We start from the raw sequence: 57,671 nt of genomic DNA on the forward strand, positions 1-57,671 counted from the left end.
TTTCTAGAATCTAAAAACCTCAGTGCTATAAAAGCCGGCTTGGGATGCCTTAACGCCTTCTTCTTTTGAGTTTTTACCTTGTTTTCGATAGCTGATACTAGGTTGGGCATCTAAACCAAGGACTACAACTGTATGCTTACTCACACTTCTAATTTTGGCTCTTTAGATTGAACCATTAGTTGCATATCTGTATGCCCAATATTCAGATTTATTCCATATACTCTATGGACGGATGTGAGGAGGTTGTCATGAGAAATATTCTGATAGCATTGTTTATGATCATTGGTCTCGCAGGGTGCGCGAATCCTTATGTGGCTAAGTATTCTGAATCCAATAATTGGACCGGGCTTGCTTATTACGATGTAGAGCATGGGCACAAGGCTCGCTCTGCAGAAGAACTCGATAAACTGGGAGCGACCAGTGAGCAGGCTCAAAAAACTTATCAAGACGCATTTGAAGATCATGTAAAAGTCTATTGCGATCCTAAAAATGCGTATCGTGCGGGGATCTTAGAGAAGCCGCGTAACTCAGTGTGTATTGACGACACACCAACAGGATGGATATACAAAGAAAACTGGCTGCAAGGGCTGGAGGCCGGAAGGCTCTGAGTTCACCAAGTTGGGACTATAAAAAAGACCAGCACTAGGCTGGTCTTTCTGCATCAAAAGCGTGTTTGATTAGTTGTTTGCGTGAAGCTCTGCGTTCAGTTCAACCGCTGATTTGTTGGTCAGACATTCGATCTTACCGGTCACAGAGTTGCGGCGGAACAGCAGGTCTGCTTTGCTAGCTAGATCGCGTGCTTTCACGGTTTCTACTTCTTTGCCTGATGAATCCAGCATGGTCACTTTGGTGCCCGCGGTAACATACAGACCTGATTCGATAGTACAGCGGTCGCCCAGTGGGAAGCCCAGACCCGCGTTTGCACCCAACAGGCTGTTTTCGCCAATTGAGATAACAAGCTGACCACCGCCACTCAGTGTACCCATGATAGATGCGCCACCGCCGATATCGCTGCCGTTACCCACAACAACACCTGCGGAAATACGGCCTTCAACCATGCTCACGCCTTCAGTACCTGCGTTGAAGTTGATGAAGCCTTCGTGCATTACTGTGGTGCCTTCACCTACGTGTGCGCCCAGACGCACGCGTGAGGTATCCGCAATGCGAACACCCGCTGGTACCACGTAATCCACCATCTTAGGAAACTTGTCGACACAGTCTACGGTGATGGTTTCACCATTCAGACGTGCTTCCATTTGGCGGTCGGCCAATTCTGGCAGGTCGATTGGACCTTTGTTTGTCCACGCGATGTTGTGCAGCAGACCAAAGATGCCATCAAGCACTGTGCCGTGAGGTTTCACGAGGCGGTGAGAGATCAGTTGTAGCTTCAGGAAGCCTTCAGCAACGCTTGCTGGCTTCTCGTCGGTTGCTAAGATAACCAGTACCAATGGTTGAGCGGATGCTGCTGCTTTTGCTGCAAACGTCGCTGCTGCTTCCAAATCTGCTTGAGCGAATGCTGCAGAGATGGCTTCGCATTGCGCCGCTTCAATTTCAAAGACGTCGTTGCCTTCTTTGTAAGAGACGATGTCAGCAAGTGCTGCGACCAGAGAGTCTGTTGGATTCAGTACAGGGGTTGGGAAAAATGCTTCGATGATTTTTCCGTCTTTGTTTTTGGTCGCGGTGCCAAATGCTAGAGCAAAACTTGCCATGATGAGATTATCTCCTTGTCTCTATTCCAGAAAACTGCAGAGGCAGAGGCTGGTCAATACGAGTAAATGTTGAGGTTATCTTAAAGTGAAGGCGGGAAAGATTGAAGGGTGGAAAAAGAGATTCCCACAGATTAACGCGTCTTTAGGTAAATACTCGACAATTAGACCGAGCATTCAAACAAATTCGATATAAAAAACGCCCTTCGAAAAGGGCGTCTTCTAAAATTATGCAGCTTCTGCGTCGTCTTCTTTCGGTGCTTCAGCTTTTTTCTTTGTCGCTTTAGGCGTTGGTTTGCGTTTTGCACCCAGCGCATAAAGCACTTCTTCGCGGTTTTGTGCGAGGAAAAGAGACAACTCTTCACGTTGCGCTTCGTCGCCAACAACCTCACTCTTACTCAGCAGTTCGAACATTTCGTCTGCCATATCAAGCATTTTGTCGTAAGCATCTGCGTCCGCTTTAGAGGTAAAAGTCATCTTCTCTTCTCCGTTGCGCTCAACCACATATTTGACGATAACGGCCATGGTTAACCTCTCTCTATTTGTTTACTGTCTGTTTATACAGTAGAGTAATTATACGTGTCTAGTTTAACCGTGATTAGTGTGATGGCATTGGAAAAATTCTCAGAAATTTATCTTAGGGCAGCAACAAGGAAGGGAAGCAACAGTGCGCTGGAGCAAAGACTCACGCACCCTAAGTCGGCCGACGAGCTGAAAAGTATTACGGACGATCGCTGGCTGGCGGTAATGAGCCAGAAGATTTTCCAGTCGGGCATGAACTGGCAAGTCGTGAGGAACAAGTGGCCTGGCTTTGAAGAAGTGTTCTGGGGCTTCGATATCGAGAAGATGTGTTTGACGCCGCCAGAAATGTGGGAGCAGAAAGCCACGAACCCAGCCATTATTCGCCACCTCGGCAAAGTCATGACGATTCCGCACAATGCACAGATGATTCAACGGGCAGCCCGTGAGCACGGTAGCTTTGCCGCTTTCATTGCTGATTGGCCGGAATCAGACATTGTCGGTCTGTGGGCTTACCTCAAAAAGCACGGCAGTCGACTGGGTGGGAATACTGGACCTTACTCACTGAGGCTGATGGGCAAGGACACATTTATTTTGTCAGGTGATGTGGAAAGCTATCTGCGCGCCTACAAGATCATTGATGGTGGCAGAGATACCAGAAAATCGCTGCAGGCGGCACAAGAGGCCTTCAATCATTGGCAAGAAGAAAGTGGCCGCCCATTGTGTCAAATTAGCCAAATTATCGCGTACAGCGTTGGTGACAACAGTTACTGAGTTAGTCTTCGAGCTGCCATGCGGTGCTGAACTGAATAAAGCTCTCAAGCAAAGGCGACAAATGTTTGTCTTTATGATGAACCAGCCAATATTGTCGCCTTAAATCCAAAGGCAGCTCTATCAAATGCAGTCGGTTGTTGGCGACGACATGGCGGGCGGTGAGAGTGATAGATAGGCAAGCCCCAGCCCTGCTGCTGCGCAGTTAATGATTGCTTCCGTGTTTCTCAGTTCAAAGGCGATATCCCATTGCTCCAAACGCGGCGCGATGCGCGACAAAAAGTGCTCACGCGTGCCCGAGCCAGATTCGCGAACAATCCATGACTGATTCTCCAAATCAAACAAGGTGAGCTTTTTCTTCTTCCTAAGGGGATGGTCGATGGCGCAGGCTATGCACATCTCGTCAGAAAGCCACGGTGTCATCAGAAGTTCAGAATTACCTTGGTGATGTTTGCTTTCACCTTGCCCTTCGATAAACCCGATGTCTAACTCAAAGGCCACAAGCTGATCAATGATGGATTGGCTGTTCGAGATATTCAGAGACTGCTCATTGTGCTGGAACGTCGCCCTAAAATCGCGAAGCAGGAAAGGGATCAACTGATTGCCAATGGTGTCACTGGCCCCAATGCGCAAAGATCCTGTTAACGCGCCTGTGTTATCGAGGACTTTTGCTATCTCATCGCTCCGAGTCAGAAGTTCATCGGCAAGCGGCAGAAGACGCTTTCCGTGTTCATTGATGATGAGTCGGTTGTTGGCGCGCTCAAAAAGCTTATGACCTATCTGACTTTCCAATTCACTCAACGCCATGCTGACGGCTGGCTTAGAAAGAAACAGCAATGACGACGCCGCAGTAATGGTCTTTTCCTGCGCGACGGTGACGAAGACTTGTAGCTGGCGAAGTGAAATCGACATAGGTTAAGTAAAACTTAAAGGTGGTTTAAATATATTCAGATATATTAAAACAAAATCACGTTCTAAAATATTACCTGTGTTCCTTTTCTTATGACGTGATGGTGCAATGCGTAGACGTCTCAATCTTCTTCCAACGCCAATGGCGGGTCTGGCTCTGGCAATTGCCAGCTTAGGTTGGTGCTGGGAAAACGCGGGATCTTTTCATGGTTCGGCGCAAATCGTAGGTGCAGTGATTGGTGGTGTGATGCTGCTGATGATCGCCCTGAAATTTATGATCAGCCAAAAGGCCTGTGGTCTGATTTACAACACCCGGTGGTGGGTAGCGTTGTTCCAACGTTCGCCATGGGCGTAATGATTGTTTCAAACGCGATCGGCAAGGTGCTGCCTTGGACAGGTGACGCACTTTGGTTAGCAGCAGTAGCCGCACATGTCGCGTTCCTGGGCTCGTTTGTGTATCACCGCGCGAAAGATTTCTCACTGAGTCACATGGTGCCGAGCTGGTTCGTACCACCCGTCGGTTTGATTGTGGCGGACGTGGCATTCTCGGGTAACCCAATGCTTCGCCCAGTCGCTGATGCCGTGTTGTTGTTCGGTCTGCTGGCTTATGCTGTGCTGTTGCCTTTGATGCTTTATCGTCTGATTTTCTGTGGCGAAGTGCCAGATGCAGCGAAACCAACCATTGCTATCATGGCGGCACCTGCAAGCCTGTCACTGGCGGGGTATCTGACAGTGAGCCAAAACCCATCGCCTCTGATTGTGGCGGTATTGCTGGGTATCGCGCTGCTGATGACTTTGGTTATCTATGTGTCGTTTGCTTACTTGATGCGCTTGCCGTTTTCACCAGGTTACGCAGCGTTCACCTTCCCAATGGTGATTGGTTCAACAGCACTTTATAAAACCGCGGCGTGGATGCAGTCAGTCGGCATTGCACCAGAATACGTGCATCAAGTGTCTGTGATTGCCTTGATTGAGCTTGTTGTCGCAACCGTTGTGGTTGGCTATGTGGCGATGCATTATCGTCGCTTTATCTCGCTACAGTGGAAACAGCCTGTATCGAACGCATAATCGAAAGCCCGCTTCTTGCGGGCTTTTTCATTTCTAATGCATTGAAATTGCACTCTCGAAGCCATTCCGCCACAATCTCTCCAATGTCCGTTTCATGAGTCTCATCTGTGTTTACTGTCTATCACTCCAACCAATTGGATCTGCTCAAAAGTCTGCTCGTCGCGATCGTCGAGCAAAAGCCATTAAGTAACCCGTTCCAGAAAGAACTGATTTTGGTTCAGAGTCCGGGGATGGCGCAGTGGTTAAAGCTGGAGATGGCTAAAGAGCAAGGCATTGTGGCGAACGTTGAGTTTCCGCTGCCTGCTACTTTCATTTGGCAGATGTTTACCCAAATTCTTGATGATGTACCGCAGCGAAGCTTTTTCAACAAAGAAGCCATGACGTGGAAGCTGATGACAGTGCTTCCAGACATGTTGGACGATGCGGATTTTGACGAGCTAAAACACTACCTCAGCGATGATACGGACCAACAGAGGCTTTACCAATTGGCAGGCAAAGTGGCGGATATCTTTGACCAATACTTGGTGTACCGCCCTGAATGGATCAAAGCGTGGGAAAACGAGCAAAGCGTACTTGAGCTAGAAGGTGAGAAATCGTGGCAGCCAAAACTGTGGCAAGCACTATACGATTACACGCTTCAGCAAGGCCAGTCGCCCTTCCACCGTGCCAACCTGTATGAAGAATTCATTGATGCCTTGATGTCTCAATCCACCAAGCCGGAAGGACTCAAAGGCATTGAGCGTGTCTTTGTGTTCGGTATCTCGGCACTACCACCGCGTTATCTCGATGCATTGAAAGCACTTGGCGAACACATCGATGTGCATTACATGTTTACCAACCCTGTCGTTTTTACTGGGGAGACATTCGCGATAAGCGTTACCTAGCAAGACGTGCGGCAGCGATGGATAGTCGCATCAGTCGCGCAACAGATAACAACGAGCCACCACAGTTTGCGCTGCCGCTACATGACGATGACAGTGCCGAGATTGGCAACAGCTTGTTGGCATCGATGGGAAAACTGGGTCGAGACAACTTACTCTTGCTTTCTGAGCTCCAGTGCAACGAAGTGGACCAAGGCTTTGTAGACGTTACGCGGAACTCACTGCTTCATCACATTCAGGCCGATATTCTTGATCTTCAAGAGCCAGGTGACATTCAAGAAACGCTTTCCAGTGACAGCAAACGCCCCATCACGGCAGATGACACCTCACTCATGGTCGAAGTATGTCATAGCCCAATGCGTGAAGTGGAAGTGCTGCACGATCGACTGCTTGATATGCTGGCCGCAGATCCGACGCTCACGCCGCGTGATGTGATTGTCATGGTGGCGGATATCAATGCATACAGCCCCGCGATTCAAGCTGTGTTTGGCAATGCACCGGGTGACCGTTTCATTCCTTTCTCCATCTCTGACCGCACCGCCGATCAGGAAAGTCCTATCCTGACGACCTTCTTGAGCCTTTTGAGCCTGCCGGACAGCCGTTGCAGTGCCGCTGAATTGCTGGAAATTCTGGAAGTGCCTGCGGTGCTTCGACAGTTTGGTTTTGATAACAGTCAGTTTGAAAAAGTGAAAGTCTGGGTTGAGGAAGCGGGTATTCGCTGGGGATTGGATGAGAGCACAGCTGAACACTTTTCCTTGCCGGGACAGACGCAAAACACATGGCAGTTTGGTCTTGATCGCATGATGCTTGGCTATGCCATGCCAAGTGACAGCGGGCTGTATAACGGTGTGCTGGCCTATGACGAAGTGCAGGGGCTAGAAGCCGATCTCGCAGGCAAGCTGGGTGAATTCTTCCGCGTGATGAGCCATATTCAGCGCCAGCTTAATCAAACACTGGCGGGTGATGAGTGGGCGAAAGCTCTGACCGCTATGTTTGATGATATTTTCGCGCTTGATACCGACGAGGAGCCCGCGGGGCAAATGCTTCGCACCCAACTCGACAACTGGCTGGTGCAACTCGCGGATGCGGGGTTCTCACAAACGCTGTCATTGTCGATTGTCAGGGATTACCTCAAAGAAAAACTCGGTGGCGAGCGGATCAGCCAGCGCTTCCTTGCTGGGCAAGTGAACTTTTGTACCTTGATGCCAATGCGTTCGATTCCGTTTAAAGTCGTCTGTTTACTTGGCATGAATGACGGTGACTATCCGCGCACGATTGCCCCCGTGGGCTTTGATTTGATGGCTGGTCGAACAAGAGCGGGTGACCGTTCGCGCCGTGATGACGACCGATACCTGTTCCTCGAAGCACTACAATCTGCGCAGGACAAACTTTACATCAGTTATGTAGGGCGGTCTGTGCAGGACAACAGCGTGAAAGTGCCGTCAGTGCTGGTGACCGAGCTTCTCGACTATTGTCGCCAAGGCTATTGTCTGGAAGGGGACAATGTATTGCCTGAGCATGAATCGGGTGAAAACCTTCGCCATCATCTTTGCCATGAAAACCCCTTGGTGCCGTTCAGTCGCGCCGCGTTTTTGGGTGGCCGAGCAAGTTATGCCGCTGAATGGCTGCCTGCTGCAAAAGGAGAAGGTAGTGCATCAGAGGCTTTCCTGGGCGATGCCTTGGCGTTGGATCTGGATGCGGATTCCAATGTGGTTGAATTGGCAGAGCTGCAGCGCTTTTGGCGTTTGCCCGTGCAGTATTTCTTCAACCGCCGCCTTAAGGTGTTTTTTGAAAATGCAGCAGGGGCGATGGAAGACGTTGAGCCATTTGCGCTGGATAATCTGGAAAGCTACCGCCTGCGTGATGATTTGCTGGCACACCTTTTAGCACATGGCAGTGACAGTGCGTCATTGGATAGTTTTTACCAACGGCAGAAAGCGAGCGGCACACTCCCCGTTGATCACTTTGGCGAGTTGGAGCTGGAAAGTGAGTTGGGTGGCATCTTGGCGCAATACGGTACGTTAGAGCCTTTCATTCGAGAAGCAAGACAACCGTTGGAAGTGAATATCACTGTGCCCACCAAACGCGGCCCAATCCAGTTGCAAGGGTGGTTGGATGATCGCTTCCGCGCAGGACGTGTGCTGTATCGCAGCGGCAAGGTGCGAGCGCAAGACCGTCTTTCTGCGTGGATTGACCATTTGTGCCAATGTGCGGCAGGCGATCAACTGGAGACCTATTTCTTTGGTTTGGACGCGCAAGTGGTGTATTCGCCGATATCGCGTGATGAAGCACTGACATGGCTCAGTGTCTATCTCGATCATTATTTCGATGGGTTGTCAGCACCAAGTGCGTATTTGCCGAAAACAGCGTTAGCAGGGCTGGAAGCGTGCTTCGACAGAAAAGGCGAGTGGCACGATGACCAAGACACGTTGGACAAGGCCAAAGGTAAAATGCGTGCGGCGTTTGAAAGCGGATTTATGCCGGGTGAAGGCGACAATGCTTATGTTGCGCGTGTTTGGACATCAGCCAGCGAGGCATTGTTGGACGATGTGTTTGCTTTGGCGCGAGACGTATTACTGCCCGCGTTAAACGGGGAGAAAAAAGAAGACTGACAGTTGTCAGTCTTCTCACAGCGGTCGTTGCTCATCGCGTGTAAAAGCGCGTTATTGGGTGATTTTGAACTGAGATAGCTGGTTTCGGCCTGTGTCGCTCAGTGCTTTAACACGATCGCTCAGTCCCAGTGTTTCTTCGCTCGCATCACGGTTAGTGTGGGAAATGTCACTCACACTGACCACACTTCTTGCCACTTCCTGAGACGCACTGGCTTGTTGCGATGTCGACGTTGCGACTGCCGTGTTCATTTGCTCAAGCTCATTGATCAACTCTGATAAGGCATTCAATTGTGTTTGTGCCTGACGGGCCTGATCTAAGCTCTGCGCAGTCTTGTCTGTGCCACTGCTCATGATTTTTGCGGCAACTTGCGCGCGCTCCTGAAGCTTTTCAATGATGGCATTGATTTGTGTGGTGGAGTCTTTGGTGGAATGCGCCAGCTTTCTGACCTCATCGGCAACCACCGCAAATCCGCGACCTGCACTGCCTGCGCGTGCCGCTTCGATGGCAGCGTTCAATGCCAGCAAGTTGGTCTGCTCTGAAATGTCATTGATGACTGTCACCACATCACTGATCTCATCACTCGAAGCGGCAAGTTCGCGAATGCTACGCTCGGCATCAATCACATCGGTATTCACTTGTTCAAACTTATCCAGTGAAGCGCTTAAGGCGACACCGACATCATCCACCAACTGGCGAGAGTGGCGAGTGCTGTCTTGCGCTGTCAGGGTGCTGGCTTCCACATCTTTGATGGCGGAGGACATTTCTTCCATCGCACTTGCTACTGAGTCCAATTCATGGCTTTGGGTGCGAATGCCGTTAGTCGAGCGTGTGGCAAGATCTGCCATGGTTTTGCTGTCATTGTCGAGTTGGTGGAGCGTTGAATCGACATTGAGCATCAGGGTTTGGATCTGCTCACACGCGTGATTGAGGTTAGTGGCCATTTGTCCGAGTTCGTCTTGGCTTTTCACCGATGCGCGTGCCGTTAAATCACCTTGTGATAGTCGGCTGAGTGCTCGCTGGATGTCTTCAATTGCATTGATCAGCATTTTCGAGAGAACCGTGGCCAGTGCGATAAGCACCAAGGTCACTAAACCTGCGATAAGTGCAACTTTGCTTGCTTCTTTCCATGCTAGAGCTTCGAGATCATCGATGTAAATACCAGTACCTATCAGCAGATCCCAGTTTTGATAGCGCTTAACGGCACTGACTTTTTCCAATGCTTTTGAGCCGCCCGGTTTTGCGAACCAATAACTGCTAAATCCACCGTCATAGGGTTGCGCGGCTTTACGCATCTCACTCAACACGGGTGAGCCGTTGCTGTCTCTAAACACGTTAAAGTCGCGCCCCAGCCAACTGCTTGCGCCAGCGACCATGGTGCCTGAACCATCAATAATGAAGTAGTACCCATCATCACCAAAAAACAAAGGTTGAATGGCTTCCAGTGCACTGTTCAATCCGGCTTCTGAAGGATCTTGCTTGTGTTTTACATCCACGATTTGCCAAGCAATGTCTACTGTTTGCTTCAAATTGCTTTTTCGCTCTTGCAAAAGGTCGCTGTACAAACTTCTTGCTTGGAATGCTGTGAGTAGCGCAATGCTTATCACCGAGATAACGACAATCAATAGCAACTTGTATCGCACAGATAGATTTGAAACAAATTTCATACTTATTATTTCCGGTTTTTCGGGTTGTCCGTAACAAAAGTGAAACGTGAGGTTTACTTAATTTGTCTGCACTATCAATAGAAAGGCGATGATTGAGAGGGTTTGTGCGGTGATCTCGATCTCATAGTTTTGGATTCAGAGATAAATGCCTAAGTTTTCAATCGTTAAGTGTCGAGTTAGCCAGTGCCGATTGAACAATTACAAATGCGCGAACCATTGATAAACTAAGGACTTTCCGACAAGAACGAGCTGAAAAAGCATGCCAACGCAACCTCTTCAACCCATGACGTTTCCGCTTCATGGTCTTCGACTTATCGAAGCCTCGGCGGGTACCGGCAAGACATTTACCATCGCGGGTTTGTATTTACGCCTGTTGCTTGGACATGGCTCTGAAGAAACGGCGCATGCAAGCCCGTTGAGCGTCGAAAAGATTCTGGTGGTGACTTTTACCGAAGCGGCTACACAAGAGCTTCGTGACCGCATTCGCGCACGTATTCATGATGCGCGGCTCGCGTTTAGCCGAGGAGAAAGTAAAGACCCGGTCATCGCGCCTTTGATTGCGGAGTTCAGCGATCACAAACACGCTGAGCAATTGTTGCTTCAAGCGGAAAGGCAAATGGATGAGGCGGCCATCTATACCATTCATGCTTCTGCCAGCGCATGCTGACGCAAAACGCATTTGAATCGGGCAGTCTGTTCACCAATGAATTCATCACCGACGAGTCCTCCCTGCGCGAACGTGCGGTGGCAGACTTTTGGCGTCGTCAGTTTTATCCATTGCCAAAATCACTCGCGGGCGTGGTGAGAAGCTATTGGTCATCTCCGATTGCACTGCTCAAAGACATCGGCGTCTACCTCTCTGGTCCTTTGGTCAACATTAATGCACCTGTGATGCCGGCAGACTTGGTGCAACAGCATCAAGAAAACCTCGATAAGATTGACGATCTGAAGACCGCATGGAAAGCGGCGGCACCTGATTTAGAGGCGATTATTAGCGCATCAGGTGTGGACAAGCGCAGTTACAGCAAGCGGACGTTGCCAAATTGGCTTGCTGAAGTAGGCGAGTGGGCGAGTCGCCCAACCAACAGCTACGATTTACCGACTAACCTCAGCCGATTCTCTGCCAGCGTATTGAGTGAGAAAACCAAAAAAGGCGAGGTGCCGACACACGCGGTATTTGATGAGATAGACAGACTCATCGCCAATCCTCCTGCGATGAAAGAAGCCTTGCTGAGCCATGCCATCAATGAAGTCCGCCAACTGCTGGCGCAAGAGAAAAAGCGATTTGGCTGGTTGTCATTTGACGATTTGCTGTCACAACTGTCCGAAGCATTGAGAAATGACAGCAGCGGCATTTTGGCGGAGCGCATTCGTACCTTGTATCCCATCGCTATGATTGACGAATTTCAGGATACCGACCCGCAGCAGTACCAGATTTTTAGTGATGTTTACGGTGAGTCACCGGAATGTGGTTTGTTTATGATCGGTGACCCGAAGCAGGCGATCTATGCGTTTCGTGGCGCAGACATTTTTACCTATATCCATGCACGCCGACAGGTAGAGGATCACTACAACCTTGGCACGAACTGGCGTTCTACCGCGGAGATGGTATCCGCAGTCAATGGCGTCTTCACGCATGCGAACGCCCCCTTTATCTACGACGATGATATTCCATTCCAGTCTGTAGACTCAGCACCGGGTGCAGACGCACGTAGCTGGGAGGTCAGTGGTCAAAAGCAAGCTGCGATGACCTTCTGGCTTCCTGAAGAGACGGAGCAAAAAAGCAAAGCGGCTTATGAGAACGAGATGGCGGAAGCGACAGCCATCAGTATTCGCGATGTGTTGAATCAATCGGCCAGCGACCAAAGCTTTTTCTGTAAAGGCGAAAACAAGACCGCAATTCGTGCAGGCGACATTGCTGTGCTGGTCAGAACCGGACATGAAGCCGCAAAAGTAAAACGCGCTTTGGTCAGAAAAGGTATTGCTTCTGTGTATCTTTCTAACCGCGACAGCGTGTTCTCAAGTTCGTTAGCTGCCGATGTGCAGCGTCTCTTGTCAGCTGTATTAAACCCAGATAGTGAGCGAACACTTCGCACCGCGTTAGCAAGTGGATTGTTTGCCCTGACCGCGCAGGAAATCGATACCCTCAACCAAGACGAAAAAGAGTGGGAACGCGCCGTTATCGAGTTCACCACGTATCAAAGTGTCTGGTTTTCCCGTGGCGTTTTACCCATGCTGCGTCAGGTTATTCAACGCCGTCAGATAGCAGAAAGACTCTTGTGTGACGAAGAAGGTGAGCGTTCACTTACTGATTTATTGCACCTTGGCGAATTACTGCAGCAAGCCAGTCAAACACTGGAAAGTCACCATGCATTGATCCGTTGGTTAGCTGACCATATCGACAGCCCCAACGGCAGCAGCGAAGAGCAACAGGTACGCTTGGAGTCCGAGCGTGATTTGGTGCAGATAGTCACCATTCACAAATCGAAAGGCTTGGAGTATGACCTTGTGTATCTGCCGTTTGTATGCAGCGTTCGCGAGGCAAATGCACCGTTTTACCATGACGAAAACCATGCCCCAACGTTAGAGCTAAACAACCCAGAAATGGCCATTGAAGCGGCAGACAAAGAGCGTTTGGCTGAAGATCTGCGTTTGATTTACGTTGCACTGACACGCGCAGTGTATGGCTGCTTTATCGGTTTGGCGCCGCTTCAAGACGGTAAAAAAACCAAAGATGGCGTGACAGGCGTGCATAAATCGGCATTGGGTTACCTCATTCAACGAGGTGAGATAAGAGACGGCGAAGGTTTACGTCAGGACGTGGAGACGCTGGTGGGGCAGAATGCGGGCTTTATGGACATTGCCGTGCCGCCTGAAACGTCGGATGAAAAGCTGATCGTTTTGGCGCAATCGTCTGATGATCTTGAAGCGAAGCATTTTGACCGCTACATCCAACGAGATTGGCGACTGACCAGTTACTCAGGGCTGGTGAAACAAGGGCATGGCTCTGCATTGCCGGCGCTGCCAGCTTTTGATGTCGATGCCGCCAATGAAGGCGATGACGATGAAGTGATCGAAGAGGTGCCGTTTAGCTCTATTTTCCAATTCCCGCGCGGCGCGCGTCCCGGTACTTTTTTGCATACCCTGTTCGAAAACGTCGACTTCACCCACGATATGCAAAGTGACGACGTGGCAGACATGATTCGTCACAACTTGGCGATCGAAAACTATGACGAGCAATGGTTGCCTGTATTGCAAACCATGATGACCGACGTCCTCTCGCAATCACTGAATGACGAGGGCATGAAACTCTCAGACATTGATGAACATGCGCGTTTAACCGAGATGGAGTTCGTGATGCCGGTTGAGCATTTGAACAGCACTAAGGTTAACCGTCTTATCAAAGCACATGACCCATTATCAGCGTGTGCGGGTGACCTAGGCTTTGATACCGCCAAAGGCATGCTGAAGGCTTTATCGACTTGGTGTTCTGCTGGCAGGGTAAATACTATGTCCTCGACTGGAAATCGAACTACCTTGGCGGCGAATCTGCTGACTACACACCTGATGCATTGGCGCAGGCGATGATTGAGCATCGCTACGATTTTCAGTACCAAATCTACTCGTTGGCGTTACACCGCTTTTTACGTCAACGCATTCCTGATTACGATTTTGACCAGCACTTTGGCGGGGTGTATTACCTCTTTGTCAGAGGCGTTGAAGCCAATACCCAACACGGCATTTTTTACACTCAACCAAGCTTTGAGCTGATCTCGGGTCTTGATGCGCAATTTGAACATGGAGATCGCCAAGATGACGATCAGTAATTTGCTGGAGAGCCTCTATCAGCGCAAAGTCATCCGCGCTATCGACCGCCAGTTTGGTCAATTCATTGGTGCGCAGCTTGGCAGCCAAGACCACCCGATGGTGGGATGGGCAACCTTGGTGAGCTTTGAGCTGGGTAAAGGCAATGTGTGTGTGGACTTGGCCTCTCTGGAGGCGGCGACCTTGTTTGATCTCCCCGCGGCTGACGCGCTGCAAATCGCAGCATTGCTGGAGCCAGAACATGCGCTGAGTTCCATGGCACAGTCATCCGTCGTTGGGACGGGTGGAGAGGCGACACCATTAATTGTGCATGGCTCACGCCTTTATTTGAACCGCTACTGGCAAGCAGAGCAGCGGGTTGCCGAAGGCATCATGTCTCGCTGCAAACCTATTTTGCTTTCTGATGGCGCAAGGGTGACGTTAGATACGCTGTTTGAGCCTGATACTGCCCTACTGAAAAAGCTGTATAACGGATGGGATCAGCAAGACAAGCCGCAGCGTGTGTTGGACTTCTTTGATGTGGTCGATGAAGAGAGCGTCGACATGTCTGCGCTGCTTACCGCGTTGGATGCAGGTCAGTCTTCCAATGACATTCTTCGCCATGTGCCAGAATCTGCGCGACTGAATTGGCAGAAAGTAGCCGCAGCGGCGGCGTTGAGTTATCGATTCTCTGTGATTTCAGGTGGGCCGGGGACGGGGAAAACGACCACGGTTGCCAAATTGCTTGCTGCACTTGTTATGAGTAGCGACAAGCCGTCAGGTCCTGAAATCAAGCTGGTGGCACCCACGGGTAAAGCCGCGAACCGTTTGACAGAGTCCATTGGCCGCGCGGTTGCCGCGTTACCGGTTAACGACGATGTTCGCACGAAAATTCCGGTACAAGCGTCAACCATTCACCGCTTGTTGGGGGCAATTCCGAATCGCGTAGAGTTCCGCCACAATCAGAACAATCGCCTCCACCTCGATATTTTGGTGGTGGATGAAGCGTCCATGGTGGATTTGCCTTTGATGGCAAAATTGCTCGCGGCCTTGCCTGATCACGCGCGTGTGATTTTGCTTGGCGACCGTGACCAATTGGCGTCGGTAGAAGCGGGTGCCGTGCTGGGTGACATTTGTTTGGGCGTCGATAAGGGTTATAGCCAAGAACGTGCTGCGCACCTGTCGCAACTAACAGGCTTTAATCTGTCTGGCGGTGACAATGTGCCTGCGGTCGCCGACGGTGTGTGTTTGCTGAGAAAGAGTTACCGATTCCACGCGCAATCGGGTGTAGGGCAGCTTGCCTATGCCATCAATGCGGGTGATACCAAGCTTCTGGAAAATGTTTTGCGTTGTGGCTATGCCGACATCGAGCTTCATGACTTGAATGGCGATGTTTACGAGCGAGCTATCGTGCAAGCGGTGGAAGGCTATCGCGCGTACCTTGAAGCACTGAAAGCAGGCGATGACTATCGCGCTGTCTTGTCGCATTTTGCCAACGTCCGTGTGTTGTGTGCGTTGTCGGATGGACCATTCGGTGTGAAAGGCTAAACACGGCCATAGAAAACGCACTCACCGACAAACACCTTATCGCGCCGGGTGAGGAGACCTTTTACCCTGGACGCCCAGTGATGGTGACGCAAAACGACCACGGCTTGGGCTTGTATAACGGTGATATCGGCATTGTGGTGAGACAAGATGAAGGGCTACGTGTGGTGTTTGAACTTTCTGACGGCACCATCAAAGCGTTTCTGCCGAGCCGTTTGCCAGAACACCAAACCGCATATGCGATGACAGTGCACAAGTCTCAAGCTCTGAATTTAGTCACACCATCTTGGTGCTGTCGCCAACCCATTCCCCAGTGATGACGCGAGAGTTGGTGTATACCGGGGTAACTCGCGCCAAAGACAGATTGGATGTATTTGCTACCCGCTCCAGTCTGGAGCGGGCAGTGAGACGAAAAACCTTGCGCTTTAGCGGGCTAGCTGACGCTTTAGGTGTCCGTTAAGGGCAAGCGTGAGGACTTTAGAGCGGCGTTGCAGGTTGTAGAGCTCTTGCTTGGCATCCGGCAACGCCGAAATATCCGCCTCAATAAAGCCGTGCTCACGGAACCAGTGAATGCTTCGCGTTGTGAGTACAAAGATGTTTTTTAATCCTTCTTGCAGCGCCTGCTGTTGAATGTATTGCAGCAGGCGCGTGCCTCTCTCACTGTCTCTGTAATCAGGATGCACAGCCACACAGGCCATCTCACCACTTTGTGATTCGTGATAAGGGTAGAGTGCAGCACAACCGATAATGCGATCGTCCCTGTCAATGACAGTAAAGCGGGGGATTTCCTGTTCTAGCTGCTCGCGAGAGCGTCGTACCAGAATGCCCTGTTCTTCAAGGGGGCGAATCAGCTCCAAAATGCCGCCGATATCATCAATGGTTGCTTTACGCACACGCTCGGCACTTTCGGTCACGATCTGTGTACCGATACCTTCCACCGAGAACAACTCTTGAATCAACGACCCATCCACTTTGTAGCTAAGAAGGTGACTTCTTGGCACGCCAGAGCGACACGCTGCTACCGCGCCGCGTAGGAAGCGCACGGTACCAGAGTTGGTATCTCCCGCGTTCTCTCGTTGTGTGAGTATATCTTCAGCTTGATGCGGGAATAGCTCGGACATCACATTGCCTTTCGGGCCGATAACGCCTTGCAAGGAACAAAAGCCGATCAGCTTGTCGGCATTGAGCTTGATAGCAAGCTGGGTGGCCACTTCTTCAGATGTCAGATTGAAACACTCTCCCGTGACTGAGCTTGCCACTGGGCCGAGTAAGACGATCGCCTGTTGATCGAGCTGGCGGTGGATGCCGTCGATATCGATCCTACGGATCCTGCCGCTGTGGCAGTAGTCTATGCCTTCATCCACACCAAGTGGCTGAGCGATAACGAAATTACCGCTGACGACGTTGATCTGAGCGCCCGCCATAGGGGTGTTATTCAAGCTCATCGAAAGGCGGGCGGTAATGTCGAGTTGAAGTTGCCCCGCGGCTTGCTTGACCACTTCCAATGCCGAAGCATCAGTAACCCGAATGCCTTTGTGGTAAGGGGTTTCAAGTCCGTGCTTTTCGAGGTTTTGGCTGATCTGTGGGCGCGCCCCATAGACGACAACCAAGCGAAGACCTAGACTGTTCAACAAGGCTATATCATTGACAATATTGCCAAAGTTACTGTCCGCGATCGCCTCACCACCCAACATGATCACAATGGTTTTGTTGTGGTGGGCATTCACATAGGGGGCTGATTGCCTAAATCCTTTTACCAGTGCTGTACTACGAAGTTTCAACACCTTGCTCCATAAGAATGATTGTTTATGCTTAAATATTGACTAATTATTCTTGAGTTTGCAAGGGGTGTGAGCTTAGTTCAGAGTGTGAATGTCCGACTTTAACGGCAGTGATAGCGTTTCTATAATAAGATTGTTTGGTAAATCGCTTTTTTATACTGGTGAGTCGCTTACGTGAGCATTGTAGGGCAATCAATTGCACTGTTTGTCGCTTTGGTTTCTGGAACAATCGGGTTCCTTGTGGCCAACGACGTCCCCATTTTTTCTAAGGTGGACCAGTCAACCATTTATGGCGAATGGATTGAGCAGGGTGTTGCGCCGTATGCGGCAGATAAGTTTGAGGTGCGCAAAGACGGCATCTACATGAAAGGTGCAAGAGCAACGAGCCACTACGAGTTCACCGGTACCAAGCTTATCTATACCGTGGGAAACAAAACCTACCTCTACGTTGTTGAAGGCGCAGACACACTTCAACGCGAAAAACCTTACCACTACAGCACGCCATTTGAGAAACGACGCTAGTCCGTTAATAACTCGCAGGAAGAATACGCAGTAATTCGGTAATAGGCACATGCCGAGGGCAACGCGACGCATTCTGTCTGCACATCATCGTTTCCACCCAGGCAGCGACGAATGCTGTTGTTGATCATTTCATCCGTACTTCCGTCACTGGCGAGGGTTCTTATCCATTGGTACTCAATCGCTTCGGGGTCTAATAGTGTTTTTCTGCCAACTTTAAAATCCATCTCATTAATCCTTACAGAGATTGTTTAACTTTTAAGACACTTTCTTTTCACTGAATTTAAACGAATTAGTGTGACAGAAATGTGACAAAATATTACATGTAGTGATTCATATGCTCTTGATCGCATTATAACTGCCAGTATTTATGCGGGTTTTTGCCGTTTTCGTTGCAGAGTGAGCGTGCTTCTGTCACCCTCGTGAGCATGTACGAATACTCTGGAATTCCCGTGAAACGCACACTTGTTGTTGTCGGTCTTTCTCTGCTTATGACCGCTTGTGCTCGTCCTACTGATCGTGGACAGCAATATATTGATGGTAGTTTTGATGACGTTCTCAACCCGGTTGAGCAGATCGCGTCAGACAAAACCAAAGACTACTCACTGTTCTCAGCACAGTTGGACGAAGTGGAAACGCGCTCACCGTCTTTGACTGCTTCTCACCAGTCTTTGTATGACAGTGTGGAACGTTGGTTGTCAGAAAGTGGCGAACCAACGGCATTGACCGATTACGGCATCAACCTTGAACAAATGGGTGGGGGGATGGTTACGGTAACGTCCTTTTCACTGGCTACTTCTCACCTGTGATTGAGATGCGCCACACGCCAGATGCGCAATACCGTTACCCTGTGTATGCGATGCCTAAGTGTGACGAGAAATGCCCGACGCGTGAAGAAATCTATAATGGCGCGTTAGATGGCCTTGGTCTGGAGCTGGGGTACAGCGCGTCCCTGATTGATAACTTCATCATGGAAGTGCAGGGCAGCGGCTTTATCCATTTTGGTGACAATGACGAGCTTGAGTATTTCGCTTACGGCGGCAAAAACGGTCATCCGTATGTCAGCATCGGTAAAGTGCTGATTGAGCGTGGCGAAGTACCGCGCGAGAAAATGTCGTTGAAAGCCATCAAAGATTGGGTGGCAGCACACGATGAGCAAACGGTGATTGAGTTGCTTAACCAAAATCCATCGTATGTGTTCTTTTTGCCAAAATCGGCGCATCCGGTAACCGGTACGGCGGGCATTCCTTTGCATGCTGGTGCATCAGTGGCGGCTGACCGTGAATACTTGCCGATGGGCAGCGTGTTGCTGGCGGAAGTGCCTCAGCTAGATGCAGAGGGCAACTGGAACGGTCAACATGTCCTGAAACTTCTGATGGCGTTGGATACTGGCGGAGCGGTGAAAAAGAACCACCTTGACCTTTACCACGGCATGGGAGAAGAAGCGGGTATCAAGGCGGGTCACCACAAGCATTTTGGTCGCGTGTGGAAACTGACCAAACCTAATCCAGTGACGGAGCCTGTAGAGGTCGCGCAACCAAAGGCTGACGTGTCGAGCGAGACAGCATCCAAATAGAAAAAGGCGGGACTGAGTCCCGCCTTTTTTGTTTCTGCTAGTGGCTGTGATTATTGAATCAGGCCAACTTCGCGGTAGTACTTCTCAGCACCTGGGTGAAGCGGTGCAGACAGACCGTCAGCCACCATTTCTTCTTTCTTCAGGTTTGCAAATGCAGGGTGCAGACGACGGAAGTCATCAAAGTTTTCAAACACTGCTTTAGTGATGTTGTAGATAACGTCATCTGGCACTTCAGTTGATGATACGAATGTCGCACCTACACCGAAGGTAGTGGTGTCGTCAGCGTTACCGCGGTACATGCCACCTGGGATGGTCGCTGTACGGTAGTAGTCGTTTGCATCAACCAGCTTCTTCGCAGCTTCGTTGTTAACTTCAACGATCACGCTATCACACGCGGTAGTCGCTTCTTGGATTGCGCCACTTGGGTGACCAACCGTGTAAACCATTGCGTCGATCTTGTTATCACACAGTGCTTTAGACTGTTCAGCTGCTTTCAGCTCAGAAACTTGTTTAAAGTCGTCCATGGTCCAGCCCATTTCATCCATCAGCACTTCAATAGTACCGCGCTGACCAGAGCCTGGGTTACCCACGTTGACGCGCTTACCTTTCAGATCGTCAAACGTTTTGATGCCTGCATCTGAACGTGCAACAACCGTGAACGGTTCTGGGTGAACAGAGAATACTGCACGCAGATCTTTGTATGCACCTTGGTCTTTAAACTTGCTGGTACCGTTGTAAGCATGGTACTGCCAGTCAGACTGAGCGATACCCATGTCCAGCTCGCCAGCGCGAATGGTGTTGATGTTGTAGATAGAACCGCCTGTAGATTCTACTGAGCAACGGATGCCGTGGTCTTTTTTCGACTTGTTAACCAGACGGCAGATTGCACCACCAGTAGGGTAGTACACACCAGTGACCCCGCCAGTACCTATGGTTACAAACTGATTAGCCTGAGCAGGTACGGCAGTTAAAGCAGCTGCAAAGCTCATTGCGGCCAGAGTTGGTTTTAACGCTTTCATGCTTTATGTCCTTGTCGATGATGTGATTGCTAACGGGGTGATAATCCACCGTTAAAAAAATGTGAGTCAATTTCGCCCCGAAATTATGTGATAGGAACAATTTCGATAGCAAGAGAGATACCTCACGATTCAAAGCTGCGAGAGATATTTTTTCTTAAATCTTCCGCAGTATTGATATTTAAACCCATTTTTTGAGACAAGATCGCGAGTTGTTGGACGAGTTCTGCATTGTTTATCGCACGCTTGCCCATTAAATTTACTAGGTTATTTTCAAATCCTACTCGCACATCGCCGCCTAATGACATGGCTGCGGCAAGGCACTGATGTTCATTCTCGCCAAAGGCACATGTCGCCCATGAAATTCCCTCACTGCTTATACGTTTAATGTCAAAATCGAGCAGATCGGTAGGGGATGACAACATGTCCTTTTTGTACTTGCCTAGTACCAATAGTAGGTGATGACCTCTATTCGGCAACATTTCGTCATTAAGCATCTGAAAGTAAAGCGACAAATCTGCCGCGTCGTACAATATGTATTGGATGTAGATGTTGCGCTCTGCAAGCTCGTAGAAGAAACGACTGGCGTCGCGTTCAAAACTGGCATTGGGGCGAAGCTCTCTTAATGCCAAAGAGACGGCTTCTGGCTCGGTGCCTCTGACCAGTGCCATTTGCTCTTGGGGTTTGAATAAGCCGATAGCTTCAGTAGTAAGCTGGATGACAAGCTCTTGGTCGTGTCGCTTGCGCATTTCAGTGAGCCACTCATGGTTCAAAGCAACATCGAGCGAGTGTTTACCTCCATGGTCTCGCACATGCATATGCGCCATTGCCGCGCCTGCGTCAGCACATACTGTTAGGCAATGGCTCATTTCATCGACCGTAAGGGGAAGTTCTGTGTGTTCGTTCTTGCCTCGTCGCGCCCCGTTTGGCGCGACAATAATGGTTCTTCCTTTTTCCACACCAAGTCCTTATGAAAAAACGTTATCCAGCGTGCGACTGAGTTTACTCACCAGTTGGTCAATTTCTTGTTCGCTAATGATGAAAGGCGGGGCGAGCAGTATGTGGTGCCCTTGCTTTCCATCAATGGTGCCGCCCATTGGGTAACACATCAGTCCTTCTTGCATCGCTGTCTTTTTCACTTCTGCATGAAGTGGACGGGTTGGCGAGAAGGGCTGTTTTGTGTTTTTGTCTTCGACCAATTCAATGCCTAAAAACAGGCCGCGACCGCGTATATCACCAACAAAAGGATGATCGCCAAACGTCGTGCTTAGTTGTTTGACTAGGTAGTTGCCACGTTCAGTCACTTGACTCAACACTCCTGCATCTAATGCATCAAGCGTGGCACAGGCAGCGGCGCATGCCAAAGGGTGAGCCATAAAGGTGTGACCGTGTTGGAAATAGCCTGAACCTCTAGAGATAGCATCGTAGATTTTGTCGTGAAGCATCACAGCTCCAATTGGTTGGTAACCTGCCGCGAGTCCTTTGGCCATGGTGACCAAATCGGGCACTATGCCTTCTTGTTCATAGGCAAAGTAGGTGCCGGTGCGGCCGCTTCCACACATGACTTCGTCAAGGATAAGCAGGACGCCGTATTTATCGCAGATTTCCCTGACACGTTTGAAATAGCCTTGCTCTGCGACAAGCGCACCGGCGGTTGCGCCTACAACTGGCTCTGCGACAAATGCAATCACGGTTTCTGGGCCAACAGCCAGCAACCGTTCTTCCAACTCATTAGCCACGCGTTGACCGTATTCAAAGTGCGTTTCGTCGTCTTTCTTGTCGCGGTACGCGTAGCAAGGTGCAATCAAATCACTGTTGACGAGAAGCGGTGCGAAAGGTTCTTTTCGCCACATGTTTCCGCCAACACCTAGCGCACCTAAGGTGTTGCCGTGATAGCTTTGTCTGCGTGCAATGTAGCGGGTTCGGGTCAGTTCGCCAGTTTCGATAAAATATTGGCGCGCCATTTTTAATGCAGACTCGACAGCTTCGGAGCCACCACTGACCAAATACACGTGATTGAGAGGGCCAGGTGCTTTATCCGCGAGTCGGTCGGCGAGCTCTTCGGCAACCGGAGAGGTAAAAAAGCCAGTATGAGCGTATGGAATAGCGTGCAGCTGAGTTTGAATGGCATCCAGGACGTCTCTGTGTTTGTGCCCGAGACAAGAAACGGCCGCGCCGCCGCATCCATCCAAGTATCGCTTTCCTTCACTATCAATAAGATAAACGCCTTCACCGCTTGTTACGAAAGGCAATTTCGCGTGGCAGTGTCGCTGTAAAATATGGGTCATCGTTTCCTTGCGCCGCCCTAATAGAAAGAACACTCAATGTTTGTGTCTTTAAGTATTAACGGGTTGGAAATTGAACAGCAAACGATATAAATTCAGAGGGTATTCCAAAAATTCATACGTATAGGGACATAGACAGTATGAGTATGCCAATTCCGCCAATCAAAACCCTGCGTACCTTCAGTGTGGTGGCGCAAACGCTCAGCTTTTCTAAAGCGGCGGCTTTGTTAAACCTGACGCAAAGTGCCATCAGCAAGCAGATTGCACAATTGGAAGAGTTAATGGGCTGCTCCTTGTTCGAGCGCAATGGCGGAAAAGTGGAATTGACTGAGGCAGGGCGTCGCTATCTTCCTTCTGTGGTAGAAGCACTGGAGAATCTGCAACACGCCACATCTTCTGTCATGCAGTCTTCGGAGACCAAAAGCCGTGTGGAACTCTCCGTTCCGCCTTCCATGGCGAGCATGTGGTTGATCCCGAGACTCAGCAGTTTTCGCCGTGCACACCCCAATATTGATTTGGTGGTGCGTGCAAGCGTGACAGCAGACGGTCAAAACCGTTACCAAAGTGACATCGCCATTCACTGCTTGCCGCTTTCAACGCATGAAGAAGATGCAGAGCTGTTGATCCGAGAACGATTATTGCTGGTGGGCTCGCCCGAGTTGGTCAGTGACGTGGAAGATATTGACGCACTGCTATTGCTCAATGCCATTAGCCACATTACAAGGCCGCAGATTTGGAATCAGTTTTGGCATGAACACGGCGTGTCTCCCGACTCGCCTCAATATGGTGTTGGGTTTGAACATTTTTACATGGCGTTAGAAGCGGTAAGGCATCATGAAGGCATGGCACTAATCCCTGAATTTCTCGTGCAGGAATATATAAAGAAGGAGGTGGTGGTGAACCCAGTTTCGCTGGCTTATGACAGTCACTATGGTTACTTTCTTTTCAGTCACGGCTACAAGCGACGCCTTGGGCCGGTGAAGCAAGTGATTGACTGGCTTCGCAGAGAAGTGATCCGCGGTATTCACTTGCCTAAATGAGGTTTGCTCAACATGGACATTTCGACGCCAAACGAGTATAAACCGCACTCCATTGGTCTTTTTCAATATTGAGTGAATTGCTATGACAACACCTTCTCCAGCATCGGAAAGCTACCAACAACGTTTTGGTGGTACGCGCCGTCTATATGGTGCCACAGAGCTAGAGATCCTGCGCCAATCGCATATTTGCGTGATTGGTATTGGTGGTGTTGGCTCATGGGCAGTGGAAGCACTTGCGCGCAGCGGCGTGGGCGAGCTGACGTTGATCGACATGGATGATATTTGTGTCACCAACGTGAACCGTCAAATCCATGCGATGTCAGGCACCATCGGTCAAAGCAAGATTGAAGTGATGGCAGAGCGTGTTAATGCTATCAACCCTGACTGCAAAGTGAACTTGATTGATGATTTTATCTCTGAAGACAACATTCCAGAGTACATCACTAAAGACTTCGACTATGTGTTGGATGCGATAGACAGCATCAAACCAAAAACGGCACTGCTCGCGTATTGTAAGCGTAACAAGATCAAGATCATCACCGTGGGTGGTGCGGGTGGTCAGATTGACCCAACGCAAATCCAAGTGGCGGATCTGACAAAGACGATTCAAGACCCATTAGCCGCTAAGCTGCGTAACAACTTGCGCCGTTTCCATAATTTCACCAAAACGCAGGGCCGCAAATTTGGCATTGATTGTGTGTTCTCGACGGAACAGTTGAAGTACCCACAGCCAGACGGCAGCGTGTGTGAAACCAAAGCCACGGCGGAAGGGCCAAAGCGTATGGATTGTGCAAGCGGATTTGGCGCGGCGACCATGGTGACGGCGACGTTCGGGTTTGTCGCGGTATCGCGTATTATTGCGAAGCTAACGGCGAAGAAATAAAGCCCGCTGAAGAACAAAAAGAAAAGGCCGCGATGCGGCCTTTTTTGTCATTAAGCGTTTGCGATTATGCTTCAGCTTTAGAGCGCGGTTTTTTCGCGGCAGGTTTTGACTCTTGCGGAATAGGTAGAACCTGTTTCACATAGTCACCTGGAGCAACCGTCAGAATTGGGTATGCTTCCGAACCTTGCTGGTAAGGCGCAATCTTTTCTTTCGGGCTGTATGCCGACAACCACTTGTCCCAGTGTAACCACCAAGAACCGGTGTTGTGTTCTGCAGCTTCAAACCACTCTTCGGCAGACTCATTGAGTTCTTCATTGACCCAGTAGCCATACTTTTCTCTTGAAGGGTGATTAACAATCCCTGCAATGTGACCGGATTCGCCCAGTACAAAGGTCTTGTTGCCACCGACATTCAGCGCGCCACGGTAAGTGCCTTGCCAAAGTGCAATATGGTCTTCTTTCGTCGAAATAAAGTAGCTTGGGATTTTGATTTTGTTCAAATCAATCCAAACACCACCGATCTTCACGCCTTTATCCTGAACCAGTTTGTTATTCAGGTAGAGCTCGCGCAGCATAAAGTTATGCGTTCCAGCCGCAACGTTGGTGCTGTCACTGTTCCAATAAAGGAGGTCGAAATCGACAGGGCTGTTACCCTTGAGGTAGTTGTCGATGTAGTAGTTCCAATAGAGGCTGTTTTCACGGAGTAGACTAAATGTCACACTCAGTGAGCGGCCGTCCATGTAACCTTTCGCGTTGTTTTGTAGCTCAATTGCACTCACAACGCTGTCGTTGATGTAAGCGCCGACTTCGCCTGGCTGAGAAAAGTCCAGAATTGTCGTGAAGAATGACGCGGACTTGATTCTCGCTTTCATGCGTTTTGCCGCATAGTAAGCAATAGTGCTCGCCAGAACTGTACCACCAATACAATAACCCGCCGCATTGATTTGCGATTGTCCGGTAATGTCTTCGATAGCAGAAACCGCTTTGACAACACCTTCGGTAACGTAATCGCCAAATTCGGTGTCACGTTGTTCAATGCCTGGGTTTCTCCACGACATCATGAACACAGTGTGGCCTTGTTCTACCAACCAACGCACCATGGAGTTCTTCTCGCGAAGATCCAGGATGTAGTATTTGTTGACGAAAGGCGGCACGATTAGCAGTGGCGTCGCGTTCACTTTTTCAGTAAGTGGACGATACTGGATCAACTCAAACAATTCGTTCTTATAAACAACATCACCTGCGGTGTTCGCAACGTCTTCACCGAGACGGAACGCATTGTTGTTCGTCATACGAATTTTGAGAATATCAGCACTAGACTCAAGGTCTTCTTGGAAAGTTTGCAGCCCTTTCACCAAGTTTTCGCCATTCTTTTCCATGGTCAGTTTCAGCAATTCCGGGTTAGTACCCACAAAGTTGCTTGGTGACATGGCGTTGATTGTTTGGCGAGCAAAGAATGTTAGGCGTTCTTTGGCCTTTTCATCCAGACCTTCAACCGAATTAATGGTTTCGAGGTATGTGCGACCGAACAGCAGGTAGGATTGTTTCATGAAGTTATAGCAAACTTCATCCTGCCAGCTCTTGTCTTGAAAACGTTTGTCGTCTCTTGCTGGTGCAACAATTTCCGCTTGATTCGCGGCCAGTGTTACGTTTTGCCAGATTTGCATTTGTTTTTCCCACCACTGCATTTGGATTTGCAGCATCGCGGCGGGTTGATTAGCAGCACCTTCTAGCAGCTTAGCCGTATCGTCCATGCTAAGTTCTTGAAGTGCTTTATTAAAGGGTGTGTCTACGGCCGCCTTGCCTTGCTCGAGATCCGTCCACCATTTCTGGTTACTCTCTTGGAGTTTTACAAGGTAGTCCGAAAAGAAGTTCTGATACATGTGTAAACCCTCTAGATCGGAAACAACACCGCCCTCAGCAAATACTGAGGGCGGGTAACCTTGATTAAGCTGGCGTAGCCGCTTTCAGGTTGTCAGCAGTCAGCTTTTCCAGATCGTCTTTGAACTCTTTTGCAAGAGATTGCAGCTTAGTGCTGTCGTCCATCATTTGCTGAGACAGTTTAGTCAGAGCTGCCAGTTGTTGGCTGCTGTAAGCAGTCATTGAAGTCACGTCAGTCACTTCGCTTGCTGCTTTAACTTGTGCCAGACCCATTTCGCTGTAAGTTTTCACTGCGCTCAGTTGAAGCTCAGTCAGAGTCTCAACATTTTTAGCAACCAGCTTGTTGAATTTTACGTAAGGTGCCAGAGTTTTTTCAGTTTGCTCTGAGAACGCTTTAAACATATCTGTGTACATGGTGTTTCTCCTGAGAGTAGTAATTAGATCCAAGGGGGTTTAACGTTCGTTAGCTGTTTGCACGTTTAACGACAACTGCCGTTCCCATGCCGCCACCGATACATAGCGAAGCTACACCGTATGTACCTTCGCGTTTTTCCAGTTCGTGGATCAAGGAGACCAAAACGCGGTTCCCTGATGCGCCGAGTGGGTGACCCAATGCAATTGCGCCACCGTTTACATTTGCTTTTTCCAAAATGGCCTCAGGGGTCACTTTGTGCGTGTCCGCCAATTGGTGAACAACACCCAGTGCCTGAGCAGCAAAGGCTTCATTGAGCTCGAACAGATCCATATCGGAAATCGACAACTCTGCTTTTTTCAGAGCTTCGGTTACTGCACCCACAGGGCCAAGGCCCATGATTTTCGGATCTAACCCAACTTGTGCGTAGCTGGTGATTTCAGCCAGCGGCTTGAGACCAAGACGCTGAACTGCAGATTCTGACGCGACGATAATGGCACTTGCACCGTCGTTAAGGCCGGAAGCATTACCTGCAGTGACCGTACCTTCACGGTCGAATGCCGGGCGAAGCTTCGCCAGACCTTCTTGTGTGCAGTCTGCTTTTGGATATTCGTCAGTATCAAAAGAAACAGTTTGGCGACGTTGCTTCACTTCAACAGGCACGATTTCATCTTTGAATCGACCTGCTTCAATCGCAGCAACGGCTTTTTGTTGGCTTTGCTGAGCGTACGCATCTTGTTGCTCGCGGCTTAAACCGACCAGCTTCGCAACGTTTTCTGCGGTAACACCCATGTGGTATTGGTTGTAGACGTCAGTCAAACCGTCATTGATCAGCAGATCTTTGAGCTGATATCGCCCATTTTTTGTCCGCCACGAAGAGAGCCCGAAGCAGCAAAAGGAATTTGAGACATGTTTTCTACGCCGGCAGCAACGACAACGTCGGCATCGCCACAGCGAATGTGAGCAACGGCATCCATGACCGCTTTCATGCCACTGCCACACACCATATTGATGGCGTATGCAGGCACAGTTTCCGGCAGACCCGCGAAGATAGCTGCCTGACGGCCAATGCCCATGCCTTGGCCTGCTGAAACGACGTTACCCAAGATAACTTCGTTGACCGCATCTGGTGCGATGTTGCCTGCTTCCAACGCGCCTTTAATGGCGACAGCAGCAAGTTCACCTGCAGGTGTGTCTTTCAATGAACCTGTGAACGCGCCAAGAGGAGTACGCTTGGCTGCAACGATATACACTTTTTCCATGTGAACCTTTCCCTTCTTAGTTCATGTACAGGCCGCCGTTGACCGACAGCGTTTCCCCAGTAATGTACGCGCCAGCATCACCTGCAAGGTAAGCGACGGCATCGGCAATCTCTTCCGGACGAGCAAGACGCTTCATTGGAATTTCAGCCTTGATAGATTCAAGCACTTCATCGCGCATTGCTTCTACCATTGGGGTTGCTGTGTAGCCAGGGGCAACAACGTTTGCCGTAACGCCATATCTCGCACCTTCAAATGCCAGTGCTTTGGTAAAACCAATCATGCCAGCTTTTGCTGCAGAATAGTTGGTTTGACCAAACTGACCTTTAAGACCGTTAACAGAAGAGATATTAACAACACGACAACCGCCTTTTTCGCACATAGCTGCAAAGAGAGGTTGGGTTACATTGAAAAGGCTATTGAGGTTTGTATCGATAACAGCACGCCAGTTCTCAGCGGCCATTTTTTTGAACAGACCATCACGAGTGATACCCGCATTGTTAACGAGCACGTCGATGGTGCCTTCTTCCTCAAGAAGTTTTGGCAGACGCTCCGCACATTCCTCTGTGTTGGTGACGTCCAGTTCGAATAAGCGCACTTGGTCTGAATTGAAATTTTTCTCTTCAAACCACTGCTCAGCACATTGCAGGTTTCCGGTGAAGTAGGTTGCAATCACGCGATAGCCCTGACTTACCAACTTTTCTGTGATCGCTGAGCCGATACCACCTTTCGAACCGGTGATGAGCGCGAGTTTCTTCATTGATGACTCCATTCTTAACAACAAGCATTAATTTGACCCCTGTAACTGCATCTGGAAGTCCAAAAATACAGGCACCGATATGTTTTGTTTTTAGCGCATAAGGGTTGAGACTAAGGAAACTCATTTTAGTCTCAGAATAAGATAAATTATTATTATGGCGATTTTGTGACCACCGAGATTAAAGATATACAATCTTTTGAGTAAGGCAAAACGAATGGCGGGAGAATTATCGAAACAAGATCTCGATCCACAATATCACCCCAAAAGTTAACTCGATGTTAAATTTCGGTATTTATTGTGTTTTATTTATGGATTTTCTTTGTTTTTGATAATCACAAAGGAAAAGTGTTGCGATTTAGATGGGCAATTTCCTTCCATTTGTGTGTTCAAAAAACAATCACAAATAGTTAAGAAATAAACTGAGAAATTGGCAAACTAAATATCAGAATAATTGACCAAAGTCTCAGCTTTATAGTGTCGTTTGTACGGTAAGGTGGTCAGCTAAACTGGTGAAAAAGCTGAATAATCCTTAACCAATGCGGTGTTAAATAGTGCGAAGTTGCTCGATAATCGAATAAATTCCGTTGCTACGAGATTCGCTTAAGTGATTCATGAGATCCATCGATTTAAAGTATTCGTCAAAATGAAATGACTGAATTTCTTCGCGCGATCTCCCTTCAACAGCGGCAAGAATTATTGTTAACAACCCTTTAACAATGCGCGCATCTGAATCTGCCGAAAAATAAAATCGGTGTTCTTTTTCCTGCATGGAAAGCCACACTTTGCTTTCGCAACCCGTCACAGGAATGCTTTGTGCTTTTAGTTCATCACTCATTGCAGGAAGCTTTTTCCCCAATTGAATGACCAAGCGATATTTATCTTCCCAAGAGCGACAGTTTCCCATTTGTTCAAGGATATTGTCGCTGGTGATCTCGGTGCCGAAAGGATGGGCAGAAAATGACGTCATGATAATGTGCCGTATTTAGAGTAAGTCGCAGGCTTTTTGTATCGCAGCAATGCAGCGATCTATTTCTTCCTCTGTATTATACAAAGCAATTGAGACGCGCACACATCCGTTAATCGCCAGCGCATCCATTAAAGGGTGAGCGCAATGGTGTCCAGAGCGAACGGCGATACCTTGCTGATCGAGCAGTGTAGCAATGTCGGAGTGATGAACGCCTTCGACATCAAACGCAACCACGCTGGCGTGTGGCTGCAGACCGATAATGCGCAGGTCATCAATGTCTTTAATGCCGTCTACCAGTCGATGTTGAAGCGTGCTGATGTGCTTTTCGGCTTCAAGGCGATCAATCTCGTTGTACCAATTGATGCTTCCGCCAGAGCAATTGCGCCGGCAACGTTTGGTGTGCCTGCTTCGAATTTTGCTGGTGAAGCAGCAAAGTGTGTACCGCTGAAGCTGACTTTTTCTACCATCTTTCCGCCGCCATGCCAAGGTGGCATTGCATCGAGAAGTGAAGGCTTGCCATAGAGCGCGCCAATGCCTGCGGGAGCAAAGAGTTTATGACCAGAGAATACGTAGAAATCAGCATCTAGCTCGGACAGGTTCACGGTCTCATGCACAACAGCTTGCGCACCATCAACCACTACTACAGCACCGACGGAATGGGCTTTTTGGATTACGGCCTCAATCGGGTTTCGTGTGCCGGTCACATTGCTAACATGGCCAATAGCAACCAGTTTGGTTTTCTCGCTAAGCAGTGTTTCGAACACTGTGAGGTCTAGCGTACAAGTCGTCGGATCAACGGGCCACTTTACAATGGTGGCACCTGTCTGCTCGGCGACGATCTGCCAAGGTACGATATTGGCGTGATGTTCCATTTCACTGACGATGATCTCATCGCCCGCTTTCACGTTCTGTCTTGCATAGCTCTGTGCGATGAGATTCAGTGCTTCCGTTGCGCCGCGCGTCCAGACAATGCCTCTAACGGGTGCACCAAGAAAGTCAGCCACGGTTTTACGTGCTGCTTCGAAACGGTTTGTTGCAGCAGTTGTCAGTGCATGAGAGCCACGGTGCACATTCGCAGTGGCACCAGAGTAGTATTGGCTGATCGCGTCGATGACCTGCTTCGGCTTTTGAGAGGTAGCAGCACTGTCGAGGTACACCAAAGGCTGCTGGCTCGCATGGTGGCTTAGTGAAGGAAACGCTTGGCGAATCGCTTCAATTTCAAAAGGACGCGTTGTCATTGTCGGCAAATCACTTAAAACAGAACGGAACAGGCAGGAATGATCGCTTTTCTGTCGAGTTAACTCAAGTGAAAGTCAGCGTATTGGCGCTTGGCAGGCGGATTCAGGTAGGATGGGGAATCAAAAGATAAAAAAAAGCACCGAGTTTTCACTCAGTGCTACGACAAATCATTTGATAGATCGGATTCAAAATACAGCAAGTATTAGGGTAGCAATCACTACCGGGTTCTGGCATTAGCCAAAAATATGCAAACACAACATCGCAACCACAAAGAGAGATTCGCAAAAATGCGGGCTTTGCGTTGCGAGCAAACTATAGGTTTTCTCTGGTGTCAGAACAATGGACATTTTATAATGTTTTGCATTAGAAAAACTTATCATTAAGGGTGAAGAATGGCCCGTCGATTACCTCCTCTAAATGCCCTGCGTGTGTTCGAAGCAGCCGCGCGCCACCTGAGTTTTACGCGTGCCGCGGAAGAGCTCTTTGTGACCCAAGCCGCGGTCAGTCATCAGATAAAAGCCTTAGAAGAATTTCTTGGTCTGAAACTATTCAGGCGCCGAAATCGCTCATTGCTTCTCACCGAAGAAGGGCAGGGTTATTTCCTCGATATCAAAGACATTTTGATTGCGTTGGCCGATGCCACCGACCGGGTGTTGGAGCGCGGTGCAAAAGGGGCATTGACCATCAGTTTACCGCCAAGTTTCGCTATTCAATGGTTGGTACCAAGATTGGCTGACTTCAACCAGCAACACCCTGAAATTGACGTGCGCATTAAAGCCGTGGATTTGGAAGACGGGTCATTGACTGACGACGTGGACGTGGCGATTTATTACGGGCGAGGAAATTGGCCGGGATTGCGCTGTGACGAGCTTTACCCAGAATTCTTATTGCCCGTTTGTAGTCCTGCGACACTGAGCAGCGCCAAGCCTTTGAATTGTTTGGAAGATCTCAAGCACCACACCTTGTTACACGATCGCTCGCGCAAAGATTGGAAAGCCTACGCCAAACACTACCAGATTAGTGACATTAATCTTAACTATGGCCCGATTTTTAGTCATTCTGCCATGGTGTTGCAAGCGGCAGCCTTGGGGCAAGGCGTGGCATTGAGCAACAATGTGCTTGCGCAACCGGAATTAGAATCTGGTCGTTTGGTATGTCCGTTTGATCACTTCTTAATGAGTAAGAACGCTTTTTATCTGGTCAGCCAGCAAAAGGATGCCGACTCTGGACGCATCAGTGCGTTTCGTGAGTGGGTGCTGGCCAAAGCCGCCGCAGAACAGGAGAGCATTTCTGCATGAATCACGTGTTAATTGATGGCCCAGAAGAGGCCGCATATACCTTCATTTTCGCCCACGGCGCAGGGGCGGGCATGGATCATGATTTTATGGATGATGTCGCCAAGCGTATTGCCGCGCAGGACATTCGTGTTGTGCGTTTCAACTTCCCGTATATGGTCAAGCGTGCAGAAGACGGTAAGAAACGTCCACCCGATCGCGCGCCAAAGCTGCTTGATGCGTTTAACGCTGTGATTGAGGAATATGCCAGTGAAAATACGGTCATCGGTGGTAAGTCCATGGGGGGACGGATGGCGAGTCATTTGTCTGACTCGAATAAGGTGAAAGGCATCGCGTGTCTTGGCTTTCCTTTCCACCCGCCAGGCAAACCAGAAAATGACAAAGGCGAACACCTGGCAACACTGGCAATGCCAACCCTGATTTTACAAGGTGAACGAGATACATTTGGCAATCGTAGCGAGCTGGAAAACTATCCGCTTTCAGACAAGGTGGCACTGACGTTTATTCCTGATGGCGACCATAGTTTCAAGCACGAAAAGCCTCTGGCTATACAGAGGCCGACAATCGACAACTAGCAGCAGATAACATCGTGGCCTTTATCAAGCAGGTGTGCGCATGACAGGAAGAAAAATCGCAGCGGTAGGTTGCATGGTGGCGGGTGTTGCCGTCGCGCTTGGCGCCTTTGCCGCACATGGCCTTAAAGCGCAACTGACGCCTTACGAGTTATCCATCGTTGAGAAAGGCGTGCAGTATCAATTTTGGCACGCCTTGGCACTTATTGGATTAGGGCTTTGGCAAGATGTCGCGCCTAAGCGTAGCCTTGTGGTGGCATCGTGCTTTATTGGCGTCGGCATTTTGTGTTTTAGCTGCAGTTTATATGGCTTGGCACTCACCGATTGGCGGTGGTTGTGGCCAATTACGCCACTTGGTGGCACCAGCTTTCTTATTGGCTGGGGTATCGCTGCATGGTCTTTGTGGCGCAAAGCTTGAGTTGGAGGGGCTGCTTGACGATAATGGCGCGTTATTTTTACCAGGGTAGAAAAGGCCTAGCGTGAACCAGATTTTATTGTATTGCCGCCAAGGCTTTGAAAAAGAGTGTGCGGGTGAAATTCAGGACAAGGCAACGGAAGTCGAAGTGTATGGTTTTCCTCGCGTGGAGAAGAACACCGGCTACGTGCTGTTTGAGTGTTACCAGCAAGGCGATGCAGAAAAACTGCTTCAGAAGTTGCCGCTGACGTCTCTGATTTTTGCGCGTCAAATGATTGCAGTGGTTGATACCCTAAGCGATCTTGACCCGGGCGACCGCATCTCGCCGATTCTGGCGTTGGGTGGTGAGTTGCCAAAATGTGGCGACGTGCGCGTGGAAACGCCGGACACAGCGCAAGCAAAAGAGCTGCTGAAATTCTGCCGTAAATTCACAGTGCCATTGCGTCAGGCTCTGCGTAAACGCGGCGTGTTGCTGGCAAAAGAAAATGCGAAGCAGCCTGTACTGCATGTTTGCTTTACCGCACCAGGTTGCTGCTTGGTGGGTTACTCACTGAGCAACAATAATTCGCCACACTACATGGGTATTCACCGTCTGAAGTTCCCACCAGAGGCACCAAGCCGTTCAACGCTGAAGCTGGAAGAAGCATTCCATGCTTTCATTCCACGTGAAGAGTGGGACGAGCGTTTGGCTCCGGGTATGTGGGCCGTTGACCTGGGCGCATGTCCGGGCGGTTGGACGTATCAACTGGTTAAGCGTTCTATGTTCGTTCACTCGGTGGATAACGGCGCAATGGCTGAAAGCCTGATGGAAACTGGTCAGGTGAAACACCACGCGGTGGACGGCTTTAAGTTTGAGCCACCAAGAAAGAACGTGACTTGGTTGGTGTGTGACATGATCGAAAAACCGTATCGTGTTGCTCAGCTTATGGGTGAGTGGCTGATTGCCGGTTGGGCGAAAGAAACCATCTTCAACCTTAAGTTGCCAATGAACCGCCGTTATGAGCAGGTAAAAGATGATCTGCAGAACTTGAAGAAGTTCTTGATCGAAAATGGCATTCGCTTTGAGATGCAAGCGAAACACCTCTATCACGACCGTGAAGAAGTGACTGTTCACATTCGCGTGATCAAATAAGAAAAAGGCAGCTTAGGCTGCCTTTTTTCATTTCTGTGCCCTGTTATTTACCAGTTAGCTAAGCACTTGGGTTGAAGCGGATATCCTGCAAGTTGAACCCAAGCGTAATGTCGGTTTTGAGTGTCGCAACCTGCTTGCAGCGAAGGGCTAACGCTTCGTTGCCATCAAGCTTTTTGTGCCATTTGGGCTCAACGTCATCGGCGGCAAACAACTGCTCCAAGGTGCCATAACGTTGCAGTAAGGTGGATGCGGTTTTAGGGCCAATGCCTGGCACGCCCGAAACACCGCTTGAGCTTATCCCCACCAAGCCCCAGTAATCGGTAAGCTGAGAGGCAAGCACGGAAAACTCTTTCTCGATAAATGGCGTATCCAGCCAGCGCTGCTGGAAATAATCGCGAATACGGATGGTAGGGTGCAGCAGTTGGCAATAGCCTTGTCCGTTGAGATGATGGTCACTTGCCCATTGTGACTCGCTATTTTCATCGCAAGCGTTGCAATCATATCGTCTGCTTCATCGCCAGAGGACAGCAGTGAGTCAATGCCCATGTCCCAAAACGCATCCTGAATTTTATCCAGTCCTTGCTGAAGAGCTTCAGGCATTGGCTTTCTGCCTTGCTTGTATTCAGGTACCAATTCTGCGCGCCATCCTCTGTCTTGCTCGGCATGATCGAACACGGCAACCATGTGAGAGGGTTCGGCCTCTTTGATGATTTTGTTCAGAGCACGGCAGCAAACTTGCGCTGCACCTGCAATGTCGTCCGGGTTCGGTTGCGCGGCATGGACGCGACGGATGAGGTTCATGGCATCAATGATGACAAGATGAATTGACATGGATTACCCAAAAAGAATGGCTGATACGGCCATTCTAATTTGTTGGAAGATAAATGAAAGGAGGTTTTCGCTATCGGCCGCCTGAGCCTTGAACGATCTCGTAGCATGGCACGTAAGCCGTACCGGGCAGTTTCATGCGCTGTTGTTCGACAAAACCACGCAGGAGCTTGTCCATTTTCTTCATCAGTACGGCGTCGCCGTTGATTTTAAATGGTCCATGACGCTCAATTTCGCGAATACCTTCTTCTTTCACGTTACCCGCAACGATGCCCGAGAAGGCTTGGCGAAGCGCGGATGCCAAAAGCTCTGGTCGTTGGTTCATGTGCAGATCAAGGTTTGCCATGTTCTCGTGGGTTGGCTCAAACGGCAGCTGGAATTCAGGTGCAATTTTGAGTGACCAGTTGAACGAGTAAGCATCACCGGTTGATTGACGGTGTTCTTTTACGGCAGGCATGCCTTGCTTAATGATGCGCGCCACCTTGGCAGGATCATCAACAACGATTTCATAATACTTGGTGGCTTCTTCGCCGAGCACGTCACGGATGAACTCGTCGATGACGCGGAAGTAGTTGGCACTTTCTTTTGGCCCTGTTAGCACCACTGGCATCGGCTGATCTGCATTGTCTGGATGCATCAAGATACCGAGCAAGTAAAGCAGCTCTTCGGCCGTACCTGCACCACCTGGGAAGATGATGATGGCATGGCCCATGCGGACAAAGGCTTCCAAGCGTTTTTCAATATCCGGCATGATCACCAGTTCATTGACGATAGGGTTTGGTGGCTCAGCCGCGATGATGGATGGCTCAGTCAGACCCAAGAATCGTCCACCTTTCACACGCTGTTTCGCATGACCAATGGCCGCCCCTTTCATAGGGCCTTCCATCGCACCGGGTCCACAGCCTGTGCAGACGTTTAGCTCTCGAAGCCCCAATTCATTACCGACTTCACGGGTGTATTGGTATTCGATGGCATTGATAGAGTGACCGCCCCAACACACCACCAAGTTCGGATCTTTGCCTGGCACCAACGCTTTTGCGTTACGCAAGATATCAAATATCAGGTTGGTGATATGGCTGGAGTTGGTCAGGTTGAACACTTTGGCGTGCTCAAGCTGAACGTTCACGTGAATGATGTCACGCAACACGGAAAACATGTGCTCTTGAATACCACGGATAATTCGCCCATCCACAAAGGCATGCTCTGGCGGGTTGATCAGTTCAAGCTTCACACCACGCTCTCGGCGCATAACGCGGATATCGAACGATTTGTATTGCTCTAAAAGCTCCTTGGAGCTGTCCGTGTGACTGCCAGAATTGAGAACGGCGAGCGAGCAGTTGCGATACAAGCGGTACAGGTCGCTTTTCGCTGTGTCTTTGAGTCTGTCGACTTCCAGTTGAGAGAGAAGATCCATGGCCCCGACTGGGCTGATGTGCGTGATCATAGTCACCTCCTGTGCAGAGAAACACACTTTGGAAAGAGAGAGGCGTTCTTAGGACACCATTTCGTTTATCGTTTCGTTGTTAGTAATGGCTGGGGGCATCCCCAAAAAAATCAGTGTGTTAATTAAACATACACATAGATATAGGGTTTAGCCAGTTCTGGGTCACAAAAGAGAATGCTGTAAGGTAAACGACACGTGAAACAGGTGATAGGTCACAGACCTGGACCAAACTCACAGCAGTGAGTCTGGGAGGGAAGGGGTTATTGCGCCCAGACCAGCTTGTTACGGCCGTTATGCTTGGCGTTGTAGAGGGCGTTGTCAGCGCGTTCAAGCACATCGACGATGTTGTCTTTGTCCATGAACATGCTGGCACCGATGGACACGGTCACGGTAAGACGTTTGTTTTTAAACTTAAACGGCAAACGCGCCACGGTTTCACGAATACTATCGAGAATGTCCGTGCGGGTGGTTTCGTCAGCATCGGGTAACAGCACCACAAACTCCTCTCCGCCAAAACGGGCGATAAAGTCTGTATCACGCAGGCATTGGTGAATGGTACGCGCGACAACTTTTAGCACTTTGTCACCCACCAAATGACCGTACTGGTCGTTGACCGACTTAAAGTGGTCAATGTCGATCATTGCCAGACAGAACTGAGATTGATAGCGCAGCCAACAGCGGTATTCATGCTCTAAGCGATCGTCAAGTGCTGCACGGTTGTAAACCTTGGTCAACGGGTCGAGCAAGAGTTTCCGTTCTTGGTCGCCCAAACGACGGCGGTAATCCATGGTTTGGGTGTACAGGGCCTCGAGTTTTTGCTCGTTGTGCTGAAGCTGCTCCAGCAACTGCTGCTCTCTTTCTTCCAGCTCTTTATTTCTTGCCACGATTGATGCGAGGTTGTCCGTCACTTTATTTAGGCTTGGACGCAATTCTTCCAAAGAAGAAGCCTCGTTGAGGTGAATTTGCATTTCATCGACCGAAAGAGAAAGCTCTTCATTCAGTGATGTGCGCTGATCGGTAAGGCTTTGCGTGGCATCGATTGAGCGGCCGTTATGGCGTTGCAAAACCGACAAGTCTTCGTTGAGCTGGTTTAAGAAGCTTTGTGAGGCCTTGCGCTCGTTACGTGTGCCTTCGAGGATCAGTTGGACAGATTCAAGCGTCAGCTCAAGCAAGGTTTGTGCGTCAGGCGACAGCAAGAGGCGATTGCGGATGTCGAGCAGGCGATCGCCCACTTCTCCATCAAAGTCCAGTTCAGTAACCAGATGCTGCAACTCACTCGCGAGCTGGTTAATACGGTCTATGTTGAGCAGCTCTTTGGCTGTCAGTCCGTTCGCGGGCAAGGAGAGAAGCTTTAGGGCGCGTTCATACAGCTGAAGCAGCGCGACGATTTTCTCTGTGTTGCCGTGCGACTCAGTCGTAGGACGTTGGATTAGGTTGCGTAAATCGCGTTTTAGCTGTGCCGGCAAACCGGGCAAACACTTTAAGGTTTCCCCGCTTTGCTGAAACTGGTTTTCTAGTGCGTCTTTCGCTTTTTCTTGCGCATGCGTGTGCTTGTTGACCATTCGCTCTACCAAAGCCAGTTGAGGAATTAATCTCCCCACATCTTCCTGTGCTTCAAGATCGCGTTGAATCTGAGAAAGCTTTTGGTTGATGAGAGGGTCATCTTGCGCTTGTGATGCAGCGATAAGACGTGAAATTAGCCTTTTCAGGATCGTCGCTTCACGCCGTGATTTAAGTGCCAAATCACGGGCGACCAGCTGAGAATGCTGCAACTTTTCTGTCAGTGTGATGACATCTTCATCTGATGAGAAGTTGGACATAAAACGCGACTACATCTCCAAGCCCATCAGTGAAAAAACGCACTGAAAATAAGGGCTGCTAATTCCAAACGCTAAGGCGCAGCGTCTAGCTATAACGGTTAACTACTAGGGTTATCAATAAATTGGCGTCAGTTTTTATCAGATTCGTGAACCGTCTGCCAGTTAATTCCACCGGTTGCCGAAGTTTTAACCTTTATCAATCCAGAGCTAATGCCATCAAGCATGCCTGACGAACATTGGTATCGGCGAAACAAGCAGCAGGTGTGGATTCGATAGCACTCAAATAGACCACTGACGGGTTTCTTCTGCTTTCGATGCTTGGCGTGCTGCACTGGTGGCCATTAATAGAATATCAATGAGTTCTTTGTCGTTGATGGACGTAAATGCGCGTGGCAAAAATGGATAATCTGCCATACCAATACGCAGGCGATCATCCACATCCACCAGTTTATGCTCTTTGATAAAACCGTCGACAAGAGCCTGAATGTTGTCCGCCATTTCCGCAGGGGTGTTTGGCTTGTTGGCATTGTGCTCAATGTAGATAAACATCGCGTCTGAGAAATGATAGAGACGCGCAGGCTCTAGGGTATGTTCTTTAAGGTAGTTACCCAGATCTCGCTCTAACTCCAACCCTTTTAAGTAGCCGTGTTGAAGGTAGGCCACTTTGAGGAATGGCACTTCAAACATGGCGAAACTGAGTTTGTCGCTCAGCGGTTCGTGGATCATTTCCCCAAGATACCACTGCTCGAAGTGGGCACTGCTTTTGGCCAATGAGTTCGACAGCCTGTCGTTGAGCATACGCAGGTTGCGAAGGCCGCTTCGTGGGTGTGTGTAAAGCTCTTCACGCAGCTCTTCGAGTTGCGACTGACGGGTATTTGCGGTGCGGTGACGCAGTACAAGAATGAGCACAATGATGCTCAGGCTGCCGAGTAAGAATAGGTTTATCTTTTTCTGCTCAACCATGTCTTTGGTGTCTTGCGCCTGCTTTTTCTGCATGTCTTCGATTTGCAGCTGGCGTTCAATCACGCGCTGACGGTGTTTAAACGACTCGGCTTCTTGAAGTTGGCGACGGCTTTCGTTGCGTTGGTTGAGCAAATCAAAGCGGCGCTGAACCTGCAAAGCTTCTTCAAAGAGCCCTTTTTGCTCATAGGCTTGAGACAGTTTTGGCAGGCACTCAAGCATGAGTGCGCGGTTCTTAATGGTTTCAGCACCTTGCAGTGCTTGCTTTAGGGAATCCAGTGCCACGTCGTTATCATGGGTACGAAGCGCAAGCTCACCTTTAAGGATCAAGGCGCGCGTCAGTGGCTCGATCAGCTCTGAGCTGGATGCAATGCTAATGGCGTTATCAACATACTGCTCCGCTTGGTTGTAGCGCAGCAGTTTTAAATAGGTGTCTGCAATCGAGATCTTGATGTTGGCAATGCGCGGTGCTCGCGAGAGGTTGTTCTCAATGTCTAACGCATTGAAGTAGTGCACCAAGGCAAAGTTGTAGCGGCTTTGACGGCTGTAAATATCTGCCAGCAAGGTTTGGGTTTGTGACAGGCCACGGCTTAAATCGAAGTGCTCATAGAACTCTGCAGCCTGATTGGCGTGTTGTAGTGCTTTGTCTAGCACACCTTGCTCGCGATAGAGCTTAGTCAGTGATACGTTGGAGCTCGCAATCTCTGGTGTCAGGTCGTTTTCACTGGCTAACCAGTAGGCACTTAACAACTCTGCTAGCGCGCGCTCATAAGATTGCTTTTGTAAAAAGTAGTTACCAAGCGCGATCTGGTAGCGCACCTTCTGTTCCATGTCAGGCTCGGTGCCCAATTCTCGATAGGCCAAGTCGAACTGATCCAGTGTGGCTTTCTCACCATTGGATTTGGAAACGATAACGGCTTTGAGAAGGGCGGCTTCAAACGCGAGATAGTTGAGGTTACGCGATCGAGTGGCATCTTTTGGAGGTAGTGCGGCGAAGAGCTCGTTGAGCTTCTCTTCGGCTTTTGCGGGTTCATTCTCCAAATGGTAGAGCAGCGACGCTTCGACAAACGCCAACTCATAGGACATTTGCGAGAGGTTGTTCTCTTCTACCATGGCTCTTGCACTGTCGAGCGCATTCCATGCCGCTGCATGATTGCCGATAACACTGTTCGCTTTTGCCAGCACGATATACGCATGCACTGTGTTCATCGGCGAACGAATGGAGCGGTCAGCTTCATTGTTAGTGTGCAAGCGGTTAGTGGTGTCAGACAGGCGTCGTTGCACAAGAAAACGCTCGGCAATCTCGATGGATTTCTCCGGCGTGGTTTGGAGCATCGATTCTGCGTCAGACAATATTGGCGTGGAATAGAGTTTCGCGCTGACGTGTGTTGTCAGCAGCAATGAAATCAAGCAGAAAGCCGCAGGAAGTAGGCGCATGGTTCCCATTTAAAAAATAAAGCAGGCCCCGAGGCCTGCTGATTCGATTATTGGCGAGCCAAACGGTTGTTTTCGCTTGGCGTTTTACCCATGTTAGTACGGTACGGATTGATATCCAAGCCGCCGCGACGGGTGTAGCGCGCATAAACGGTCAAAAGCTCTGGCTGGCAGTACTTCATCAAGTCAGTGAAGATACGCTCAACACACTGCTCGTGGAATTCATTGTGTCGACGGAAAGACACGATGTAGCGAAGCAGTTTTTCGCGGTTGATGCGTTTGCCTTTATACGCAATGCGTACTGAACCCCAGTCTGGTTGGCTGGTGATTAGGCAGTTTGACTTCAAAAGGTTACTGTTTAATGTCTCAGTTACAACTGGACCTTCAGCAGCGCCTTCCAGCAAGGAGGCATCGAACTCGTAGTTGTCGATGGCGATATCTTGCTCATCGATGTTTTCGCCACCAAAGGCAACAACCGACGCATTGCTGAATTCTTCCAGAGGAAGAATCGTCACGTCTACATCCGCACCGGCACACGCTGACAAATCTTTCGCCAGGGTATCCACCACTTCCTGCCAGTTTTCAAACTTGGTTTGGTTGAAGCTGTTCAGGTAAAGCTTGAAGGATTTGGATTCAATCAGGTTAGGGCTGGTGGCTGGCAAACGCACTTCGCCAATTGCTACTTGTGGCAGGCCTTTCGCATTCAGCCAAGACAGTTCGTAGAGCGTCCAAATGTCGTACCCGGTAAAAGGCAGTGAATCGCCTAAATCTAGGTCATCACGGTTAAGGCTTCGAGGTACAGGTTGCAGCAGTTCAGGTGCATAGTGTTCCTGATAGTCCGTTTTCTGACCCAACGTTAGGCCAGCAAGTTCTTTTGCATCTTGATATTTGCTCATACGGTTTTGCCACGGATCGATTAGAATGCGCAAAGTTTACTGAATCTTGAGGAATCTTGCTAATGAATCACTCTGTCATTACTGCGCTTTGGTCGTTCAGCGAGCGCTTTGTTGACGCTTGGCAATCACAACATGGCTCTTTGCCGCAAAGTGATGCCTATTTAGAGCTTGCATCGCCTTGTGTTGCGCAGGAAACAGATGATGTGGTGATTTGGCAGCCTGTAAAGCGTCAAGAATTGGCCGATTTCTCGAATGTGGAAGAGGGGATCGGGATTGCGCTGCATGAAGACATTAAGTCTTTTTATGCCGGACAGTATTGTGGCGACATGACGGCATCGCTAGATGGCGAGCACCTTGAGCTTATTCAGGTGTGGAGTGATGAAGATTTGCCGCGTCTGCAAGAAAACATCTTGGGCCACCTTTTAATGCAAAAGCGTTTAAAGCAAAATCCGACCGTGTTTATTGCCGCCACCCATGATGAGCTGGATGTAGTGTCTATCTGTAATGTCAGCGGTGAAGTGATCAAAGAGCGTATTGGCACGAAGCAGCGCACCTTGTTGGCTGACAACATTGAGCAGTTTTTGTCGAAACTGACACCTGAGGTTTAACTGCGAATGTACGTTGTAGAGCTTACCTTCGAGTGTTTTGATGACACGACCATTTCCGCCGTTGACCGCGCAGTAAACGGATTAATGGACGCATTGCGTTATAACGGGCAGGTACTGGGACGTGAGTTCCCTATGGTGATGGGCGATGGTCAATTCCACGTTCGTGCGGTTTGCCCTGAAAAAGATGCCTTAAGCGTCAAATATAACAGTCCACAGGTGAATGCTAAGCTTCGCCAGCTTTCGGATGCCTGCCTGCTTTCACCAAAAGTGAAGGTGTTGGGACGTGACATTAACTCGGAAGAGAGTGCGACGGACGAAGCGCGTTCTTGGCAAGTGCTTTACACCACCTATGTGCACACGTGCTCGCCGCTTCGCTGCGGTGAAACCTTGTTGCCTATTCCGCTTTATCGTATTCCTGCGACCTTTAATGGCGACCACAAAGCAGAAGTGAAGTGGCAAACGGAATGGCAAGCATGTGATGAAATTCAGATGGCGGGGGCGTTTAAAGCCGAGCATGCTGCGTTGGCAGAAATTCAAGATGCCGACAGCTTGCTGTTTAGAAAAGGCTGGGATATTCGCGGGCGTATTGAATACCTCACGAAAGTGCCGACTTACTATTACCAGTACCGTGTAGGCGGCGAGAGTTTGGATGCGGAGTTAGCGCGTAAATGTCCAAAATGTGGCGGAGACTGGCTGCAAGAAGCGCCGATTCACGATGTGTTCCATTTCAAGTGCGACGATTGCCGTATCGTTTCGAACCTTTCCTGGGACTTTCAATAAAAAATGCCGCAGCCGATGAGAATCGCCTGCGGTATCTTCTTAGCTTACGCGTTGTTCCAAGGCGTTTAGACGTTCAGTGAGTGCTTTCACTTGCTGCTCTAGCTCGGCAATGCGCGTTTCTGAATCTTTCTGTGCTTCCACTTTTTCGACTTTGGGTACTGTGCCGCTTTTTTTCCATCGCTGAAGCGCGCTGATAATAATTGGCATTGGCACCGGAGACGTCAGTCTGCCTTTGATAAGAGCCACAGTGGGCTCTTTGCCATCGTTAACCAAGGAGCTGATCGCATTTTCTAACAGTGGGGTAAAATCAGTGCTCACGTTTCTTCCTTATTACAACGCGTAAAGACTTTTCCAAAACAACGTCTTCTTACTTTGGATGCTGGCAAGCATGACATGGCTATCAGGCTTTTCGCAATAAGGTGTCGAGTATATCTATTTGTTCCACCCAATCGGCATCTTGAAGTTTGGCCTCTTCCAGAAACTGCTTTTGGCTTGTCGACCAAAATGAAGCGGCGGTCAGGTTTTCACCGGGTTCTAGCGCATGTCGGCCGATGAAATCGTCAATCGAGGTTTTGTCTGACGGTAGACCCAGTTGTTGAAACAAGCTTTCCAAATTGTGGTTGAAGACTTCCATGAACATCCCTCTGCGGTGAGTGTTTCCAAAGTATAGTTGGGCTCATGACTTATTCGCCTTTAGACCTTGTGAGAGATCGCTTACACAGCGGTAGGAATATGTATCTTTAAACACTGGAAAATCTCTTTTGCTGAGATTTAAATGTGTTTAATTTCAATTGCTTATTTTTAAATTCGCGTTTCTGGAATTAAAATGTGATATCGATCGAGATCGAGTGGGTTGTTTCGAAGGGGTATTCGCGTAATCTGTTTCATGTCGGCAGGATACTGACACACGGAATAGGATACGGAACGGACACCGAGGCCAGGAAGGCAAGCAGTTAAGGAATAACTGCTCTCACGGATTGACGTATCAAGGACGAAGGAATTTGCAGTAAACAGGATGTTTGCTGGTCAGGAAGACACAACGGACTCGTCGAAGGAAAGACGAAAGGAACACCTTCAGGAAGAAGGCGGGACATGCTCAGGAACGAGTGCGAGTCGAAACATGATGGTTCGACGGGTCAAGGTAAGACTAAAGGACACCTCCAGGACGGAGAGTTAAGGACATCGCTGAAGGAATCAGCCACTAATCAAGGAAATGATGCAGGGAGCACATTTCGTAGCTGGATAGCTGCAAGTAAGACCTCTAGGGCACGACGATAGTCGTGCCCGTTCTTTTTTCTGTCATTTAACTTTCACCGCATTTTAATTCTTCTCTCACTATGTCATTTCCTCTTAGATTCCAACGGTTTAAATGTACTTTTTGACTGTGTGATCCAGCCAATTTAGGCAGATATTCTTCTTAAACTGAGCCTAACCGATTAAAACAGAAATTTTATATTGTGCTGATGGCTTACATGCTTGTGAGAGATCTCTTACACGGCTGTGGGAAAGCACGGTTTTGTTTGCCGAAATTTGGAATCGAATAAAATAAAAAGCCTTTAAATTCAGTTATTTGATTGGTTGGTTAATTTGTGCATTCCAAAGTGTGATGTTGATCACCTGTGAGTTGGTTGTTTTGAAATTTGGTTCGCGTAATCTTTGCGGTGTCGGAAGGAACTGACAAACGGAACAGGAACTAACACCACGGACTTTGGTCGCTCAGGATGAGCAGGTAATGCAAGGAATGTGTTACCAGCAAGGAATGCGGAATTAGGGACACGGATGGAACCGTAGCGGTAAATAGGATGTTTACTGGTCAGGACGACACTTAGGACAACCCAGGATGGGGGCTTAAGGAACCACTTCAGGAAGAAGTAATGGACACCCTCAGGATGAGGACGAGAATCGAGACAGGATGGCTCGATGGGTCAAGGTAAGACCGAAGGACACCTCCAGGAAGGAGAGATAAGGATAACGCTGAAGGATTCAGCACTGATCAAGGAATGATGCAGGGAGCACATTTCGTAGCCGGATAGCTGCAAGTAAGACCTTAGGGCGCGACGTAAGTCGCGCCCGTTCTTCTTTCTGGCTCCCAGAAAAAGAACAATCATTTTCCCAATGACCTATTGCGCGCACACATTGCTCACTCAAAGGTCTAAAGCCATTACGGTTCCTGCACCGGATACGCCGGCATGTACACTTCTTGGATACGTTTCCCTTTCATCACGGCATAGCCTTGGTAGCAATCCAGTCCATTAACGGAAAACTCAAAGTAATAGCGCGTTTGAATATTTAATGGCCCTTTTGGCCAGCCAAACGAATGACTGCCGCGCGCAATCGAAAGCAATTGCACATCAACCTGCTGGCAGCGACGTTGAATAAATTGTCGCGCAATTTCCGTTTGACTGCGCTGTTGCCAGAACAAGGCTCCGACAACAGCGATTGCGATAATCCACAACAGATCGGCGATCATGATTGACGCACCGATTGTTGCAATAGCTTCACGGCGTTCATCAGCTCTTGAGATGCGCTACCATGAAGCAGTGCCAACACTTGTGGACGCAAGTTTGGGATCATCACAAGATCAGCGATCATCTGCTGGAAGAATGCTTGATCGTTTTGATCCGCAACCGCGATGAGGAATTTGTCCAAAAGGGCATTGTCGGTCAACGATGACCAGCAACGACCCGCAATCGCAATCAGCATTTCACGGTGACGCAGTGATGACTCCGACAACACTTTGCTTACCATCGATTGCAATCGCGCATGCTCTGCGCCAGACAGGGCACGCAAATAGGCGGTGAGCAGAAAGAGATCGGCTTCGTCAGCGTTAAGCATTGAAGAGATTTGTTCTTCGATACGCTCTGCAATGGATTCCGGCAATTGGCAGTGCTCCAAGCAGCCAAGCAGCGCATACCGCGGAGTCTCTGGCATCTGGGACAAGGCTTTACGAATACGGGTGGTATTGTTGTGTTTGTCCATGCGGGCACACAAATCCGCCAGCCCTTGAAGACCAACGCCTTGCCATTCAGTCCAACCCAACTCGCCTGAGAGGTAATGCTGCGCATGGTCGTAGTACTGGCTGGCTGGCTGGTTCAGGCGCGCGGTTAAGAAAGCATGGAACATGGCTTTCTTGTCGTCTTGCGGGTTAAAGGTATACGGGTTGTTCGCAAGCTTTTCTTGCTCTTCTTCCGTTGGCGTTTTATCCAAGGTGGCACCCATGGCTTGTGCAACGTATTGGATAAAATCGCCCAGTGCCGCTTGGTTCAGTAGCCCGCGCTCATCAAGAGGCATTTTCAGAAACCAAATCCAAGGCGATTGCCCAGCTTGGCCAAATGCAATACCGAACTGCGCATGTTGCTGCACAGGATAGGGATAAGCCACGCGGTTTTCTTCGATGGCAACAAAGTCCTTTTGGCTGATTTCAGTCACGCGACGACTGAGGTCATAGATGACGTAATCACATTTGGCCTGCTCGAGAATGACGTGAAGAGAGAGCGAATTGTCCATATTACTTCTATTGTTGTTGCCGCACGTGGCGGTGGATGAAAAGAGCGTCAGTATACATACCGACTTTGTTATTTTTTGATATGCTTGCGCGCAACACGAATTTCAACCCATGCAGCCAAAGAAGAGAGTAATTTCATGAGCAAACACCAAAAAGTCGGTGTACTCCTGCTTCAGCTCAAAACCGTCCTTGAGCAACACGGCCATTGGCAAGATGAGGCACCCGCTGATGACAAGCTCGCGAGCAGTGAGCCTTTTGCCATTGATACCTTGTCGTGCACCGAATGGCTGCAGTGGATTTTCATCCCCAAGATGCAGTTCTTGGTTGATCATCAATTCCCGCTGCCGACGTCCTTTAGCATCTCCCCTTATGTGGAAGAAGCATTGAAAGGCACAGACGGACACTTGGAAATTACTCAGGTATCGACAGACATCGATGCCCTGTTCAGTAGCGATACCCAATAAGTACCATGCAAATCGAACTTGAAATTGTCTACCGCGATGAGTGGCTCATTGCGGTCAATAAACCTTCCGGCATGCTGGTCCACCGCTCGTGGTTGGACAAAGGTGAAACCCGTTTTGTTATGCAAACCTTGCGTGACCAGATTGGGCAGCATGTTTTCCCGCTCCACCGTTTAGACCGACCGACATCTGGCGTGCTTTTGTTTGCTTTGTCCTCGGAGATGGCCGCAGAAATGATGCCGAAATTTGCTGGGCGTGATATTCACAAAACCTACCATGCGATTGTGCGAGGGTGGATTCAGGAAGGGGCGACGCTGGATTATCCGCTCAAAGAAGAGCTGGATAAAGTGGCAGACAAATTTGCCACGGCAGAACCAGAAGCCAAAGAAGCCAAAGAAGCCATCACGGAGTACCGACCATTGGCACATGCGGAATTGCCCATTGCGATGGGACGCTATCAAAGCTGCCGTTATACGCTGGTGGAGATGAAACCGCATACCGGACGCAAGCATCAACTTCGTCGTCACATGCATCACTTGAGTCATCATATTGTGGGTGATGTGAACCATGGTGATGGTCGACACAATCGCTTATTCCGACAAGAGTTTGAGTGCCATCAGTTGCTGCTTCACGCATCGCGTACCGAGTTTACGCATCCTGTAACACAAGAGCAGGTAGTGATTGAGGCAAACGTGGATTCGGTATGGCGACGTGTGCTCGACGGTTTAGGTTTACACGATCATCTTTGAACCGTTAAAGACAAAAAAACCGCCGTGAAGGCGGTTTTTCTTTGCTTTGAAAAGTGCTTAGAGCTTTTCCAGATCGGCCTCGATCTCGGCGATCTTGCTTGCGACCACTTTTTCCAAATGTCGAAGGTCTCGCAGGATCTTTTTCTTGGTGTCTTGCTCGGTTTGCTCGCGTCGTACGATTTTATCGAGCTCATCCACCACCAAAGAAAGACTACGGTTTATCTCTGTGACTTCTCTAAATCGACCGCTTCCGCTGTCGACCACGACATTTTTGCGCTGGCGTGGGTATTTGAATTTCACGCTTTTGGCAAACAGTTCACCTTTCGCTTTGTGAAAGTAGATTTTCAGCGTGTCTGAATTGGCTTCCTGACGAAGGGTGTAGCGTTCGATGTTTTCAGGTTTCTCGATACCGATGTTTTTAAGATTCTGGTACATAACTGCCTCTCTTCGTCTGCTCAGACATTGGTTTCAACTACTTACTGTTCACTTTAGCAGCACCTTGGTGCCATCCCCAACAGAAGTAATGATCAATGTCTGAGACTTGTGGAAGAGATCGCCAGACGTTCTAATTAGCTGTACAAAATTAGTGTGTTATTCGGCTATTGCGCATCATTTAACGCATCAAATAGGGCATCTTTTAACGCTTGCTGTGCATCCTCCGATAAAGCCTGCCTATCACCGTCAGTCACAATGAAAAAGTCTTCTGCACGCTCGCCAATCGTGGTGATTTTTGCGGCTTGAAGCGAGACGCCTTGGCGCGCAAAAACCGCCCCTACGCGAGCCAGTAGCCCTGGCATATCGAGTGCAACCAGCTCTAGCAAGGTGCGTCGACCTGTGCGTGTTGGTAAGAAGGTGACTTGCGTTTTGACGTTAAACGCCATCAGCTTTCTCGGTGCGCGTTTGACGGGGATGGTGATTTTCCCGTCTTGCATTAAAGCCAGTTGCACGCCATCGCGGATGGTGTCATGTCGGTCGGATTGAATCGCCTCGTTGTTGGCATCCAGCACCATAAAGGTATCGAGGGTAAAGCCATCCTTGCTGGTCATGATCTGGGCGTCATGAACACTGAGGTTTTTCTTATCCAGTGCCGCAACAACCCGCGCAAAGAGGCTGGGCTTATCTTCGCTGTAGACAAAGATTTCGGTGCCGCCGCGCGTCGCGTTTTTACTGACCAACACCAATGGCTCGTTGCTTCGTGGTTGAGGATGTGCTCACTGTGCCATGCAATTTGCTTGTGCGTGTGGCGAAGGAAGTAATCGGCTTTAAAGCGCTGCCACAGCAGCTCAATGTCACGCGGCGCAAAGCCATGTTTTCTGAGAAGTGCGGAAGCTAAGTGCTGATTGTGACGGATACGCTCACGTACATCTGGCGGGTTCTCCAACCCACGGCGCAGGGCTTTTTGGGTGGAGTAATAAAGCTCTGCAAGAAGGGTTCGTTTCCAGCTATTCCAAAGCTCTGGGTTGGTGGCGTTGATGTCCGCGACGGTCAGGCAAATCAGGTAATCTAGACGCTCTTCATCTCGCACTTTTTGGGCGAAATCCGTGATGACTTCCGGATCGTAGATGTCGCGACGTTGGGCGGTCACTGACATCAGCAAGTGATTGCCAACAAGCCAACTGACCAGGTTCGCTTCGGGGCGCGAGAAACCGTGGTCGATACAGAAGGTGTAGGCTTCTTCAGCACCAATTTCTGAGTGATCGCCGCCACGCCCTTTGCCGATATCGTGAAAAATAGCCGCCAGCAGCAGAAGCTCCGGTTTAGCGAGCCTTGGCAATACGTCGCAGCAAATTGGATGTTTGTCGCGGTTTTCTTCTTGGGCAAAGCGGTTGATGTGTTTGAGCAAACGTATGGTGTGTTCGTCCACCGTGTAGGCATGGAACAGATCGAACTGCATTTGGCCGACAATTTGGCTCCACTGCGGAAGATACGCTGACAATACCCCGTGCTTGTGCATCAGAGGGAAGGCCTTGTGCAACGCGTTAGGATGGCGCGTGAGGGCAATAAATTTTTCTTTGGCTTCAGGGATATCACACAAGAAGCGGTTTAAGCGGCGTCTTGCTGTGCGAAGCTGGCGCAAGGTTGGCGCGGAAATTGACTCTATCGACTTGTCATTGGCGATATGCAGGAACATATCAATGATGGTGTCAGGACGTGCTTGGAACAGTGCCGGTTTTCGCGCCTCGATTTGACGGCCTTTTCGTTGAAAGTCGTCGCTGAGAATCTCTATCTTTTTGTTATCTGGTTCGTCATTGATTTCTAGCTCGAACAGGCGGATCAGCATTTTGTTAAGCTCTGCGACGCGGCCGAGGGTGCGGTAGAAATCTTTCATCATCATTTCGATGCCGCGGTTTCCGTCGCCCTGATAACCAAGGGTCTCTGCGACAGAAGGCTGATGAGCGAAGGTCAGACGGTTGTCATAACGACGAAGCTCAAGGTGCAAGGCAAAACGAATACGCCAAAGTACGGTTTGGCATTCGTCGAGCTCGCGAAACTCTGCATCCGTCAAAAAGCCGTATTTGCTCATTTCACGAAGCTAGTGGCGCCAAAGTGGCGGCGGGCAATCCAGCTTAACGTGTGAATGTCGCGAAGGCCGCCGGGGCTTGATTTGATGTCAGGCTCAAGGTTGTAGGCCGTGTCGTGATAGCGAGCATGTCGATCGGTCTGTTCTTTGACTTTGGCTTTAAAGAACTTCTCGCTAGGCCAAAATTGCTCCGAGTGAATTCGGTTTTTCAGTTCGTGATAAATGCGCTCGCTGCCGCACAGAAGGCGTGCTTCCTGTAAGTTGGTGGCAACAGTTAAATCGTCCATGCCCACGTCCATACACTCTGTGAGCGTGCGAACACTGTGGCCGACTTCGAGTTTCAAATCCCAAAGCAAGGTGACAAATTCGCTGATTTTCTGTTGGTAGGTTTTGTCGATACAACCTTCGCTGAGAATAAGCAGGTCAATGTCTGACAGGGGATGAAGTTCTCGGCGGCCATAACCACCCACGGCAATGAGTGAAAGGCTAGGGTGGTGGTCGAAGTCATAATGCTGCCAAAGGCGAGCAAGCAAGGCGTCCATATAATCTGAACGGGCGTAAACCAAATCGTTGACGGAGACATGATTGAGAAAAGCGGTTTTTTGCTGCTCACCGAAAAGCGTCAGCTGCTGTTTGAGGGTTTGCAGATCCAGTTGATCAGCCGTCAATTCATTCGGGGAGAGCAAAACGTCGTTCATTGTCTTCCTTGGCGTATACAGGTTTAAAAAAAGTCGGCACTGAGGCCGACTTTTATTTTTTCTAGATTTTTAGGCGTTGTTCAAAATTCGTGGCAGCGACTCGTCGCTACGCAGCGTCAGGATCTCACAACCTGAATCTGTGACCAGAATGGTGTGTTCCCACTGCGCTGATTTCTTGCCATCAACGGTGTATACCGTCCAGCCATCATCTTCATCCAAGATGGTGCCGAATTTGCCTGCATTAATCATCGGTTCGATGGTGAAACACATGCCCGCTTTCATCACAGTGCGGTCGCTGTTTTTGTAGTGAACCACTTGCGGCTCTTCGTGGAACTCAGAGCCGATGCCGTGACCACAGTAATCTTTTACGATTGAGTAGCGGCGCGGACGGTTTTTGATGAATTTCTGGATTTCAGTACCCAGATCGCCAATTCGTGCACCTGGTTTTACTTTTTTCAGGGCTTGATAAAGGCTTTCTTGCGCAACGTGGCACAGTGCTTTGTCTTCTGCAGACACATCACCAATCAGGAACATCTTAGAGGTGTCACCGTGGTAACCGTCTTTGATGACAGTGATATCGATGTTGATGATGTCACCATCTTTCAGCACATCACCTTCACATGGAATGCCGTGACATACGATGTGGTTGATAGATGTACAGATCGATTTAGGGAAACCGTGGTAGTTCAGCGGCGCAGGAATTGCCTCTTGCGTTTCAGTGATGTACTTGTGGCAAATGTCATCCAGCTCTTTGGTGGTCACGCCTGCTTTGACGTGAGGTTCGATCATTTCCAGTACGTCGGCTGCAAGGCGACCGGCTACACGCATTTTTTCAATTTCTTCAGCCGTTTTGATTTTGGCGCTCATTGCTTTCTCTCGGTTAGCTCTCTCGTTATTGATGGTTATCTCAACGAAAGAATGTATGACAGCATTTACTACATATTATCAATCGCATCGCCATGTGGGAACCGTGAGAGATAAAGTGACTGCTTTTTTATGCTGGATTTGATGGCAGTTTTTATGGTATAAAGCGCGCCGAAATACGCCTTCATGGTTAATCTTGAAAACAGGTTCTATGCTGGTGGTTTCACCAAATACTATTTATTTAACTCACACACATATCGACACATGCGCCGGGGTGCCCTTAAGGGTCGGCAGTATGGGATATGTGGAGGCCTAACCCCAAGAGGAATTAAAATGGCTACTGTTTCAATGCGCGACATGCTGAAAGCTGGTGTTCACTTCGGTCACCAGACTCGTTACTGGAACCCTAAGATGAAGCCGTTCATCTTCGGTGCACGTAACAAGGTTCACATCATCAACCTAGAAAAAACTGTACCAATGTTCAACGACGTACTGGCTGAACTGACTAAAGTTGGTGAGCGCAAAGGTAAAGTACTGTTCGTTGGTACTAAGCGTGCCGCTAGCGAATCTGTTAAAGCAGCTGCAGAAAGCTGTGACCAGTACTACGTGAACAACCGTTGGTTGGGCGGTATGCTGACCAACTGGAAAACTGTTCGCCAGTCAATCAAACGTCTGAAAGATCTGGAAACTCAATCTACTGACGGTACTTTCGAGAAGCTGACTAAGAAAGAAGCTCTGATGCGTACTCGTGAGATGGAAAAACTTGAGAAATCTCTGGGTGGTATCAAGAACATGGGCGGTCTGCCAGACGCACTGTTCGTAATCGACGCTGATCACGAGCACATCGCGATCAAAGAAGCGAACAACCTGGGTATCCCAGTATACGCAGTAGTTGATACTAACTCTGATCCAGACGGCGTTGACTTCGTTATCCCAGGTAACGACGACGCAATCCGTGCTGTTCAACTGTACCTGAACGCTGCTGCTCAATCTTACAAAGAAGGCCGTAGCCAGGACATCGTTGCTCAAGCAGAAGACGAGCTGGTTGAAGTAGCTGAGTAAGACAACTGCTCCTTGTGAGCGTTCTTAGCCATCAGACTGTCACAGACAGCACTGTAAGCTAAGTAGGTTAGCAGGGCCCACTATCGGCCCTGATTTTTACCCTAATTGTTTCGAATCGAGGAATGAACAATGGCTGTTACCGCTGCCTGGTAAAAGAACTGCGCGAACGCACTGGCGCAGGCATGATGGAATGTAAGAAAGCGCTGGTAGAAACTAACGGCGACATCGAGCTGGCAATTGAAAACATGCGTAAGTCAGGCGCTGCTAAAGCTGCTAAGAAAGCAGGTAACGTAGCTGCTGAAGGCGCGATCATCATCAAAGAAGCTGATGGTGTTGCTGCTCTGGTAGAAGTTAACTGCCAAACTGACTTCGTAGCAAAAGATGGTAACTTCACTGCATTCGCTAACGAAGTAGCTGAAGCTGCTCTGGCGAACAAAGCATCTGTTGAAGAACTGCAAGCGCAATTCGAAGAAGCACGTGTTGCTCTGGTTGCTAAAATCGGTGAAAACATCTCTATCCGTCGCGTAGCATACGTTGAAGGTACTGCGATTGCTTCTTACCGTCACGGCGAGCGCATCGGTGTTGTTGTTGCTGGTGAAGGCGACGCAGAAACTCTGAAGCACATCGCAATGCACGTTGCTGCATCACGCCCAGAGTACGTGAACCCATCTGACGTTCCAGCTGACGTAGTTGCTAAAGAGCGCGAAGTTCAAGTTGAAATCGCAATGAACGAAGGCAAGCCTAAAGAAATCGCTGAAAAGATGGTTGAAGGCCGCATGAAGAAGTTCACTGGCGAAGTTTCACTGACTGGCCAACCTTTCATCATGGAACCTAAGAAAACTGTAGGCGAAATCCTGAAAGAAAAAGGCGCGTCAGTTTCTACTTTCATCCGTCTAGAAGTGGGTGAAGGTATCGAGAAAGTTCAAGGCATGAGCTTCGCAGAAGAAGTTGCAGCCGCTCAGAAAGGTTAATTCCTCTTTGAGAACCCAAAAGACCGCAGAACCCTGCGGTCTTTTTACAATCCCATCCGTAGAAGTAAGTGCCTAAAGGTAGTGAGCATGACTACAAATCCAAAACCAGCCTATCAACGAATTTTGCTTAAATTGAGCGGCGAAGCGCTCCAAGGAAAAGAAGGCTTCGGTATCGATCCAGCTGTACTTGATCGTATGGCGCAAGAAATTAAAGAACTGGTAGAACTTGGCGTACAAGTTGGTCTGGTCATTGGTGGTGGTAACCTATTCCGCGGTGCAGGTCTTGCAGAAGCGGGTATGAACAGGGTTGTGGGCGACCACATGGGTATGCTGGCGACTGTGATGAACGGTCTGGCAATGCGTGATGCACTGCATCGTGCCTATGTGAACGCGCGGGTAATGTCGGCAATTCCTCTAAACGGTGTCTGTGACAGCTACAACTGGGCAGAAGCAATCAGCCAACTGCGCAACGGTCGCGTGGTGATCTTCTCTGCAGGTACAGGTAATCCATTCTTCACGACCGATTCTGCTGCGTGTCTGCGCGGTATCGAAATCGAGTCAGACGTTGTGATTAAAGCAACCAAGGTAGATGGTGTTTACACTGACGATCCAGCGAAAAACCCAGATGCTGAACTGTACAGCAACCTGACTTACCAAGACGTTCTTGAAAAAGAACTGAAAGTGATGGACTTAGCTGCCTTCACTCTGGCTCGCGATCACAAGATGCCTATCCGTGTTTTCAACATGAATAAGCCAGGCGCGTTGCGTCGAGTTGTGATGGGTGAGCAAGAAGGCACACTAATTAATAACGGTTAATCGAAATTAGTGGCATAATTCCACTCGTTAGAAAAAAGAATCTTCAAGGATACTCTCGTGATCAATGAAATTAACGCAGATGCGAAAGAGCGCATGCACAAAAGCGTTGAAGCGCTGAAGAACACCTTAACCAAAATCCGTACTGGTCGTGCACACCCAGCTTTGCTGGATGGCCTGTCAGTAGATTACTACGGTTCAGCGACTCCGCTTAAGCAACTGGCTTCAATCGTAGCAGAAGACGCACGTACACTGGCGATCACTGTATTCGACAAGTCAATCACTCAAGCTGTTGAAAAAGCGATCATGACCTCTAGCTTGGGCCTGAACCCAATGTCTGCAGGTACGGTTATTCGCGTTCCATTGCCACCGCTGACTGAAGAACGTCGTCGCGATCTGGTTAAGATCGTACGTGCTGAAGCGGAAGGTGGTCGTGTTGCAGTACGTAACATCCGTCGTGACGCAAACAGCGACCTGAAAGCTCTGTTGAAAGACAAAGAGATTTCTGAAGATGACGAGCGTCGTGGTCAAGACGACATCCAGAAGCTGACTGATGCGGCAGTGAAAGAAATTGACGCGATTCTTGAAGCGAAAGAAAAAGAGTTGATGGAAGTATAATTCCGGCTACACTCTGATTCCATTGCCAAAGCGCTGTGCTAGCAGTACAGCGCTTTTTATTTGCGAAGGATAATGATGAGCTCTCAGTCTTCCTATCTAGAAATAGACACCAACCTTCTCCCAAAACACATTGCTGTCATCATGGACGGAAATGGCCGTTGGGCGAAAGCGCGAGGCAAAGCCCGTATGTTTGGGCACAAAGCCGGCGTTGACGCTGTCAGAAAAACGGTTTCTACTGCAAACCGTCTCGGTATTAAAGTTCTAACACTCTTTGCTTTTAGCAGTGAAAACTGGCGTCGCCCAGAAGAAGAAGTCAGCTTGCTGATGGAACTTTTTGTCACTGTTTTGGGACGTGAAGTGAAACGCCTTCATAAAAATGGCGTAAAGCTCAAAGTTATTGGCGACACAACGCGATTCAGTAAATCACTACAAGATAAAATTGCATCTGCTGAAGCTCTAACTGCAAACAACACGGGCTTGGTTCTTAACGTGGCTGCCAATTACGGCGGTCAATGGGATATCTTACAATCTGTACAAAAGCTTGCTGGGCAAGTTGCACGCGGTGAATTGACACCAGAGCAATTGACCGAAGCAGATATTGGCGCGCATTTGACGACAGCAAACATGCCGGATGTGGATTTGATGATCCGCACCAGTGGTGAATGTCGCATCAGCAACTTTATGTTGTGGCAGGTGCATACGCTGAGATGTATTTTACCGAACAATTTTGGCCGGATTTTGATGAGCTCAGCCTCTCTGAAGCCATTGCTTGGTATGTGAGCCGAGAACGCCGTTTTGGCTGTACTGGTGAGCAGATTCAGGCCATGTTACAAGTAGAAAAATAGAGGGTTTCCTTTGCTGAAACAACGTGTATTAACGGCGTCTGTGCTAGCACCAATCGTTATCGCAGCTATTTTCTTTTTGCCGTTACCTTTCTTCATTGCTGCCATCGCAGGCGTAACCCTTCTCGGTCATTGGGAATGGACTAAGTTTGTTGCGTCTTCATCTCGCGTGAAAGCGTTCGTTTTTCCCTCACTGATCTTAGTTGCATCTTTGATTGGCTTGTGGCCCGTGACTCAACATGGGCTCGAACTGTCTAGTTTAAATAGCGGTGTGTTGGCGTTAGTCGGTGCACTGTGGTGGTTGGTTGCGACAGCAATGGTGCTGAAGTACCCAAAAGCGACATCATGGTGGTCTAACAGCGCGTTATTGCAACAAGCGTTTGGCGTATTGACGCTTCTCCCATTCCTTTGGAGCGTATCACTGCTTCGTGCCTTCGAGTACGAAACGACGCCTTACATGGGTGCCAAAATGGTATTGCTGGTCTGTCTGCTTGTATGGGCAGCAGATACGGGAGCCTACTTTGCAGGTAAGCGCTTTGGTAAGCGAAAAATGGCTCCTGCGGTGAGCCCAAACAAAACCACGGAAGGACTGATTGGTGGTTTGATCGCTTCTGTGGGTGTGACGCTGTTGGCTGCAAAGGGGTTCTCCATTCCGTTCTCGTCTCTCCCTATGCTTGCTTTGGTTGCACTGATCACGGCATTTGCTTCTGTTCTGGGCGATTTGGCAGAAAGTATGTTTAAGCGCGTGGCGGGCGTGAAAGACAGTGGCAGTATCTTGCCGGGACACGGTGGGATTTTGGACCGAATTGATAGCCTAACCGCTGCATTCCCCGTCTTCACCGTATTGTATTTCTGGTTAGCATAATGATTTCACCGGCGAAAGCCGGTGAGTCTTATCTACAACGGCAATTTTAAACAGAGTTTTCTATGCGTAAGTTAACGATTCTTGGTGCGACTGGCTCTATAGGAAGCAGCACGCTTTCAGTAGTAGAAAAGAATCCACACGCCTACGAAGTGTTTGCGTTGGCTGCGAATGCTAACGTGAACGAAATGATCCTACTTTGCTTGAAGTGGAAACCAACGTTCGCAGCAATGGCGGATGAGAATGCAGCTAAAGCATTGCGTCTGGCACTGAGCAACCAAGGCTGTCCAACCGAAGTATTAGCTGGTGAAGCGGGCCTTTGTGCTGTCGCGTCTCACGATGATGTCGACACTGTCATGGCAGCGGTGGTTGGCGCTGCGGGTCTTGTGCCTACCATGGCGGCAGTGAAAGCGGGCAAGCGTAT

At 49.3% G+C, this 57,671-nt stretch carries 39 protein-coding genes and 13 pseudogenes (1 of these 52 running past the window's edge); 25 read left to right on the top strand and 27 right to left on the bottom strand.

Features of this window, described 5'->3' with window-relative positions; translation table 11 throughout:
• Positions 1–248 precede the first annotated feature (248 nt).
• Positions 249–608: a DUF2799 domain-containing protein gene (locus ATN88_RS16010; protein WP_067418073.1), complete on the top strand. Its 360-nt coding sequence runs from the start codon at positions 249–251 to the stop codon at positions 606–608.
• Positions 609–677: 69 nt separating this feature from the next.
• On the opposite strand, the gene dapD is transcribed toward ATN88_RS16010, so the two are convergent.
• Both dapD and ATN88_RS16020 read right to left on the bottom strand, forming a co-directional pair.
• The gene (gene dapD, locus ATN88_RS16015) at positions 678–1,709 is read right to left on the bottom strand and encodes a 2,3,4,5-tetrahydropyridine-2,6-dicarboxylate N-succinyltransferase (protein ID WP_067418076.1); all 1,032 of its coding nucleotides are present in this window, start codon (positions 1,707–1,709) and stop codon (positions 678–680) included.
• 225 nt (positions 1,710–1,934) lie between these two features.
• A complete protein-coding gene (locus ATN88_RS16020) occupies positions 1,935–2,231 on the bottom strand; it encodes a YebG family protein (RefSeq protein ID WP_067418079.1) in 297 nt (98 codons plus the stop codon).
• 81 nt (positions 2,232–2,312) lie between these two features.
• Between ATN88_RS16020 and ATN88_RS16025 the strand changes: the two genes are divergently transcribed.
• A complete protein-coding gene (locus ATN88_RS16025) occupies positions 2,313–2,999 on the top strand; it encodes a DNA-3-methyladenine glycosylase I (protein WP_067418082.1) in 687 nt (228 codons plus the stop codon).
• 1 nt (position 3,000) lies between these two features.
• Here the strand turns inward: ATN88_RS16025 and ATN88_RS16030 are convergent.
• Positions 3,001–3,908, bottom strand: a pseudogene (locus ATN88_RS16030) (LysR substrate-binding domain-containing protein).
• 106 nt (positions 3,909–4,014) lie between these two features.
• Between ATN88_RS16030 and ATN88_RS16035 the strand changes: the two are divergent.
• Both ATN88_RS16035 and recC read left to right on the top strand, forming a co-directional pair.
• Positions 4,015–4,973: pseudogene (locus tag ATN88_RS16035) on the top strand (TDT family transporter).
• 107 nt (positions 4,974–5,080) lie between these two features.
• Positions 5,081–8,466: pseudogene (gene recC, locus ATN88_RS16040) on the top strand (exodeoxyribonuclease V subunit gamma).
• 51 nt (positions 8,467–8,517) lie between these two features.
• Here recC and ATN88_RS16045 read toward each other — a convergent pair.
• A complete protein-coding gene (locus ATN88_RS16045) occupies positions 8,518–10,131 on the bottom strand; it encodes a methyl-accepting chemotaxis protein (RefSeq protein ID WP_067418085.1) in 1,614 nt (537 codons plus the stop codon).
• A 259-nt stretch (positions 10,132–10,390) separates the two neighbouring features.
• Here ATN88_RS16045 and recB point away from each other — a divergent pair.
• Together recB and recD are read left to right on the top strand one after the other, a co-directional pair.
• A pseudogene (gene recB / locus ATN88_RS16050) lies at positions 10,391–13,958 on the top strand (exodeoxyribonuclease V subunit beta).
• Positions 13,945–15,940 (top strand): annotated as a pseudogene (gene recD / locus ATN88_RS16055) (exodeoxyribonuclease V subunit alpha). The pseudogenes recB and recD overlap by 14 nt, the downstream one beginning before the upstream one ends.
• Here recD and argA read toward each other — a convergent pair.
• On the bottom strand, positions 15,906–17,261 hold the full coding sequence (gene argA, locus ATN88_RS16060; RefSeq protein WP_198158397.1) for an amino-acid N-acetyltransferase: 1,356 nt from the start codon (positions 17,259–17,261) through the stop codon (positions 15,906–15,908). The pseudogene recD and the gene argA sit on opposite strands and share 35 nt — an antisense overlap.
• Before the next feature lie 174 nt (positions 17,262–17,435).
• On the opposite strand from argA, the gene ATN88_RS16065 reads away from it, so the two are divergent.
• The gene (locus ATN88_RS16065) at positions 17,436–17,783 is read left to right on the top strand and encodes a DUF2850 domain-containing protein (protein ID WP_067418092.1); all 348 of its coding nucleotides are present in this window, start codon (positions 17,436–17,438) and stop codon (positions 17,781–17,783) included.
• Here the strand turns inward: ATN88_RS16065 and ATN88_RS16070 are convergent.
• Positions 17,780–18,007 carry a hypothetical protein gene (locus ATN88_RS16070; RefSeq protein WP_232313314.1) on the bottom strand — a complete coding sequence of 76 codons (228 nt, stop codon included), beginning with the start codon at positions 18,005–18,007 and terminating at the stop codon, positions 17,780–17,782. The genes ATN88_RS16065 and ATN88_RS16070 overlap by 4 nt on opposite strands.
• Before the next feature lie 225 nt (positions 18,008–18,232).
• Here ATN88_RS16070 and mltA point away from each other — a divergent pair.
• Positions 18,233–19,356 (top strand): annotated as a pseudogene (gene mltA, locus ATN88_RS16075) (murein transglycosylase A).
• 50 nt (positions 19,357–19,406) lie between these two features.
• Here mltA and ATN88_RS16080 read toward each other — a convergent pair.
• The 3 genes from ATN88_RS16080 to ATN88_RS16090 all read right to left on the bottom strand — a co-directional run bounded on the left by ATN88_RS16080 (position 19,407) and on the right by ATN88_RS16090 (position 22,660).
• Positions 19,407–20,375 carry a TAXI family TRAP transporter solute-binding subunit gene (locus ATN88_RS16080; protein WP_067418098.1) on the bottom strand — a complete coding sequence of 323 codons (969 nt, stop codon included), beginning with the start codon at positions 20,373–20,375 and terminating at the stop codon, positions 19,407–19,409.
• A gap of 122 nt (positions 20,376–20,497) precedes the next feature.
• On the bottom strand, positions 20,498–21,331 hold the full coding sequence (locus tag ATN88_RS16085; protein ID WP_067418101.1) for a BKACE family enzyme: 834 nt from the start codon (positions 21,329–21,331) through the stop codon (positions 20,498–20,500).
• 9 nt (positions 21,332–21,340) lie between these two features.
• Entirely contained in the window at positions 21,341–22,660 is a 1,320-nt protein-coding gene (locus tag ATN88_RS16090) for an aspartate aminotransferase family protein (protein ID WP_067418105.1), read from the bottom strand.
• 137 nt (positions 22,661–22,797) lie between these two features.
• On the opposite strand from ATN88_RS16090, the gene ATN88_RS16095 reads away from it, so the two are divergent.
• Together ATN88_RS16095 and tcdA are read left to right on the top strand one after the other, a co-directional pair.
• Positions 22,798–23,697: a LysR substrate-binding domain-containing protein gene (locus ATN88_RS16095; protein WP_067418108.1), complete on the top strand. Its 900-nt coding sequence runs from the start codon at positions 22,798–22,800 to the stop codon at positions 23,695–23,697.
• 82 nt (positions 23,698–23,779) lie between these two features.
• The gene (gene tcdA / locus ATN88_RS16100; protein ID WP_067418112.1) at positions 23,780–24,580 is read left to right on the top strand and encodes a tRNA cyclic N6-threonylcarbamoyladenosine(37) synthase TcdA; all 801 of its coding nucleotides are present in this window, start codon (positions 23,780–23,782) and stop codon (positions 24,578–24,580) included.
• A 64-nt stretch (positions 24,581–24,644) separates the two neighbouring features.
• On the opposite strand, the gene phaC is transcribed toward tcdA, so the two are convergent.
• The 6 genes and pseudogenes from phaC to ATN88_RS16130 all read right to left on the bottom strand — a co-directional run bounded on the left by phaC (position 24,645) and on the right by ATN88_RS16130 (position 31,096).
• A complete protein-coding gene (gene phaC, locus ATN88_RS16105; RefSeq protein ID WP_067418115.1) occupies positions 24,645–26,462 on the bottom strand; it encodes a class I poly(R)-hydroxyalkanoic acid synthase in 1,818 nt (605 codons plus the stop codon).
• A gap of 64 nt (positions 26,463–26,526) precedes the next feature.
• On the bottom strand, positions 26,527–26,874 hold the full coding sequence (locus tag ATN88_RS16110; protein WP_067418118.1) for a phasin family protein: 348 nt from the start codon (positions 26,872–26,874) through the stop codon (positions 26,527–26,529).
• A gap of 49 nt (positions 26,875–26,923) precedes the next feature.
• Positions 26,924–28,134, bottom strand: a pseudogene (locus tag ATN88_RS16115) (acetyl-CoA C-acetyltransferase).
• Between the two features lie 16 nt (positions 28,135–28,150).
• On the bottom strand, positions 28,151–28,891 hold the full coding sequence (locus tag ATN88_RS16120; RefSeq protein WP_067418122.1) for an SDR family oxidoreductase: 741 nt from the start codon (positions 28,889–28,891) through the stop codon (positions 28,151–28,153).
• Positions 28,892–29,435: 544 nt separating this feature from the next.
• Entirely contained in the window at positions 29,436–29,858 is a 423-nt protein-coding gene (gene csdE, locus ATN88_RS16125; RefSeq protein WP_067418125.1) for a cysteine desulfurase sulfur acceptor subunit CsdE, read from the bottom strand.
• A 15-nt stretch (positions 29,859–29,873) separates the two neighbouring features.
• Positions 29,874–31,096, bottom strand: a pseudogene (locus ATN88_RS16130) (aminotransferase class V-fold PLP-dependent enzyme).
• 393 nt (positions 31,097–31,489) lie between these two features.
• Between ATN88_RS16130 and ATN88_RS16135 the strand changes: the two are divergent.
• From ATN88_RS16135 to rlmM, 4 genes and pseudogenes are all read left to right on the top strand, one after another.
• Positions 31,490–32,395, top strand: a complete 906-nt coding sequence (locus ATN88_RS16135) for a transcriptional regulator GcvA (protein WP_067418128.1) — start codon at positions 31,490–31,492, stop codon at positions 32,393–32,395.
• A pseudogene (locus ATN88_RS16140) lies at positions 32,392–33,011 on the top strand (alpha/beta family hydrolase). The gene ATN88_RS16135 and the pseudogene ATN88_RS16140 overlap by 4 nt, the downstream one beginning before the upstream one ends.
• Positions 33,008–33,382, top strand: coding sequence for a DUF423 domain-containing protein (locus tag ATN88_RS16145; protein WP_067418131.1), 375 nt, complete (start codon positions 33,008–33,010; stop codon positions 33,380–33,382). The pseudogene ATN88_RS16140 and the gene ATN88_RS16145 overlap by 4 nt, the downstream one beginning before the upstream one ends.
• A gap of 61 nt (positions 33,383–33,443) precedes the next feature.
• Positions 33,444–34,511, top strand: coding sequence for a 23S rRNA (cytidine(2498)-2'-O)-methyltransferase RlmM (gene rlmM / locus ATN88_RS16150; RefSeq protein ID WP_067418135.1), 1,068 nt, complete (start codon positions 33,444–33,446; stop codon positions 34,509–34,511).
• A gap of 58 nt (positions 34,512–34,569) precedes the next feature.
• Here rlmM and xni read toward each other — a convergent pair.
• The 5 genes and pseudogenes from xni to queF all read right to left on the bottom strand — a co-directional run bounded on the left by xni (position 34,570) and on the right by queF (position 41,893).
• Positions 34,570–35,342 (bottom strand): annotated as a pseudogene (gene xni / locus ATN88_RS16155) (flap endonuclease Xni).
• Positions 35,343–35,412: 70 nt separating this feature from the next.
• On the bottom strand, positions 35,413–36,783 hold the full coding sequence (ppnN, locus tag ATN88_RS16160) for a nucleotide 5'-monophosphate nucleosidase PpnN (RefSeq protein ID WP_067418138.1): 1,371 nt from the start codon (positions 36,781–36,783) through the stop codon (positions 35,413–35,415).
• 260 nt (positions 36,784–37,043) lie between these two features.
• Positions 37,044–38,603: a GGDEF domain-containing protein gene (locus ATN88_RS16165; RefSeq protein WP_067418142.1), complete on the bottom strand. Its 1,560-nt coding sequence runs from the start codon at positions 38,601–38,603 to the stop codon at positions 37,044–37,046.
• Positions 38,604–38,882: 279 nt separating this feature from the next.
• Positions 38,883–41,000 (bottom strand): tetratricopeptide repeat-containing diguanylate cyclase, encoded by a 2,118-nt coding sequence (locus tag ATN88_RS16170; protein WP_232313316.1) that lies wholly within the window; start codon positions 40,998–41,000, stop codon positions 38,883–38,885.
• 47 nt (positions 41,001–41,047) lie between these two features.
• Positions 41,048–41,893: an NADPH-dependent 7-cyano-7-deazaguanine reductase QueF gene (queF, locus tag ATN88_RS16175; protein WP_067418147.1), complete on the bottom strand. Its 846-nt coding sequence runs from the start codon at positions 41,891–41,893 to the stop codon at positions 41,048–41,050.
• A 62-nt stretch (positions 41,894–41,955) separates the two neighbouring features.
• Here queF and syd point away from each other — a divergent pair, with 62 nt between their 5' ends.
• Together syd and ATN88_RS16185 are read left to right on the top strand one after the other, a co-directional pair.
• Positions 41,956–42,501 carry a SecY-interacting protein gene (syd, locus tag ATN88_RS16180; protein ID WP_067418152.1) on the top strand — a complete coding sequence of 182 codons (546 nt, stop codon included), beginning with the start codon at positions 41,956–41,958 and terminating at the stop codon, positions 42,499–42,501.
• Between the two features lie 6 nt (positions 42,502–42,507).
• Positions 42,508–43,281: a Zn-ribbon-containing protein gene (locus ATN88_RS16185; protein WP_067418155.1), complete on the top strand. Its 774-nt coding sequence runs from the start codon at positions 42,508–42,510 to the stop codon at positions 43,279–43,281.
• A gap of 39 nt (positions 43,282–43,320) precedes the next feature.
• On the opposite strand, the gene ATN88_RS16190 is transcribed toward ATN88_RS16185, so the two are convergent.
• The 4 genes from ATN88_RS16190 to ATN88_RS16205 form a co-directional block, all read right to left on the bottom strand.
• Positions 43,321–43,599 (bottom strand): hypothetical protein, encoded by a 279-nt coding sequence (locus ATN88_RS16190; RefSeq protein ID WP_067418158.1) that lies wholly within the window; start codon positions 43,597–43,599, stop codon positions 43,321–43,323.
• A gap of 82 nt (positions 43,600–43,681) precedes the next feature.
• Positions 43,682–43,915, bottom strand: a complete 234-nt coding sequence (locus ATN88_RS16195) for a DUF2789 family protein (protein ID WP_067418274.1) — start codon at positions 43,913–43,915, stop codon at positions 43,682–43,684.
• Positions 43,916–45,442: 1,527 nt separating this feature from the next.
• On the bottom strand, positions 45,443–45,751 hold the full coding sequence (locus ATN88_RS16200; protein ID WP_067418161.1) for a DUF3301 domain-containing protein: 309 nt from the start codon (positions 45,749–45,751) through the stop codon (positions 45,443–45,445).
• Positions 45,748–46,788: a DUF3549 family protein gene (locus tag ATN88_RS16205; protein WP_067418165.1), complete on the bottom strand. Its 1,041-nt coding sequence runs from the start codon at positions 46,786–46,788 to the stop codon at positions 45,748–45,750. The genes ATN88_RS16200 and ATN88_RS16205 overlap by 4 nt, the downstream gene beginning before the upstream one ends.
• A gap of 135 nt (positions 46,789–46,923) precedes the next feature.
• Here ATN88_RS16205 and ATN88_RS16210 point away from each other — a divergent pair, with 135 nt between their 5' ends.
• Together ATN88_RS16210 and truC are read left to right on the top strand one after the other, a co-directional pair.
• Positions 46,924–47,250 carry a YqcC family protein gene (locus ATN88_RS16210; protein WP_067418168.1) on the top strand — a complete coding sequence of 109 codons (327 nt, stop codon included), beginning with the start codon at positions 46,924–46,926 and terminating at the stop codon, positions 47,248–47,250.
• Between the two features lie 5 nt (positions 47,251–47,255).
• A complete protein-coding gene (gene truC / locus ATN88_RS16215; protein ID WP_067418172.1) occupies positions 47,256–47,996 on the top strand; it encodes a tRNA pseudouridine(65) synthase TruC in 741 nt (246 codons plus the stop codon).
• A 57-nt stretch (positions 47,997–48,053) separates the two neighbouring features.
• On the opposite strand, the gene ATN88_RS16220 is transcribed toward truC, so the two are convergent.
• From ATN88_RS16220 to map, 3 genes and pseudogenes are all read right to left on the bottom strand, one after another.
• Positions 48,054–48,431, bottom strand: coding sequence for a DUF3461 family protein (locus tag ATN88_RS16220; protein ID WP_067418176.1), 378 nt, complete (start codon positions 48,429–48,431; stop codon positions 48,054–48,056).
• Positions 48,432–48,595: 164 nt separating this feature from the next.
• A pseudogene (glnD, locus tag ATN88_RS16225) lies at positions 48,596–51,215 on the bottom strand (bifunctional uridylyltransferase/uridylyl-removing protein GlnD).
• Between the two features lie 69 nt (positions 51,216–51,284).
• Positions 51,285–52,115, bottom strand: coding sequence for a type I methionyl aminopeptidase (map, locus tag ATN88_RS16230; protein ID WP_269748176.1), 831 nt, complete (start codon positions 52,113–52,115; stop codon positions 51,285–51,287).
• A gap of 297 nt (positions 52,116–52,412) precedes the next feature.
• Here map and rpsB point away from each other — a divergent pair, with 297 nt between their 5' ends.
• The 7 genes and pseudogenes from rpsB to ispC form a co-directional block, all read left to right on the top strand.
• Positions 52,413–53,141 carry a 30S ribosomal protein S2 gene (rpsB, locus tag ATN88_RS16235; RefSeq protein ID WP_067418183.1) on the top strand — a complete coding sequence of 243 codons (729 nt, stop codon included), beginning with the start codon at positions 52,413–52,415 and terminating at the stop codon, positions 53,139–53,141.
• Between the two features lie 129 nt (positions 53,142–53,270).
• A pseudogene (gene tsf, locus ATN88_RS16240) lies at positions 53,271–54,112 on the top strand (translation elongation factor Ts).
• An 87-nt stretch (positions 54,113–54,199) separates the two neighbouring features.
• Complete coding sequence (gene pyrH, locus ATN88_RS16245) at positions 54,200–54,928, top strand: UMP kinase (protein ID WP_067418192.1); 729 nt, start codon at positions 54,200–54,202, stop codon at positions 54,926–54,928.
• Between the two features lie 57 nt (positions 54,929–54,985).
• Positions 54,986–55,543: a ribosome recycling factor gene (gene frr / locus ATN88_RS16250; RefSeq protein ID WP_067418197.1), complete on the top strand. Its 558-nt coding sequence runs from the start codon at positions 54,986–54,988 to the stop codon at positions 55,541–55,543.
• A 75-nt stretch (positions 55,544–55,618) separates the two neighbouring features.
• Positions 55,619–56,388, top strand: a pseudogene (locus ATN88_RS16255) (isoprenyl transferase).
• 10 nt (positions 56,389–56,398) lie between these two features.
• Positions 56,399–57,250: a phosphatidate cytidylyltransferase gene (locus tag ATN88_RS16260; RefSeq protein ID WP_067418201.1), complete on the top strand. Its 852-nt coding sequence runs from the start codon at positions 56,399–56,401 to the stop codon at positions 57,248–57,250.
• Positions 57,251–57,312: 62 nt separating this feature from the next.
• A protein-coding gene (gene ispC, locus ATN88_RS16265; protein WP_067418206.1) for a 1-deoxy-D-xylulose-5-phosphate reductoisomerase crosses the window boundary here: on the top strand, positions 57,313–57,671 show its 5' portion. Its footprint extends 838 nt past the window's final position; 359 of the gene's 1,197 nt are visible here — the first part of the coding sequence; the start codon lies at positions 57,313–57,315; its stop codon lies beyond the right edge, outside the window.

It is taken from the genome of Enterovibrio coralii, from assembly GCF_001559595.1.
Lineage (GTDB): Bacteria > Pseudomonadota > Gammaproteobacteria > Enterobacterales > Vibrionaceae > Enterovibrio > Enterovibrio coralii.

What these genes read in the sequence shown, in the direction of transcription:
- ATN88_RS16010 (WP_067418073.1), top strand. Translation starts at nt 249, where the DNA reads ATGAGAAATATTCTGATAGCATTGTTTATGATCATTGGTCTCGCAGGG.
- dapD (WP_067418076.1), bottom strand. Translation starts at nt 1,709, where the DNA reads ATGGCAAGTTTTGCTCTAGCATTTGGCACCGCGACCAAAAACAAAGAC.
- ATN88_RS16020 (WP_067418079.1), bottom strand. Translation starts at nt 2,231, where the DNA reads ATGGCCGTTATCGTCAAATATGTGGTTGAGCGCAACGGAGAAGAGAAG.
- ATN88_RS16025 (WP_067418082.1), top strand. Translation starts at nt 2,313, where the DNA reads ATGGCATTGGAAAAATTCTCAGAAATTTATCTTAGGGCAGCAACAAGG.
- ATN88_RS16045 (WP_067418085.1), bottom strand. Translation starts at nt 10,131, where the DNA reads ATGAAATTTGTTTCAAATCTATCTGTGCGATACAAGTTGCTATTGATT.
- ATN88_RS16070 (WP_232313314.1), bottom strand. Translation starts at nt 18,007, where the DNA reads ATGGATTTTAAAGTTGGCAGAAAAACACTATTAGACCCCGAAGCGATT.
- ATN88_RS16080 (WP_067418098.1), bottom strand. Translation starts at nt 20,375, where the DNA reads ATGAAAGCGTTAAAACCAACTCTGGCCGCAATGAGCTTTGCAGCTGCT.
- ATN88_RS16090 (WP_067418105.1), bottom strand. Translation starts at nt 22,660, where the DNA reads ATGACCCATATTTTACAGCGACACTGCCACGCGAAATTGCCTTTCGTA.
- ATN88_RS16095 (WP_067418108.1), top strand. Translation starts at nt 22,798, where the DNA reads ATGAGTATGCCAATTCCGCCAATCAAAACCCTGCGTACCTTCAGTGTG.
- tcdA (WP_067418112.1), top strand. Translation starts at nt 23,780, where the DNA reads ATGACAACACCTTCTCCAGCATCGGAAAGCTACCAACAACGTTTTGGT.
- phaC (WP_067418115.1), bottom strand. Translation starts at nt 26,462, where the DNA reads ATGTATCAGAACTTCTTTTCGGACTACCTTGTAAAACTCCAAGAGAGT.
- ATN88_RS16110 (WP_067418118.1), bottom strand. Translation starts at nt 26,874, where the DNA reads ATGTACACAGATATGTTTAAAGCGTTCTCAGAGCAAACTGAAAAAACT.
- ATN88_RS16120 (WP_067418122.1), bottom strand. Translation starts at nt 28,891, where the DNA reads ATGAAGAAACTCGCGCTCATCACCGGTTCGAAAGGTGGTATCGGCTCA.
- csdE (WP_067418125.1), bottom strand. Translation starts at nt 29,858, where the DNA reads ATGACGTCATTTTCTGCCCATCCTTTCGGCACCGAGATCACCAGCGAC.
- ATN88_RS16135 (WP_067418128.1), top strand. Translation starts at nt 31,490, where the DNA reads ATGGCCCGTCGATTACCTCCTCTAAATGCCCTGCGTGTGTTCGAAGCA.
- ATN88_RS16145 (WP_067418131.1), top strand. Translation starts at nt 33,008, where the DNA reads ATGACAGGAAGAAAAATCGCAGCGGTAGGTTGCATGGTGGCGGGTGTT.
- ppnN (WP_067418138.1), bottom strand. Translation starts at nt 36,783, where the DNA reads ATGATCACGCACATCAGCCCAGTCGGGGCCATGGATCTTCTCTCTCAA.
- ATN88_RS16165 (WP_067418142.1), bottom strand. Translation starts at nt 38,603, where the DNA reads ATGTCCAACTTCTCATCAGATGAAGATGTCATCACACTGACAGAAAAG.
- ATN88_RS16170 (WP_232313316.1), bottom strand. Translation starts at nt 41,000, where the DNA reads ATGCGCCTACTTCCTGCGGCTTTCTGCTTGATTTCATTGCTGCTGACA.
- queF (WP_067418147.1), bottom strand. Translation starts at nt 41,893, where the DNA reads ATGAGCAAATATCAAGATGCAAAAGAACTTGCTGGCCTAACGTTGGGT.
- syd (WP_067418152.1), top strand. Translation starts at nt 41,956, where the DNA reads ATGAATCACTCTGTCATTACTGCGCTTTGGTCGTTCAGCGAGCGCTTT.
- ATN88_RS16185 (WP_067418155.1), top strand. Translation starts at nt 42,508, where the DNA reads ATGTACGTTGTAGAGCTTACCTTCGAGTGTTTTGATGACACGACCATT.
- ATN88_RS16195 (WP_067418274.1), bottom strand. Translation starts at nt 43,915, where the DNA reads ATGGAAGTCTTCAACCACAATTTGGAAAGCTTGTTTCAACAACTGGGT.
- ATN88_RS16200 (WP_067418161.1), bottom strand. Translation starts at nt 45,751, where the DNA reads ATGATCGCCGATCTGTTGTGGATTATCGCAATCGCTGTTGTCGGAGCC.
- ATN88_RS16205 (WP_067418165.1), bottom strand. Translation starts at nt 46,788, where the DNA reads ATGGACAATTCGCTCTCTCTTCACGTCATTCTCGAGCAGGCCAAATGT.
- ATN88_RS16210 (WP_067418168.1), top strand. Translation starts at nt 46,924, where the DNA reads ATGAGCAAACACCAAAAAGTCGGTGTACTCCTGCTTCAGCTCAAAACC.
- truC (WP_067418172.1), top strand. Translation starts at nt 47,256, where the DNA reads ATGCAAATCGAACTTGAAATTGTCTACCGCGATGAGTGGCTCATTGCG.
- ATN88_RS16220 (WP_067418176.1), bottom strand. Translation starts at nt 48,431, where the DNA reads ATGTACCAGAATCTTAAAAACATCGGTATCGAGAAACCTGAAAACATC.
- rpsB (WP_067418183.1), top strand. Translation starts at nt 52,413, where the DNA reads ATGGCTACTGTTTCAATGCGCGACATGCTGAAAGCTGGTGTTCACTTC.
- pyrH (WP_067418192.1), top strand. Translation starts at nt 54,200, where the DNA reads ATGACTACAAATCCAAAACCAGCCTATCAACGAATTTTGCTTAAATTG.